This is a genomic window from Streptomyces sp. NPDC058646 (assembly GCF_042716875.1).
Lineage (GTDB): Bacteria > Actinomycetota > Actinomycetes > Streptomycetales > Streptomycetaceae > Streptomyces.
Genome location: NZ_JBHXRK010000018.1, coordinates 1 through 53,616 on the forward strand (window position 1 = coordinate 1; position 53,616 = coordinate 53,616).

Annotated in this window: 58 protein-coding genes and 5 pseudogenes (1 of these 63 only partly in view); 41 read left to right on the plus strand and 22 right to left on the minus strand. The window is 72.2% G+C overall.

Annotated elements, in window-relative coordinates:
- Nucleotides 1–104: 104 nt before the first annotated feature.
- The 4 genes from ppk2 to ACFWUZ_RS21980 form a co-directional block, all read right to left on the minus strand.
- Nucleotides 105–1,145 (minus strand): polyphosphate kinase 2, encoded by a 1,041-nt coding sequence (gene ppk2 / locus ACFWUZ_RS21965; protein WP_384375306.1) that lies wholly within the window; start codon nt 1,143–1,145, stop codon nt 105–107.
- Between the two features lie 210 nt (nt 1,146–1,355).
- Nucleotides 1,356–1,631, minus strand: coding sequence for an isoamylase early set domain-containing protein (locus ACFWUZ_RS21970; protein ID WP_384375750.1), 276 nt, complete (start codon nt 1,629–1,631; stop codon nt 1,356–1,358).
- 325 nt (nt 1,632–1,956) lie between these two features.
- A complete protein-coding gene (locus tag ACFWUZ_RS21975; RefSeq protein WP_384375309.1) occupies nt 1,957–2,358 on the minus strand; it encodes a hypothetical protein in 402 nt (133 codons plus the stop codon).
- Nucleotides 2,359–2,412: 54 nt separating this feature from the next.
- Complete coding sequence (locus ACFWUZ_RS21980; protein ID WP_384375312.1) at nt 2,413–5,259, minus strand: LuxR C-terminal-related transcriptional regulator; 2,847 nt, start codon at nt 5,257–5,259, stop codon at nt 2,413–2,415.
- 135 nt (nt 5,260–5,394) lie between these two features.
- Between ACFWUZ_RS21980 and ACFWUZ_RS21985 the strand changes: the two genes are divergently transcribed.
- From ACFWUZ_RS21985 to ACFWUZ_RS21995, 3 genes are read left to right on the plus strand one after another with little or no spacing between them, the layout of a single operon-like run.
- A complete protein-coding gene (locus ACFWUZ_RS21985; RefSeq protein ID WP_384375315.1) occupies nt 5,395–5,751 on the plus strand; it encodes a VOC family protein in 357 nt (118 codons plus the stop codon).
- Nucleotides 5,748–6,200 carry a pyridoxamine 5'-phosphate oxidase family protein gene (locus tag ACFWUZ_RS21990; protein WP_384375318.1) on the plus strand — a complete coding sequence of 151 codons (453 nt, stop codon included), beginning with the start codon at nt 5,748–5,750 and terminating at the stop codon, nt 6,198–6,200. Before ACFWUZ_RS21985 ends, ACFWUZ_RS21990 begins: the two co-directional genes overlap by 4 nt.
- 58 nt (nt 6,201–6,258) lie before the next feature.
- Entirely contained in the window at nt 6,259–6,771 is a 513-nt protein-coding gene (locus tag ACFWUZ_RS21995) for an iron chaperone (protein ID WP_384375321.1), read from the plus strand.
- Here ACFWUZ_RS21995 and ACFWUZ_RS22000 read toward each other — a convergent pair.
- Nucleotides 6,768–7,217 (minus strand): hypothetical protein, encoded by a 450-nt coding sequence (locus tag ACFWUZ_RS22000; RefSeq protein WP_384375324.1) that lies wholly within the window; start codon nt 7,215–7,217, stop codon nt 6,768–6,770. The genes ACFWUZ_RS21995 and ACFWUZ_RS22000 overlap by 4 nt on opposite strands.
- 127 nt (nt 7,218–7,344) lie before the next feature.
- Here ACFWUZ_RS22000 and ACFWUZ_RS22005 point away from each other — a divergent pair, with 127 nt between their 5' ends.
- From ACFWUZ_RS22005 to ACFWUZ_RS22015, 3 genes are all read left to right on the plus strand, one after another.
- On the plus strand, nt 7,345–7,989 hold the full coding sequence (locus tag ACFWUZ_RS22005) for an ArsR/SmtB family transcription factor (protein ID WP_384375327.1): 645 nt from the start codon (nt 7,345–7,347) through the stop codon (nt 7,987–7,989).
- Nucleotides 7,986–9,338, plus strand: coding sequence for an MFS transporter (locus ACFWUZ_RS22010; RefSeq protein ID WP_384375330.1), 1,353 nt, complete (start codon nt 7,986–7,988; stop codon nt 9,336–9,338). The genes ACFWUZ_RS22005 and ACFWUZ_RS22010 overlap by 4 nt, the downstream gene beginning before the upstream one ends.
- Nucleotides 9,339–9,592: 254 nt before the next feature.
- Nucleotides 9,593–10,681: a selina-4(15),7(11)-diene synthase gene (locus ACFWUZ_RS22015; protein ID WP_384375753.1), complete on the plus strand. Its 1,089-nt coding sequence runs from the start codon at nt 9,593–9,595 to the stop codon at nt 10,679–10,681.
- Nucleotides 10,682–10,740: 59 nt separating this feature from the next.
- Here the strand turns inward: ACFWUZ_RS22015 and ACFWUZ_RS22020 are convergent, their stop codons facing one another.
- Entirely contained in the window at nt 10,741–12,096 is a 1,356-nt protein-coding gene (locus tag ACFWUZ_RS22020) for a cytochrome P450 (RefSeq protein WP_384375333.1), read from the minus strand.
- 266 nt (nt 12,097–12,362) lie between these two features.
- Here ACFWUZ_RS22020 and ACFWUZ_RS22025 point away from each other — a divergent pair, with 266 nt between their 5' ends.
- Nucleotides 12,363–13,754 carry a cytochrome P450 gene (locus tag ACFWUZ_RS22025; RefSeq protein WP_384375337.1) on the plus strand — a complete coding sequence of 464 codons (1,392 nt, stop codon included), beginning with the start codon at nt 12,363–12,365 and terminating at the stop codon, nt 13,752–13,754.
- Nucleotides 13,755–13,977: 223 nt separating this feature from the next.
- Nucleotides 13,978–14,208 (plus strand): annotated as a pseudogene (locus ACFWUZ_RS22030) (hypothetical protein); the annotation flags it as partial.
- A 192-nt stretch (nt 14,209–14,400) separates the two neighbouring features.
- Here the strand turns inward: ACFWUZ_RS22030 and ACFWUZ_RS22035 are convergent.
- The 3 genes and pseudogenes from ACFWUZ_RS22035 to ACFWUZ_RS22045 all read right to left on the minus strand — a co-directional run.
- Entirely contained in the window at nt 14,401–15,471 is a 1,071-nt protein-coding gene (locus ACFWUZ_RS22035) for a helix-turn-helix domain-containing protein (protein ID WP_384375340.1), read from the minus strand.
- Between the two features lie 369 nt (nt 15,472–15,840).
- Complete coding sequence (locus ACFWUZ_RS22040; protein WP_384375343.1) at nt 15,841–16,626, minus strand: AMP-binding protein; 786 nt, start codon at nt 16,624–16,626, stop codon at nt 15,841–15,843.
- A 214-nt stretch (nt 16,627–16,840) separates the two neighbouring features.
- Nucleotides 16,841–17,389, minus strand: a pseudogene (locus ACFWUZ_RS22045) (AMP-binding protein); the annotation flags it as partial.
- Here ACFWUZ_RS22045 and ACFWUZ_RS22050 point away from each other — a divergent pair.
- The 7 genes from ACFWUZ_RS22050 to ACFWUZ_RS22080 all read left to right on the plus strand — a co-directional run bounded on the left by ACFWUZ_RS22050 (nt 17,388) and on the right by ACFWUZ_RS22080 (nt 23,606).
- Entirely contained in the window at nt 17,388–17,882 is a 495-nt protein-coding gene (locus ACFWUZ_RS22050; RefSeq protein ID WP_384375346.1) for a MarR family winged helix-turn-helix transcriptional regulator, read from the plus strand. The pseudogene ACFWUZ_RS22045 and the gene ACFWUZ_RS22050 overlap by 2 nt on opposite strands.
- Nucleotides 17,879–18,367 (plus strand): MarR family transcriptional regulator, encoded by a 489-nt coding sequence (locus ACFWUZ_RS22055; RefSeq protein WP_384375349.1) that lies wholly within the window; start codon nt 17,879–17,881, stop codon nt 18,365–18,367. The genes ACFWUZ_RS22050 and ACFWUZ_RS22055 overlap by 4 nt, the downstream gene beginning before the upstream one ends.
- Nucleotides 18,368–18,645: 278 nt before the next feature.
- On the plus strand, nt 18,646–19,872 hold the full coding sequence (locus ACFWUZ_RS22060; protein ID WP_384375352.1) for a cytochrome P450: 1,227 nt from the start codon (nt 18,646–18,648) through the stop codon (nt 19,870–19,872).
- 281 nt (nt 19,873–20,153) lie between these two features.
- Complete coding sequence (locus ACFWUZ_RS22065; RefSeq protein ID WP_384375355.1) at nt 20,154–21,293, plus strand: DUF418 domain-containing protein; 1,140 nt, start codon at nt 20,154–20,156, stop codon at nt 21,291–21,293.
- A gap of 71 nt (nt 21,294–21,364) precedes the next feature.
- Nucleotides 21,365–21,688, plus strand: coding sequence for a hypothetical protein (locus ACFWUZ_RS22070; RefSeq protein WP_384375358.1), 324 nt, complete (start codon nt 21,365–21,367; stop codon nt 21,686–21,688).
- Nucleotides 21,689–21,736: 48 nt separating this feature from the next.
- Complete coding sequence (locus ACFWUZ_RS22075; RefSeq protein ID WP_384375361.1) at nt 21,737–22,165, plus strand: hypothetical protein; 429 nt, start codon at nt 21,737–21,739, stop codon at nt 22,163–22,165.
- A 208-nt stretch (nt 22,166–22,373) separates the two neighbouring features.
- On the plus strand, nt 22,374–23,606 hold the full coding sequence (locus ACFWUZ_RS22080; protein WP_384375364.1) for an FAD-dependent oxidoreductase: 1,233 nt from the start codon (nt 22,374–22,376) through the stop codon (nt 23,604–23,606).
- A gap of 40 nt (nt 23,607–23,646) precedes the next feature.
- Here ACFWUZ_RS22080 and ACFWUZ_RS22085 read toward each other — a convergent pair whose 3' ends face one another.
- Entirely contained in the window at nt 23,647–23,796 is a 150-nt protein-coding gene (locus ACFWUZ_RS22085; protein WP_384375367.1) for a hypothetical protein, read from the minus strand.
- Nucleotides 23,797–23,933: 137 nt separating this feature from the next.
- Entirely contained in the window at nt 23,934–25,139 is a 1,206-nt protein-coding gene (locus ACFWUZ_RS22090; protein ID WP_384375370.1) for an SUKH-4 family immunity protein, read from the minus strand.
- A gap of 410 nt (nt 25,140–25,549) precedes the next feature.
- Between ACFWUZ_RS22090 and ACFWUZ_RS22095 the strand changes: the two genes are divergently transcribed.
- The 6 genes from ACFWUZ_RS22095 to ACFWUZ_RS22120 all read left to right on the plus strand — a co-directional run bounded on the left by ACFWUZ_RS22095 (nt 25,550) and on the right by ACFWUZ_RS22120 (nt 30,316).
- Nucleotides 25,550–26,554, plus strand: a complete 1,005-nt coding sequence (locus ACFWUZ_RS22095) for a DUF4872 domain-containing protein (RefSeq protein WP_384375373.1) — start codon at nt 25,550–25,552, stop codon at nt 26,552–26,554.
- 147 nt (nt 26,555–26,701) lie between these two features.
- On the plus strand, nt 26,702–27,010 hold the full coding sequence (locus ACFWUZ_RS22100) for a hypothetical protein (protein ID WP_384375376.1): 309 nt from the start codon (nt 26,702–26,704) through the stop codon (nt 27,008–27,010).
- Between the two features lie 170 nt (nt 27,011–27,180).
- A complete protein-coding gene (locus ACFWUZ_RS22105) occupies nt 27,181–27,636 on the plus strand; it encodes an ester cyclase (RefSeq protein WP_384375379.1) in 456 nt (151 codons plus the stop codon).
- A gap of 306 nt (nt 27,637–27,942) precedes the next feature.
- A complete protein-coding gene (locus ACFWUZ_RS22110; RefSeq protein WP_384375381.1) occupies nt 27,943–28,674 on the plus strand; it encodes a hypothetical protein in 732 nt (243 codons plus the stop codon).
- Between the two features lie 118 nt (nt 28,675–28,792).
- Nucleotides 28,793–29,248: a barstar family protein gene (locus tag ACFWUZ_RS22115; protein ID WP_384375384.1), complete on the plus strand. Its 456-nt coding sequence runs from the start codon at nt 28,793–28,795 to the stop codon at nt 29,246–29,248.
- A 708-nt stretch (nt 29,249–29,956) separates the two neighbouring features.
- Entirely contained in the window at nt 29,957–30,316 is a 360-nt protein-coding gene (locus ACFWUZ_RS22120; protein ID WP_384375387.1) for a hypothetical protein, read from the plus strand.
- Nucleotides 30,317–30,356: 40 nt separating this feature from the next.
- Here the strand turns inward: ACFWUZ_RS22120 and ACFWUZ_RS22125 are convergent, their stop codons facing one another.
- Together ACFWUZ_RS22125 and ACFWUZ_RS22130 are read right to left on the minus strand one after the other, a co-directional pair.
- On the minus strand, nt 30,357–30,659 hold the full coding sequence (locus ACFWUZ_RS22125) for a hypothetical protein (RefSeq protein ID WP_384375390.1): 303 nt from the start codon (nt 30,657–30,659) through the stop codon (nt 30,357–30,359).
- A gap of 10 nt (nt 30,660–30,669) precedes the next feature.
- Complete coding sequence (locus ACFWUZ_RS22130) at nt 30,670–31,125, minus strand: thiol-disulfide oxidoreductase DCC family protein (RefSeq protein WP_384375393.1); 456 nt, start codon at nt 31,123–31,125, stop codon at nt 30,670–30,672.
- Nucleotides 31,126–31,227: 102 nt separating this feature from the next.
- On the opposite strand from ACFWUZ_RS22130, the gene ACFWUZ_RS22135 reads away from it, so the two are divergent.
- Together ACFWUZ_RS22135 and ACFWUZ_RS22140 are read left to right on the plus strand one after the other, a co-directional pair.
- On the plus strand, nt 31,228–31,494 hold the full coding sequence (locus tag ACFWUZ_RS22135) for a hypothetical protein (RefSeq protein WP_384375396.1): 267 nt from the start codon (nt 31,228–31,230) through the stop codon (nt 31,492–31,494).
- Complete coding sequence (locus tag ACFWUZ_RS22140) at nt 31,491–32,090, plus strand: hypothetical protein (protein WP_384375399.1); 600 nt, start codon at nt 31,491–31,493, stop codon at nt 32,088–32,090. Before ACFWUZ_RS22135 ends, ACFWUZ_RS22140 begins: the two co-directional genes overlap by 4 nt.
- Before the next feature lie 147 nt (nt 32,091–32,237).
- Here ACFWUZ_RS22140 and ACFWUZ_RS22145 read toward each other — a convergent pair whose 3' ends face one another.
- Complete coding sequence (locus ACFWUZ_RS22145) at nt 32,238–32,579, minus strand: STAS domain-containing protein (RefSeq protein ID WP_384375403.1); 342 nt, start codon at nt 32,577–32,579, stop codon at nt 32,238–32,240.
- 388 nt (nt 32,580–32,967) lie between these two features.
- Complete coding sequence (locus tag ACFWUZ_RS22150) at nt 32,968–33,408, minus strand: hypothetical protein (protein ID WP_384375406.1); 441 nt, start codon at nt 33,406–33,408, stop codon at nt 32,968–32,970.
- A 187-nt stretch (nt 33,409–33,595) separates the two neighbouring features.
- Here ACFWUZ_RS22150 and ACFWUZ_RS22155 point away from each other — a divergent pair, with 187 nt between their 5' ends.
- Nucleotides 33,596–34,729: a winged helix DNA-binding domain-containing protein gene (locus ACFWUZ_RS22155; protein WP_384375409.1), complete on the plus strand. Its 1,134-nt coding sequence runs from the start codon at nt 33,596–33,598 to the stop codon at nt 34,727–34,729.
- Nucleotides 34,730–35,070: 341 nt separating this feature from the next.
- Here the strand turns inward: ACFWUZ_RS22155 and ACFWUZ_RS22160 are convergent, their stop codons facing one another.
- Together ACFWUZ_RS22160 and ACFWUZ_RS22165 are read right to left on the minus strand one after the other, a co-directional pair.
- A complete protein-coding gene (locus ACFWUZ_RS22160; protein WP_384375412.1) occupies nt 35,071–35,520 on the minus strand; it encodes an SRPBCC family protein in 450 nt (149 codons plus the stop codon).
- 166 nt (nt 35,521–35,686) lie between these two features.
- Nucleotides 35,687–36,292, minus strand: a pseudogene (locus tag ACFWUZ_RS22165) (DNA alkylation repair protein); the annotation flags it as partial.
- A 294-nt stretch (nt 36,293–36,586) separates the two neighbouring features.
- Between ACFWUZ_RS22165 and ACFWUZ_RS22170 the strand changes: the two are divergent.
- A complete protein-coding gene (locus ACFWUZ_RS22170) occupies nt 36,587–37,276 on the plus strand; it encodes a hypothetical protein (RefSeq protein WP_384375416.1) in 690 nt (229 codons plus the stop codon).
- 380 nt (nt 37,277–37,656) lie between these two features.
- Here the strand turns inward: ACFWUZ_RS22170 and ACFWUZ_RS22175 are convergent, their stop codons facing one another.
- Nucleotides 37,657–38,202: a DUF6328 family protein gene (locus tag ACFWUZ_RS22175; protein WP_384375419.1), complete on the minus strand. Its 546-nt coding sequence runs from the start codon at nt 38,200–38,202 to the stop codon at nt 37,657–37,659.
- A 193-nt stretch (nt 38,203–38,395) separates the two neighbouring features.
- On the opposite strand from ACFWUZ_RS22175, the gene ACFWUZ_RS22180 reads away from it, so the two are divergent.
- The 9 genes and pseudogenes from ACFWUZ_RS22180 (at nt 38,396) to ACFWUZ_RS22220 (ending at nt 46,957) form a co-directional block, all read left to right on the plus strand.
- Nucleotides 38,396–39,205, plus strand: a complete 810-nt coding sequence (locus ACFWUZ_RS22180) for an alpha/beta fold hydrolase (RefSeq protein ID WP_384375422.1) — start codon at nt 38,396–38,398, stop codon at nt 39,203–39,205.
- Complete coding sequence (locus ACFWUZ_RS22185; RefSeq protein WP_384375757.1) at nt 39,205–40,482, plus strand: SpoIIE family protein phosphatase; 1,278 nt, start codon at nt 39,205–39,207, stop codon at nt 40,480–40,482. Before ACFWUZ_RS22180 ends, ACFWUZ_RS22185 begins: the two co-directional genes overlap by 1 nt.
- Nucleotides 40,479–40,835, plus strand: a complete 357-nt coding sequence (locus tag ACFWUZ_RS22190) for an STAS domain-containing protein (protein ID WP_384375425.1) — start codon at nt 40,479–40,481, stop codon at nt 40,833–40,835. Before ACFWUZ_RS22185 ends, ACFWUZ_RS22190 begins: the two co-directional genes overlap by 4 nt.
- Before the next feature lie 174 nt (nt 40,836–41,009).
- Entirely contained in the window at nt 41,010–42,293 is a 1,284-nt protein-coding gene (locus ACFWUZ_RS22195) for a hypothetical protein (RefSeq protein ID WP_384375428.1), read from the plus strand.
- Nucleotides 42,294–42,525: 232 nt separating this feature from the next.
- Nucleotides 42,526–42,954: a Rieske (2Fe-2S) protein gene (locus ACFWUZ_RS22200; RefSeq protein ID WP_384375431.1), complete on the plus strand. Its 429-nt coding sequence runs from the start codon at nt 42,526–42,528 to the stop codon at nt 42,952–42,954.
- A 17-nt stretch (nt 42,955–42,971) separates the two neighbouring features.
- Entirely contained in the window at nt 42,972–43,817 is an 846-nt protein-coding gene (locus ACFWUZ_RS22205) for a hypothetical protein (RefSeq protein ID WP_384375434.1), read from the plus strand.
- 38 nt (nt 43,818–43,855) lie between these two features.
- Nucleotides 43,856–44,634: pseudogene (locus ACFWUZ_RS22210) on the plus strand (inositol monophosphatase family protein).
- Between the two features lie 295 nt (nt 44,635–44,929).
- Nucleotides 44,930–46,156 carry an acyltransferase family protein gene (locus ACFWUZ_RS22215; RefSeq protein ID WP_384375437.1) on the plus strand — a complete coding sequence of 409 codons (1,227 nt, stop codon included), beginning with the start codon at nt 44,930–44,932 and terminating at the stop codon, nt 46,154–46,156.
- Between the two features lie 309 nt (nt 46,157–46,465).
- Nucleotides 46,466–46,957, plus strand: a complete 492-nt coding sequence (locus ACFWUZ_RS22220; protein ID WP_384375767.1) for a hypothetical protein — start codon at nt 46,466–46,468, stop codon at nt 46,955–46,957.
- On the opposite strand, the pseudogene ACFWUZ_RS22225 reads toward ACFWUZ_RS22220, so the two are convergent.
- A pseudogene (locus ACFWUZ_RS22225) lies at nt 46,943–47,587 on the minus strand (MFS transporter); the annotation flags it as partial. The gene ACFWUZ_RS22220 and the pseudogene ACFWUZ_RS22225 sit on opposite strands and share 15 nt — an antisense overlap.
- Before the next feature lie 367 nt (nt 47,588–47,954).
- On the opposite strand from ACFWUZ_RS22225, the gene ACFWUZ_RS22230 reads away from it, so the two are divergent.
- Nucleotides 47,955–48,551: a hypothetical protein gene (locus ACFWUZ_RS22230; RefSeq protein WP_384375440.1), complete on the plus strand. Its 597-nt coding sequence runs from the start codon at nt 47,955–47,957 to the stop codon at nt 48,549–48,551.
- A gap of 216 nt (nt 48,552–48,767) precedes the next feature.
- Nucleotides 48,768–48,893 carry a hypothetical protein gene (locus ACFWUZ_RS22235; RefSeq protein ID WP_384375443.1) on the plus strand — a complete coding sequence of 42 codons (126 nt, stop codon included), beginning with the start codon at nt 48,768–48,770 and terminating at the stop codon, nt 48,891–48,893.
- 215 nt (nt 48,894–49,108) lie between these two features.
- Here the strand turns inward: ACFWUZ_RS22235 and ACFWUZ_RS22240 are convergent, their stop codons facing one another.
- Nucleotides 49,109–49,291, minus strand: a complete 183-nt coding sequence (locus ACFWUZ_RS22240) for a hypothetical protein (protein ID WP_384375446.1) — start codon at nt 49,289–49,291, stop codon at nt 49,109–49,111.
- 205 nt (nt 49,292–49,496) lie between these two features.
- Between ACFWUZ_RS22240 and ACFWUZ_RS22245 the strand changes: the two genes are divergently transcribed.
- The 5 genes from ACFWUZ_RS22245 (at nt 49,497) to ACFWUZ_RS22265 (ending at nt 52,460) form a co-directional block, all read left to right on the plus strand.
- The gene (locus ACFWUZ_RS22245) at nt 49,497–49,772 is read left to right on the plus strand and encodes a hypothetical protein (protein WP_384375449.1); all 276 of its coding nucleotides are present in this window, start codon (nt 49,497–49,499) and stop codon (nt 49,770–49,772) included.
- 238 nt (nt 49,773–50,010) lie between these two features.
- On the plus strand, nt 50,011–50,475 hold the full coding sequence (locus tag ACFWUZ_RS22250; protein WP_384375452.1) for a hypothetical protein: 465 nt from the start codon (nt 50,011–50,013) through the stop codon (nt 50,473–50,475).
- Between the two features lie 303 nt (nt 50,476–50,778).
- Nucleotides 50,779–50,994, plus strand: coding sequence for a hypothetical protein (locus tag ACFWUZ_RS22255; protein WP_384375455.1), 216 nt, complete (start codon nt 50,779–50,781; stop codon nt 50,992–50,994).
- A 366-nt stretch (nt 50,995–51,360) separates the two neighbouring features.
- Nucleotides 51,361–51,531, plus strand: coding sequence for a hypothetical protein (locus ACFWUZ_RS22260; RefSeq protein WP_384375458.1), 171 nt, complete (start codon nt 51,361–51,363; stop codon nt 51,529–51,531).
- Nucleotides 51,532–51,908: 377 nt separating this feature from the next.
- The gene (locus ACFWUZ_RS22265; protein WP_384375461.1) at nt 51,909–52,460 is read left to right on the plus strand and encodes a DUF1772 domain-containing protein; all 552 of its coding nucleotides are present in this window, start codon (nt 51,909–51,911) and stop codon (nt 52,458–52,460) included.
- A 62-nt stretch (nt 52,461–52,522) separates the two neighbouring features.
- On the opposite strand, the gene ACFWUZ_RS22270 is transcribed toward ACFWUZ_RS22265, so the two are convergent.
- Both ACFWUZ_RS22270 and ACFWUZ_RS22275 read right to left on the minus strand, forming a co-directional pair.
- A complete protein-coding gene (locus ACFWUZ_RS22270) occupies nt 52,523–53,269 on the minus strand; it encodes a DUF4232 domain-containing protein (protein WP_384375464.1) in 747 nt (248 codons plus the stop codon).
- 132 nt (nt 53,270–53,401) lie between these two features.
- Nucleotides 53,402–53,616, minus strand: the 3' portion of a protein-coding gene (locus ACFWUZ_RS22275; protein WP_384375467.1) for a hypothetical protein. It continues 154 nt past the right edge of the window; only the last 215 of its 369 coding nucleotides appear in the window; its start codon lies off the right edge, out of view — the gene reads right to left on this strand; its stop codon occupies nt 53,402–53,404.

Genomic DNA, 53,616 nt, shown 5'->3' on the forward strand with positions numbered 1-53,616 from the left:
CCTCCGCCGCATCCGCGCCAAGCTGAACGTCCACACCACCGCCGAACTCACCCGCCTGGCCATCAGCCTGGGACTGTGACCCCAGGGAACCACGGGGTCTTCGGCTACGGGGCGTCTCCCGGCCGCTCCGGCCGTTCCTCCCCGGCAGGCCCGTCCGGGTGCGGCTCCGCGGAGTTCTGCGGGCGGGGATGGAGTCCGCGGCCCAGGGTCGGGTCGGCCAGGGGCGTGGGGGAGAGGTCGGCGGGTCCTTCGCCGGGCTCCAGGAGGGTGTCGGCGGCGCCGACGATGAGGGGGTCGGGCCGGCCGACCGCCTCGGGGTCCTTCCCGTCGTAGTCGATGCGCCACAGGAGGCTCCGTATCGCCTCCAGCCGGCCCCGCCGCTTGTCGTTGCTCTTGACGACCGTCCACGGCGCGTGTTCGGTGTCGGTGGCCCGGAACATGTCGACCTTGGCGGTGGTGTACGCGTCCCACAGGTCCAGGGAGGCCAGGTCCGTCGGCGACAGTTTCCACTGCCGCACCGGATCCACCCGGCGGATCGCGAAACGGGTGCGCTGCTCGGAGCGCGAGACGGAGAACCAAAGTTTCACCAGCAGGATCCCGTCGGCGACCAGCATGGACTCGAAGGCGGGGCACTGCCGCAGGAACAGCTCGTACTCCTCCGGGGAACAGAAACCCATGACCCTCTCGACCCCGGCCCGGTTGTACCAGGAGCGGTCGAAGAAGACGATCTCACCGGCGGTCGGGAGGTGGGCGGTGTACCGCTGGAAGTACCACTGACCGGCCTCCCGCTCGGTCGGCTTGTCCAGGGCGACGATGCGGGCCCCGCGCGGATTGAGCCGCTCGGTGAACCGCTGGATCGTCCCGCCCTTGCCGGCCGCGTCCCGCCCCTCGCAGATCACCACCAGCCGGGCCCCCGTCTCCTTCACCCAGTGCTGGAGCTTGAGCAGCTCGATCTGCAGGATCCGCTTGGTCCGCTCGTACTCACCCCGCCGGACCTTGCGGTCGTACGGATAGTTCTCCTGCCACGTCCGGATCGGGGCGCCGACCGAGTCGAGGAGCACCGGCTGCTCGGGCCGGTGGTCGTCCACGCTGAGCCCCGCCAGCAGATCTTCGCCCTGGGACTGCTGAATGTCGTCTTCGTTCATACCGCGCGCCTACCCCGTTCCACCGGATCACGCCTACGGGCGGCCGGCGAGGTCCGGGACGAGCAGGCCGTCATCGCGGGGCGACGCCACGGTACGGCTCACGGCGACGGCTCACCGCCCCCCCCGCCGATGGGGCGGAGGGGGCCGGTGAGCCGTATGTGACGCCGGACGGCCGGGACGGCCTGTGCCGTCCCACGCCGCTCGGGTCGTTCAGGTGTGCAGACGGCTGTTGGGGCCGTCCTGGTCGCCGGCGCTCTCGTCGTTGAACCAGTAGTCGCCGGCGGCCAGGTACCGGAACGCATGGGTGCTCTTGCTCGGCAGCGCGACGGTGACCGCCCGCTTGCCGTCCTTGCGCGGCTCCAGCGTGTGGATGCCGGGCTGCCAGTCGTTGAAGTCGCCGACCACGCTGACCGGCCCGGGCGGGATGTCGGAGGGGAGGACGAAGGTGACCTCGGTGCGGTCCTTGCGCAGGGTGCGCTCCAGCATGGCGTTCGGCTCCTGACGGCGCGGGGCGGACGGGAATGCGCCCATCCTGTCCACCTGACGGCCGGAGCCGCATCCCGACGCTGCCAGGCAGGTACGGATGTCACCCGCCCGCCACGATCCGTGGCACACAAGGTGCGTAGGGTGAGATCCGGTGCCAAGGTGGAAGTGAGACGGCTCCGCACGACGAACGAGGACGACGAGTGCGACGCACGCCACGACGACGTGCGAGCAGAGCAGTACCCACGCACGCAGAGCCCGGCCGGGGACCGTAGTCACCCCGGCCGGGCTCTGTCACGCACAGCGGTCCGCGGGACCCGCCGGTCCCTCAGCCGGCCAGGGCGACGAGCCGCCGGTACTGGAGGTCGGCCGTCCGCCCGGCCGTGAGGTGGACGCGGACGTCGGCGAGATACTCCCTGAGGGCGTCGTAGCCGACCGTGTAAGCGGCCTCCTGCCCGCCGGCCCCCGGAGGCATCCAGAAGATCAGCACCTGCTCGTTCCTGCGCGCGCCCTCCCGCGTGGCGAAGGCCAGCTCGTGGACGACGAGGCGCGGCTCGTCCGCGGGCAGCGCCCGGAGCAGCTCCTCATGGGTCAGATTGGCTTCCATGTCCGGCACCAGGGCACCGGGTGTGTCCGTGGAGCGCAGGATCACGGTGTTGACATCCCGCATCTCCGTCAAATGGTGGAGGGCGCCGAGGCACCCTTCCGAAAGGCTGACTGGGCTGCTCATAGGAATCCCGTCTCGGTCGTGGCCGTCACCTGGACATCAACGGCGCAGCACCCGCTAAGGGTGCGGCGGCCGGACGGCCATGGGTGCGAGGCCGAGGCCGGCGAGCGCGGACGCTCCGGCTGCGGCATGCTCGCCACCGGCGAGAACCAGCGTGCGGGCCGACTGGTAGCGGGAACCGGCCGCCTCGAAGGCTTTTGCGGTGGCGAGCAGCCGCGGCAGGTCACCGTCGAGCAGGGCCTGCGCCCGGTCCAGCTGGGCGGTGGCGACCGGATTGCCGGTGACCACCGCGCGGGCGGCGTCGACCCGGGCCGGCGCATCCGGGTGCCCGGCGAGGACCGCAGCCTCCGCCCGGAGTGCCACGTACCAGTGCAGCCAGACCCAGCAGACCCACTTCCACACCTGCTCAGGCTCCGGCGCGATCCGCTCCAGCGCCGCGTCCGCGTCCCCGTGGTGGAGCAGGACCATGGTGTCGAAGACCGCGCCGTGGCCGTGGCGGTGGTCCTCCTTGCTTCCCGCCCGGTCGGCGATCGCGAGCCAGGCCGACCGCGCGTCCTGGTCGTCACGCAGACCGTGGACCATCGCGACGGCCGCGGCGGCCGGACCGAGCGAGAACGAGCGCTGCCGGCCGGTCTGCTCCCATGCGTCGAGGAAGCGCACGCTGCCGGTGAGCACGTCGTCGGCGCGGCCCGCGAACGCGTCCGCGACCAGGAGCCAGGACATGGCGTGGTCGCCCACCTCGGCCAGCAGCGGCTGGCCCGCCAGCTGTCTGCCCCACCGGTGCGCCGCAGGCAGTTCCCCCGCGCCGACGGCCGTTGCGGCGGCCATGGCCAGGGCGTCGACCAGTTCGTGCGTACCGGCGGGGGCGTCCGGTGCCGAAGCCAGGATGCCCACCCGGCGCCGGGCGGCGGCCGCGGCGGCGAAGGTGTCACCGGCCCAGCTCTGCGCCCCGGAGAGCGCGTCGAGAGCGGCGGACTGCGCCACCGGATCGCCCGTCCGGCGGGCGAGCTCGACCGCTCGCCCGGCGCACGCGACGGTCTCCGGCGCGGTGTTGTCCGGATCGCCCTGGACCGCTCCGAACGCGTCCGCGACCACTGCCGCCTCGGCCAGTGCCATGGCCGCCTCGGCATCCGGGTCGTCGCCACCGCTCAGCTCCCGCGCCGACGTGAGCAGGGCGGTGACCTCTTCCGCGGCTGGGATCCGGGTGAACGCGCTGGAGAAGCGGTACGCGACGGTGGCGGCGGCCGCCAGTTCGCGACCGGCACCGGCGTCGTCCCCGGCCCGGCGGGCTGCCTCCCCGGCAGCCCGGTGCAGGCGGAACATGTCGTCGCCGAGCCGCCGGCACCCGGCCACCCCGGCGGCGTGGTGCAGCGCCCGCGCACCTGCGGCATCGTCCCCGGCGAGCCCGGCCGCCTGCTCGTACCGCTGCTGCGCCTCGCCCAGCAGGTTCCGGGTGAAGGCCAGTTCGGCCATGGACAGGGCGAGACGGTAGGCGTCCGCGCGCTGCTCCGGCCGGCCGGCGGCCCAGGCGAGGGCGGCGCGGAGGTCCTCCGCCAGGGCGTCGAACCTGGCCCGCCAGTCAGCGCCGCCGGCGCCGGTGAGGGCGCTCGCGCCGGTCAGGCACCACGCGAGGTGCCGGGCGCGGACGTCCGCGACCTCGCCGGCCTCGGCGAGCCGCTCCGTCCCGTACTGGCGGATGGTCTCCAGGCCGTGGTAGCGGGTACCGGTCGCCGAGGGCATCACCGAGAGCAGGCTCTGCTCGGCGAGCCTGCCCAACCCGTCGGCCACCGCAGCCCCCTCCAGCCCGTCGGACCCGGCCCGGGCCCCGCCGGAGGCCACCCCCTCGAAGGCCGCCACCTCGGCGGCTTCCTCGGCCGTGAACGGCGCCACGAACACCGACACCCTCCGCAGCAGCACCCGGTCCTGTGGTTGCAGCAGGTCGTGGCTCCAGTCGAGGACCGCCCGCACCGACCGGTGCCTGCCGTCGGCGCGCGGGCCGCCCGCCAGGATCCGGAGCTGGTCGGAGAGCCCGGCCGTCAGGCCGTCCAGACCGAGCGTGGACCACCGCGCAGCCGCCAGTTCGATGGCCAGCGCCATGCCGTCGAGCCGCTCGCACAGGGCCGCGACCCGGTCGCGTTCCCCCGCGCCCGGAGCCCGGCCGACCGCTGCCGCCCGCTCCATGAACAGGGCCACCGCCTCCGATGTCCCGCCGCCGACCCGCGACAGCGGCGGGACCGGGAAAACCCACTCGAACGGCACCATCAGCCGGGCCCGGCTGGTCGCGAGCACCCGTACCCCCGGGCAGGCCACGAGCAGCCGTTCCAGGAACGGCGCCACCCCGTCGAGCACCTGCTCGCAGTTGTCCAGCACCAGCAGAGCCTGACGGTCCGCCAGCGCGGCCACCACCGCGTCGTCGATGCCGCGCCCGGGCTGCTCGCCCACGCCGACGGCCGCCGCGACCGCCGAACCCACCCGCCCCGGATCGGTGACCGGGACCAGGTCGACGAACCACACTCCGTCGGCGAAGTCGTCCGCCACCTCTGCCGCCACCGCCAGTGCGAGCCGCGTCTTGCCCACCCCGCCCAGACCGACCGCGGTCACCAGCCGACGTGCCGTCACCTCCTGGGCCAGCTCCCCGCGTTCACGCCCCCGGCCGACGAACGCCGTCAGCGGCGCCGGCAGTGCGGGTGCCGAGCGCGCCTGCCGGGCGCGCGTGAGTTCGGCCGCGCGCCGGGACAGCGCCCGCCGGTCCGGCATCCCCAACTTGCGCAGCAGGGAGGAGGCATGGGACTCCACCGTCCGTACGGAGATGAACAGCCGCGCGGCGATCTCCGCGTTGCTGAGGTGCTCCCCGAGCAGGGTGAGCACCTCGGATTCCCGGGCCGAGATCACTGGAGTGGACACCGGCCCATTATCCGTAGTGCTCTCCGTAGCCGGCACGGAGGTGGACCCCACCCCTCCCGGGAGAGGCTGTGACCACAGCGAAGGAGCCCGGGACGAAGCACCGGGCCCGCCCGGACCCCGACCACAGGAGAAGCCGTGAACACCTCTTCCACCCAGGGCATCAAGACCGTGCTGCACCCCGTCTCCGACCTCGAAAGGGCCAAGGCCGTGTACACCGCGCTGCTCGGCGCCCCGCCGCAGACCGACGGCCCCTACTACGTCGGCTTCGAGGTTGCCGGGCAGCACATCGGCCTCGTGCCGGGCGGCGGGCCGCAGGGCCTGACCGGGTCGCTGGCCTACTGGCACGTGCCGGACGTCGAGGCGACGGTCGCCGAGATGACGGCTGCGGGCGCCACCGTGAAGGAGGCCGCCCACGACGTCGGCGGCGGCCGCCTGGTGGCCACCGTCATCGACCCCGACGGCAACCTCCTCGGGCTCCTTCAGGACCGATGAGTACCGGACCCCGCTCCCGCGCACAGCGCCGCCGCGACACCGAGCACCGGCTCACCCACGACATCGACGTGTGGGTGGCCAGTGCCTCGCCGGACGGCACCCCGCATCTGGTGCCGCTGTCCTTCGACTGGGACGGGGAGGCCCTCCTGGCGGCCACTGCGGCGGACAGCCCGACCGGCCGGAACCTGGCCGCCACGGGGACCGCCCGGCTGGCGCTCGGCGACACCCGCGACGTCGTCATGATCGAGGGCGACGTCGAGGTCCTCGCCCTCGGTGCGCTGCCGCGGCCGGCCGGTGACCGCTTCGCCGCGCGCACCGGTTTCGACCCGCGCACCCTGACCGCGCCGTACGGCTGGTTCCGCATCACCCCGGGCCGCGTCCAGGCCTGGCGCGAGGTGGACGAACTGCCCGCCCGCCAGCTGATGCGCGACGGCCGCTGGCTGGACTGACGTCCGCGAAGCCCCTTCCTCCGATCCACCTGTCAAACCATCAAGGAGACGATCCGTCATGACCGGTACCAGTACCAGTACCAGTACCAGCACCAGCACCCAGAGCACGCACCAGGGATTCACGGCCGAGGAGCGGGCCGCGATGAAGGACCACGCCCAGGAGCTGAAGGCCGCGGCGCGCCGCAGTTCCCGGGCGGACAAGGCGGCGGAGGCGGAGCGGGAGGTGCTCGCGAAGATTGCCGGGATGCGGGACTCGGACCGCGTCATGGCCGAGCGGGTCCATGCCGTCGTCACGGCGAACGCCCCCGCACTGGCCCCGAAGCTCTGGTACGGGATGCCCTCGTACGCCCTGGACGGCAAGGTCGTCTGCTTCTTCCAGAGCGCGGAGAAGTTCAAGGCGCGGTACGCGACGCTCGGGTTCAGCGACCAGGCGAAGCTGGACGAGGGCACGATGTGGGCGGCCGGCTTCGCCCTGACCGAGGTGACGTCCGAGGTGGAGGAGCGGATCGCCGCGCTCGTGAAGCGGGCGGCCGACGGAGGCGCTCCCGGACATCGCGCCGCGGCGGCCTAGCGGGCGCTGCGCGCGAGCCAGGGGGTCAGGGCGCTCACGATCGGCTCCTTGTACGTCTCGTCCCCGGGGACCGGCACGACCAGCCACTGGCCCGGCGGGAAGAACCGCCCCTTCGTGAAGGCCAGTCCTCCGTAGACGGACCGAAGGAACGCCGGGACGGAATCGCGGGGGACGTCGTGGAACTCGACGTGATCCACGGTGATCTCCGCGTCGTCCTCGGGGAAGATCCGGACACGCACCGCCGGGACACCGGCGAGCTCGACGAACGCCTCGTGCGGCAGCGAGCCGTCGGGGTCGACGGTGGTGAAGAGGCCGGCCGAGGTGCGGCGCGAGGTCTGGTCGGCGCCGATGTCGTCGGTGACGGTCATGGTCAGGCCGTAGTCGTCCGCGATCTCGCGGACCGCGGTGACGGCCGCTTCGGTGGTGGGCAGATGAGGGTGTGCCATGGCCGGAATACTTCCTCATCCGGGTGCGCGGGGACGCTGGGGTCCGAGGGGGCGTGCGGACGCGTTCCCAAAGAAATCTCTGCAAAAATAGTTTGGGGAAATCTCCGGGCCGCTCTACCTTTCCGTCATGGTCAGCGAAGAGCAGGAACGCGTACTCGATCCCGAGCAGGACGCGGCAGCCTTGAAGGCCCTCACCCACCCCCTGCGCATCCGGCTGCTCGGACTGCTGCGGCAGGACGGCCCCGCCACCGCCAGCGAACTCGCGGTCAGGACCGGCCAGTCGTCCGCGTCCACCAGCTATCACCTGCGGATCCTGGCGAAGTACGCGTTCGTCGCCGAGGCCGAGCACCGGGACGGGCGGGAGCGGCGCTGGAGGGCGGTCCACGCCGTGACCTCCTGGAGCAACACGGCCATGGAAGCCGCACCGGGGTACCGCGCCTGGATCAGCCTGTCGCGCAGGACCCAGATCGAGCACCTGGAGGACTCCCTCCGGCAGCACGAGGCCGCCATCGCCGACGGACGCCTGGGCCAGGAGTGGGTGGAGCCGTCCGGCATCAGCGACCTGATGCCCCGGCTCACTCCCGAGTCGCTCACCGAACTCCGGGAGGTCATCGAAGCGAAGCTGGCGGAACTGACCAGCCGCGACGCGGCCGATCCGCGCGCCGCACAGGTCGTCCTGCTCACCGCCGGGCTGCCCCTGGCCCCCCGCGGCCCCCGCACCGGACGGGCAACCTCCGCCCCCGCGGAGGCAGGTGCCGGGGACACGCCATGACCGGGACGGTGGACACCCGTACCGCACGCCGCCGCTACGTCACGGTCTGCGTCCTCTTCTGGCTGCCCCTGGGCCTGACCATAGCCCCCCTGATCCTGCTCCTCACCGAGCGCGGCATGACCCTGGCAGCCGTCGCCGGATGCCTGGCCGCGCACTCCCTCACCGCCGCCGCGCTGGAACTGCCCACCGGAGGACTGTCCGACGCCCTCGGACGCCGCACCGTCCTGGCGGCCGCCGGCCTGCTGACCCTGGCCGCCCTCGTCCTCATCGGCCTGGGCACCGCACCCTGGCTGATCGGCCTCGGCATGGTCCTGATGGGCGCCGGCCGGGCGCTGTCCAGCGGATCCGCCGAAGCCTGGTACGTCGACACCGTCCACGTCCACGCCGGACCCGGCGGCGAACTGCGCACCGGCCTGGCCCGCGGCTCCTCCGCGACGTCCGCCGCGCTCGCCACCGGCACCCTCCTCGGCGGAGCCCTGCCCTGGCTGCTCGGACTCGGCCCCGACCTCGGCGCCCGACTGGGCGGTGCGACGGCCGGACTGCTGCTGCCCCTGTCCGTCCCGATGCTGCTGGGCGCAGCGGTCGAGATCGCCTTCGTGGCGTACGTCCTGACCGCCCTGCGCGAACCGCCCCGGCCCGCCGCCACCGTGCGCGGGGCCCTCCGTGACCTCCCGGCCACCGTCACGGCAGGGCTGCGCCTGGGAGGCCGTGACGCGCTGGTCCGCCGGATCCTCCTCGGCGCAGGCGCCGCCGGCAGCGCCCTGGCCACGGTCGAACTGCTCACGCCCGGCCGTGCCGCGGCCCTCACGGGGGAAGCGGAGGCGGGGGCGGTGCTCTTCGCCACGCTCGCCTGTGCCGGATTCGTCTGCTCCGCAGTCGGCAGCCACCTCGCGCCGCTGACGGCCCGGCTCGCGGGCGGTTCCGAACGCGCGGTCCTGGTGAGCCTGGGCACCGGCGCCTGCGGCCTGCTCCTCCTCGGCGCCACCGCGGCGTCCACCGGATTCGGTTCGGATGCCCTCGCCGCCACCGGCTACGGCCTCCTCTACCTCGGGCTCGGCGCGGCGGGACCGAGCGAGAACGACCTCCTGCACGGCCGCGTCACTCCATCGGGCCGGGCCACGGCCCTGTCCGTGCAGTCCCTCGCCCTGCAACTGGCGGGAGCCCTCACCGGGTTGGTCGTGGGCGTCCTTCCGTCAGGCCCGCTGCCCTGGCTGCTGGGCGGCGCCGCACTGCTGGCAGGAGCCCTCCTGTGGTCTCCCCGCACCGGGGCCGCTCCCCGGGACGCCCCGGAGGGCGACGCACCGCACCAGGACCGGAACGCGGGACGGCATGCCGGCGTGAGCGGCTGAACACCGAGGGGCGACGCCGGACGCAACGGGCCGCGCTCACCCGCCTGTTCGCGGCGAGGGCCGACAGGGGTCGGCAGCAGGTTCCGGGCGATCGGGTGGAAGCATGAGGTGGCATGGTGCATATGGTCGGATCGTCCCACTGGACCGAGTCATGGACATGCCGGATGATCACGAGTTGAGGTGCAGAAACGGGTGTGCCGCTTGCGTCAAGTGGTGCAGGGTGTCACCCGCGACAGAGGAGCCCCCCAATCGTGATTGCCGTACCGCCGCTGTTCTCCCCCATACCGCCGGCCGTTCACCCCCGGCACGCCGAGATCAACACGCACACCGCCGCGTGGGCGGAGGCCTTCGGGATCGGCTCCGAAGACCTCCGCCGACGTCTGGTGCGGCACGAGATCGGCGTGTTCGCGGCCCGGGTCCTGCCCTACGGCCGCGAGGAAGTCGTGCGGATCCTCGCCGACTTCGTGATGTGGCTCTTCGGCGTGGACGACGGCTACTGCGAGGAAGGTGTCCTCGGTCAGCGTCCGGGAGATCTTGCAGGAACGATGCACCGCCTGTTGCGCGTTGCGCAGAACCCCGAGGTGCCCCTGCTGTCCGACGACCCGCTGGCCTGCGGGCTGCGTGACCTCCGGGCGCGCGTGGACGCGTACGGCACGGACACACAGGCCGCCCGCTGGGTCGCCTGCCTGCGCGAGTACGCCCTCTCCGTCGTGTGGGAGGCGTCCCACCGCCGCGCGGACACCGTCCCGAGCCTGTCGGACTACACCCTGATGCGGTTGTACGACGGCGCGACGACGGTCATCTTCCCCCTGCTGCAGATGGGCCACGGATACGAGCTCCCGGCCGACGAGGCGGACGACAAGTCCGTCCGGGCGGCCGAGGAGATGGCGTCGTTCGTGATCACCTGGGACAACGACCTGCTCTCCGACCACAAGGAGCGCGCGGGGGAAGGCTATTACCTCAACGTGCTGCGGGTCCTGGAGGCGGACGGCTTCAGCCAGCCGGAGGCCATGACCCTGGCCATCGCACAACGCGACCGCGTCCTCACCGCGTTCATGCATCTCACCGACCACCTCCGTACGGTGGGCAGCCCCCAGATGCGGCAGTACACGGCCGGGCTCCGCAGCTTCGTGCGCGGCTCGCTGGACTGGGGCATCAGCTCGGTGCGGTACACCACCCCGGACGACCCGGCAGGGCTCCCCACGACCGTCGCCGACACCCCGACCGACGACCGGCTCGAACCCCTGGGGATCGACGCCGTCTCCTGGTGGTGGAACGTGCTGCCGCCGGGCCCTCCCCGAGGACTCTCCCAGTCCCGCGACCTCACCGGGGCGAGGGGCTGACCGGAGGACGCCGCATCCGTCCCGGACGCCCGGCGGCGGACGACTGCCGTCCCTCCGCGCTACGTGCGCGCGACCACGGTCATGGGGATGGAGTCCGCGTGGGCCACTGCCGACGCGACCTCCCGCGGCGTGTGACCGGCCACCGGGACGAGCTTCCAGCGGTCCAGGATCGTCGCGATGGCGATCGTGGCCTCCGTCCACACGAACTGGTCACCGATGCACTTGCGGGATCCCGCGCCGAACGGCACGTACGCGCGGCGCCCCGGTCCGCCGGCCTGCCGCTCGGGCAGCCAGCGATCGGGGTCGAACACATCGGCGTTCTCGTACAGTCCGGGATCGCGGTGCAGCGCGTACAGGCTGAAGGCCACCTCGGTACCGCGCGGCAGGGTGACCCCGGCCAGCACCACGGGTTCGGTGGTGCGCCTCATCAGCAGGGTGACGCCGTGGAGACGGATCACCTCGTCGATGACGCGGCGTACGCCCGTCAGCCGAGGGACGTGCAGGGCGGTGACGGGGCCCTCGCCGACGACCCGGCGGATCTCGGCCAGGAGTTCCGCTTCCACGTCCGGGCGGTGGGCGAGCTCGTGGAAGGTCCAGGCCAGCGTGGCGGCCGTGGTCTCCGCGCCCGCGAACAGGATGGTGGACAGCTCGTCCCGGACGGCCTCGTCCGACAAACCGCTTCCGCCGTCGGGATCCTGAGCCGTCAGGAGCAGCGACAGGAGGTCGTCGCGGCCCGTGTGTCCCGCAGCGCGTGACGTGGTGACGACCTCGTCGATGACCGCACGGAGACTGGCCGCAGCGTGGTCGAAGGCCCGGTTGGCACGTATGGGCAGGCGGTCGAAGAACTTCGGGGACGCGGCGCGCACCAACAGGTTGGTCAGCAGCACGGGCAGGTGCTCGCGGACGGCGTTGACCGCCGGCAGGCCGATCTCGCTGGAGAACAGCGTCCGGGACAGGGTCTCGACCGCATATCCGGCCATGGCCGGTTCGAGGTCGATGACGTCACCGGGTTTCCAGGAGTCGGCCAGGGCCCGGGCGCTGCTGCTCATGATCTCGGAGTACCCGGCTATGCGGTCGCGGGAGAACATGGGCTGGATCATGCGGCGGTGCCGCTTGTGAAGCTCCCCGCCGGAGTTGGCCAGGCCATTTCCGGCCAGTGGCCTGAGTCTGTCGAAGAAGCGCCCCTTCTCGAACCGGTTGGCCTGTTCGACCGTGACCTCGTGCACGAGGTCGGGCGTGGTCACCACGTACATCGGCATCGTGCCGAGGTCGACCCGTACCAGGTCGCCGTGGTCGCGCAGTGCCGAGAGGAAGCCAAGGGGGTTCCGCCACAAAGCCAGGGCGTGCCCGAGGAGGGGCACGGCACCCGGTGCGCGCGGAACGGAGGTGAGGGGCACTTCAGCTACTGACGACATGCCTGGTGGTCCTTTCGGCGGGGGTTCCGGCGACCAGGATCCCCTGCCCGGACAGGGGGGTTCACGGCGGCTCTGCGCATCCGCACGACCGCCCGCCAGGCAAGATCGATATCGGCCAAATGCGTTTCGGCCACCGACAGTTGAGCGGGGCCCCTGAAGATCCGCCGGACTCCGGCCGACTGTAAGCTGCGCGACGCTGACTCTTCGTCACTCTCAGTGCGGGCTCGACCCAAGCCTTCAGAGTCCCGTCCCTGCCCGGAGGCCCCGTGACCACGCCACCCCTCGACCCGACCCATCCCTCGCACGCGCCCGGAGCGGCCGCCCAGGGCTGTCCCATGCGCGCCGCCGCATCCGACGGCGTGCGCCCGCTGTACGGCGCCGAGGCGGAGTCGCAGCCGTACGCCCTCTACGAGCAGTTGCGGGCGGAGCACGGGGAAGTGGCGCCCGTGCGGCTGTACGGGGACGAGCCCGCCTGGCTGGTGTTGGGGCACCGGGAGAACCTCGAGGTGATGCGTTCGCGGCGGTTCTCCTCCGACTCCCGCAACTGGCACGCGATCCAGCGGGGGACCCTCGCGCCGGAGTCGCCCCTGCGGCCCATCACGGCCTGGCAGCCGCTGGTGGCGCTGACGGACGGCGCGGAGCACGCCCGGCTGCGGGAAGCGGTGACGGACGGCCTCGGCCGGGTGAACAAGCACCGCATGCGCCGGTACGTCGTCCGGTACGCCACCCAGCTGATCGACGACTTCGCCGGGAAGGGCCGGGCCGACCTGGTGGCCGACTTCGCGCGGAAGCTGCCGGCCCTCGTGATCACCCAGCAGCTCGGCATAGCCGAGGCCGACGCCCTGCCCGTGGGATCGGCCGTCTCCGACATGATCAGCGGCGGCGAGACCGCTCTGGCCGGCAACGAGCTGGTGGTCCGGACGGTGCACGAGCTGGTGAGGAGTCGGAAGCGGGAGCCGCGCGAGGACCTGGCCAGCCGCCTGCTGGCCCATCCGCAGGGTCTGAGCGAGGAAGAGGTCCGCCAGCACCTGCGGCTGCTGTTGGTCGGCGCGCTGGAGCCCACGGCCAACCTGATCGCGAACACGCTGCGGCTGGTCCTCACCGACTCGCGCTTCCGCGGGAACCTCTCGGGCGGCCAGATGACCCTGCCGGACGCGCTGGAACAGGTGCTGTGGGACCACCCCCCGCTCGCCGTGGTCCCGACCCGCTGGGCGAAGGACGACACCGACCTCGGCGGCACGCGCATCGCGGCCGGCGACATGGTGATGCTCGGCCTCGCGGCCGGGAACGTCGATCCCGCCATCCGCCCCGACAGCTCCAAGCCCGTGCACGGGAACCGCTCGCACCTCGCCTTCGGCGCCGGGGCCCACGAATGCCCGGGCCAGGACCTCGGCCGGGCCATCGCGGAGACGGGCATCGACCTGCTCCTGGAACGCGTGCCGGACCTGACCCTGGCGGTCGACGACGACGAGTTGCAGGTCGTGGGCACGTGGATGTCCCGTCGCCTGACCGGTCTGCCCGTCGTGTTCAAGCCCGCCCAGCAGGAGCGGCCTTCGCAGGCCGTCCAGCAGCCTGTGGTCGCACGGGCCCATCTCGAACCCGTCGCCGCCGGAACCGGCAGCGGCCGGCCGTCGTCCTGGAGGTTCTGGCGCCGCTAGCACCCGCCGCTGCGCTTCCCCGCCGCCGCCGGCCCGTCGAGGCGAGCGGCCCCGCCGCCGCGAGCCGGTCCGGCCGGGCATCCCCGGCCGGGAGCGGGCCCGGCGGGGAGCAGCCCGGGCCGGGTGACCCGGGGGCCGGCCACCAAAAGGCCGGGGAGTGCCACCCGGGGGAGGGCCGTCCCGTGCGTCGTGCGGAGCCCGGGGGCATCGGCAGTCGGCGGCCCGCCGGAGGCCGCCTCGTCGCCAGTTGGCGTCCGGGAGCATCTCCGCCCTGGGCACGTCCTACTGGTACACGTCCATCCCGCGCGCCACCCTGCTGTGGTGGCCCCTGTGGATCGGCCTCGCCGCATGGAGCCTGCGCAGGCCGCGCGTCACGTCCGCCTACCTCTGCCTGGTCGCGCCGCTCACCACCGTCTTCGCCGTCACCTTCATGTCGGGGCGCTGGGCCGGCTGACGCGGCACACCACCGGGTCACAGCGCTTCGTCGGCGGCTCGGTCCATGAAGGCCTGGAGCGCGTCCAGCTGCTGCACCGCCTCGGCGAACTCGGCGCCGGCCTCCTCACGGTGGGTGTCCTTGGCCTCGAAGTGGGCGTGCGTGCTCCCCGTGAGACCGGCCAGGGCGCCGATCAGTGATCCCGCGAGCGCGTCAACTCCAGGACCTTGTTCTCGCGGACGCGTGCGCGGGCGCGGGGCCGGTGCGGCGCAGGGCGGCGGGTGTGGTGCCGTACCAGCGGTGGACCGCCCGGCGCAGGGCGCGGGCGTCGGCGTAACCGCTGCGCGCCGCTATCGCGTCGATGCCGAGGTCGGTGTGGTGGAGCAGCTCCACGATCCGGGCCCGGCGCAGGGTCTCGACCTCGCCGCTCCAGGTGGTGCCGTGTTCGTCCAGGCGCCGCTGGAGGCTTCGGGTACTGATCGCCATGCGGCGCGCCACATCGGACAGCGTGGGAGCGGCTTCTTGGGGGGCGGCTGCCAGGGCGGTGCGGAAGAGGTCCAGCCAGTTGTGCAGCGGTATCGCGGTGGCGAGGGTCTGCTCGGCGTGTCTACGCAGCACGGCCGACAGACCGGGCTGGGCGTGCGGGTTCGGGGCCTTCAGATCGGGGGCGAGGAAGGTCAGCGAGCTGACCGGGGCCTCGAACTCGATGGCGCGGGTGCCGTAGAGCGCGATCAGGGCGTCGTGCCGGCGGGGGGTTTCGGCGGCCAGGGTGACGCGGACGGGGACGAGGCGGCGCTGTGCGGCATGGCTGAGCCGCTGCAGGTACAGGCCGAGTGCGCAGGCACGGACCGCGCAGGCCGCTTCGTGGGCCAGATCGGCCTTGTTGATGTGGCTGACGGTGATCAGGTCCCCGTCCTCGGTGACCTGGAGGGTGTCCGTGCCGGTGTCGACGACGGCGGTGAGGTAGACCGCGGCGTCCTGGATCCCGTCGAGCGGGGTCGGTGCGGAGGTGATCAGGTAGTCCCAGACCCCGAGGCTGCCGATGGCCGACTGCTGTGCCAGCAGCCCGGCCACCTCGGTCCAGGGAGCGTGGACGGTCGCCAGTTCCGCGATGCGGATGCTCGTGCTCGCCGGGGGGCGGCACAGGTCGTCGTTCAGGTGCTCGGGTGCCAGGCCCAGCAGGTGCGCGTATCCGTGCGGGGGTATGCCGAGAGCGCGTGCAGCGTTGAGGTTCAGACGGGTGAGGGCGGAGGAGGTTGTCCCCTGATGCGCATGCGAGACCACAGCCGCCGAGCATAGACCAGCATGAACTGCCAGGTCACGGCGAGATCCTGGCGCCCGCTGTCCCCAACGTGGCGCGCAGGGTCCCCCGTGGCGCGCACGGTCCCCTTGCTGGCGTCCGCTGCCATGGGCCGAATGATCTTCTCGGCCATAACCTGGTGATCGCTCTCGCAGGGTGCGGCGGCGTGATGCGGCGAAGGCCCCGTCGGCCCTGACCCCGTGGAACGGGTCGTCTCCGACGCGGAGTACGGGAGGCCCCGGCTGGAACGGAGTCCCCCCACGGGGGTGGGGGGCTCGGGATCCGAGGACCGGGGTCACCTCCCTCGCTCCGGCGATGTGAAGCTGCGGCGCCTGTCGGTCCCTGCCCGCCCGTCACGGGCCCGACGGGTCCTCGTTCTCGGCGCGCCGCGGGTTGTCGTCGGGGTGGGCGGCCACCACCAGGTTGCCGTCCGGGGTGCGCCGCGCGAACGCGCCGGTACGGAAGTAGCCGTCGGCGGTGAAGGAGCGGGCGTTGTGGTCGGGCGCCCGGTAGTAGCCGCGCAGGGTGTACGGACCGCGGGCGAGGAGTTCACCCCGTTCCCCGTCCGGCACGTCCTTGCCGTCGGTGTCGACGATGCGGAGCTCGTCGTCGGGCGAGAGCGGGCGGCCCTGGGTCGTGAGGACGGTCTCGTCCGGATCGCCGGGCCGGGTGAGGGCCAGCACCCCCTCGGCCATGCCGAAGACCTGCTGGAGCCGGCAGCCGAGTGCGCGGCCGACCCGTTCGGCCGTCGCCCGGGGCAAGGGCGCGCCGCCGACCTGCACGAGACGCAGACTGCTCACGTCCGCCCGGACCGTGGGCAGGACGTCGAGCCAGAGCCGGGCGGCGGCGGGCGCCAGCGATGTGACGGTGACCCGTTCCCGTTCGATGACCGGCAAGCATGCGGCAGGGTCCGGGTTCTCGACCAGGACGACCGTGCCGCCGACGGACAGGGTGCCGACGATGCCGGGGCAGCCGAAGGCGAAGTGCGACTCGGCGGGCAGCGCGGCGAGGTACACGTCCCTCTCGGTGAGCGACACCAGTTCGGCGGCGGCCAGCGCCTGGTACGCGTAGTCGTTGTGGGTGCGCGGAACGAGCTGGGGCGCCTCGGCGGTGCCGCTGGACGGCAGGAGGAACGCCACCTGGCCGGCGCTCAGCGCGAGCGCCGGGCGGGGCGTCGATGGAGCCCAGGGGGCTGTACTGGCAGCCCGCCGGATCGGTCGTGAGGCCGCCGTACGGGGAGGCGGTGCCCGGCGCCTCAAGGGTGAACACCCGTCGTAGGAAGGGCTCCCGGGCCGCGATGTCCGCCGCCATCGCCGTGTGGTCGAAGCCCTGGTACGTCGAGGGGCCGACGTATCCGACGGCCTGGGTGGCCCGCACGAGCCGGGACATCGCGGACGCGCGTTCCGTCACCGGGCAGAACACGGGGACCACGCCGATGCGCATCAGGGCGAACACGGTGACGACGAAGTCGGGAACGTTCGGCAGCTGGACGACGACCCGCTGCCCCGGGCGGAGGCCGCGCATCCGGAAGCCGGAGGCCATGCGGTCCACGCGCCGGTTCAGGTTCGCGTACGTGATGCGGGTGTCGCCGTGCACGAGCGCGGTCCGCGGGCCGTACTGCAGGGCCCAGCCGCGCAGCAGGTTGTCCAGGGTATTGCCGCGCCAGTGCCCGCCGGCCCAGTAGCGGTCGACGAACTCCTCGGGCCAGGGCGTGCAGCCGGCGAGCATGGATGCCATTCGGTTCCTCCTGCGCCGCCTGCCGAACCGGAAGCCGTACGGATCGCGTTGGGCCGTGACGGGGGCGGGCTGCACCGTCTCAGCGCCGTCTTGATCTTGGCAATCCAATCCGAGAATCAAAGAACAGTAGCCATGGACATAATAGCTATGTACTTTATTAGGCATGAGTAAGGGTTCACCGGGTCCGACTCCCGGTTTTCTGGTGTGGCGGCTCGCCAACAAGTGGCGCGTCGCGGTCGATCGTGCGGTCGCTCCGCTGGGCCTCACCCATGCGCAGTACTCACTGGTCGCGTCGCTGTACGGCATGCAGCGCACGGGTGAGCGGCCCAGTCAGCGCCGACTCGCCGACCACACCGGCCTGGAGGCGCTGTACGTCTCGAAGCTGGCGCGCGCCCTGGAGTCGGCCGGCCTGATCGAGCGCGCCCGCGATCCCCGCGACCCGCGCGCCGTACAGCTCGCCCTCACCGAGGAGGGCCAGGCCGTCACGCGCCGGGCCGTCGCGGTGGTCCAGGAACTGCTCCAGCAGCTGCTGGAGCCGCTCGGCGGCCTCGACGCCGAGCGGACGCGGGCGTTCACCGACGAGCTGACGACCCTGCTCGCTGCACCTCTCGCTCCACCCGTACCGAACGACGAGAGCACCCAGGGGACGACACCATGACGAGCACTGCATCTTCCTCCACTTCCTCCTCCACCACCACTGCCTCCACCACCGCACCCGTCGCCGACGCCCGGGCCCTCGGCCTGGCCCACTACGCGGCCCGCGGCGTCCTGGAGCAGGTACTGGCCCGGCATGGGATCACGTTCCAGCAGCAGGTCGCCCTGCGCGCCGCCGTCACCGCCGACGCGCCGCAGACGCCGGACGATCTCGTTGCGCAGATCCGGAGTTCCCTCAAGGCCGACCCGGCCGACATCCGTGCCACGCTCGACGAACTGCTGGCCAAGCACCTCCTCGTCGCGGACGGCGCGCACCTTCGGCCCAACGGGGCGGGGCGCGAGCTGATCGCCGCCGTCGGCGCGGAGACCGCCCCCATCGCCGCCCGCATCTGGGGCGGGATACCCGCCGAGGACCTGGCCGCCGCCGGTCGTGTCCTGACCCTGGTCACCGAGCGCGCCGACGCGGAGTTCGCCACGCTGACTGCGTGACTGCGTGACTGCGTGACTGCCTGACTGCCTGACCCGCGTGGCCGCTCAACCCTCATCAGCCCCGCGACACCTCTCGCACCGCCTCGAGTCACGGACGCCCGACAGCACGCCTCAGGAGCGGGCGTCGAAGCCCTGGCGACGGCGCTCGGCTTGGTGTTGTCTTGAAGGGGCTCTGCTGAACAGCGCTACGCCAGCAGGCAGCACGGCCGGATGCAAGGGCAAGGGCAAGGACGCCGACGGTGTCGGTGCGAGGGAAGCCGAGCTGATGGGGGAACTCCATGACCGCCGCGCACGACGTCCCGGACATCCTCTCGCAGGAGTTCGCCGACAATCCGTACCCGACGTACCGCGCCCTGCGCGACACGGCGCCCCTCATCTGGCACGAAGCGACGCAGAGCTACCTGATCTCGCGCTACCAGGACGTGGCGCGGGCGTTCAAGGACAAGGAGTCGCTCTTCACCACGGACAACTACGCCTGGCAGGCGGAGCCCGTGCACGGCAAGACCCTCCTCCAGATGAGCGGCCGCGAGCACGCCACCCGACGGGCACTGGTGGCACCCGCCTTCCGCGGCAACGAGCTCCGGGAGAAGGTCGTCCCGCTCATCGAGCGCAATGCCCGCGAGCTGATCGACGCCTTCCGCCACACCGGATCCGTCGACCTCGTGAGCGGCTTCGCCTCCCACTTCCCCATCTCGGTCATCAGCGACATGTTCGGACTGGACCCGTCCGGCCAGGAGCGCATCAGCGGCTGGTACCGGGCCTTCGTGGCGTTCATCGCCAACCTGGCCGGTGACCCCGAGTGCGCGGCGGCCGGCGAGCGGGCCCAGGCCGAGTTCGCCGCGTACATGCTGCCGGTCATCAGGAGCCGACGCGACCACCTCGGTGACGACCTGCTGTCCGCGCTCTGCACCGCCAAGGTCGACGGCGTGAGCATGAGCGACGAGGACATCAAGGCCTTCTGCAGCCTTCTGCTCACCGCGGGCGCCGAAACCACGGACAAGGCCGTCGCCGGCCTCTTCTCCAACCTCCTGGCCGACCCCGTACAACTCGCGGCCGTCCAGCAGGATCGCGGACTCATCGACCGGGCCTTCGCGGAGACGCTGCGGTACAGCCCGCCGGTCCACATGATCATGCGTCAGACCGCCACCGCCGTTCCGATGAGCGGCGGCACCATCCCTGCCGGAGCCACCGTCACCTGCCTGATCGGAGCGGCCAATCGAGACCCGGAGCGCTACAAGGACCCGGACCGGTTCGACCTCTTCCGCGACGACCTGACGGCGGACACCGCCTTCTCCGCAGCCGCGGACCACCTGGCGTTCGCGCTCGGACGGCACTTCTGCGTCGGTGCGCTGCTGGCCAGGGCCGAGGTCGAGATCGCCGTCAACCAGCTCCTCGACGCGATGCCGGACATCCGGCCGGCCGACGGGTACGACCCGGCCGAGCAGGGCGTGTTCACCCGCGGACCGAAGTCCCTGCTCGTGGAGTTCACGCCGGTCCCGGGCTGACCCCGAGGCCGCCCGAGTCGGTGCCGGTGGCCGCGCACGGGGCCGGCCCGTGGTCGGGCCCGGCCCGGCGGTGGAGGCAACCGTCGGCCACCCGGACGTGCGGGGTGCATGTGGGGGGTGGGGATGCGGGAGCACGCTGCCTAGGGTGGTTCCCAGATCACCGGCCGACCCGCGCGGCCCCACACCACTTGGGAGACGCAGTGCCCATCACGGCTGCACGCACACGACCGGCCCGGCCACCGCGCATACCGGAAGTCGACGCCCTCCGCGGGTTCGCGCTCATGGGCATCCTGCTCGTGAACGCACTCATGATGGCCGGCCCGTACGACCTGGCGTCCGTCGCGGACCCGGACGCCTCCACGCTGGACCGGACCGTCGTAGGCATCGTCCAGGCCCTCGTGGCCGGCAAGTTCTACCTGATGTTCTCCTTCCTCTTCGGGTACAGCTTCACCCTCCAGCTGGACTCCGCCGAACGCGCCGGCGCCCGTGCCGTGCCCCGGCAGCTGCGCCGCTCGTTCGGCCTGTTCCTCCTGGGTCTCCTGCACGCCGTACTGCTGTACGTCGGCGACATCCTCATGACCTACGCGGTACTCGGCCTCGTCCTGATCGCCGCACGGAACTGCTCGCCGCGGACGGCCCTGCGCGCCGCCCGGATCGCGTACGGCTGCGCGAGCACCCTCCTGCTCCTCGTCGGACTCGCTTCCCTGCTCCTGTCGGACGCCGAGGCAGCCGAACTCGACGCCGAACTCGCAGCGGAACTGCCTGCCCTGATCGCCTCCTACCGAGGCGACGCCGCCTCCGTCGTGCACGCCAACATCGGCCAGCTGCCCGACGCGCTCCTCGCCGTGCTCCCGATGGGCGGCTTCGTCCTGGGCGCCTTCCTGATGGGCCTGCACTGCGGCAGACGACGGCTGCTCACCGACACCGGCATCCCGAGGGCACGGCTGCGCCGCATCTGCCTGCGCGGCGCGGCCCTCGGCCTCCCCGGCGGACTCTTCATGGCCCTGGCCGTCAGCGGCCCCCTCGGCCCCCGGTGGACCATCCTCGGACAGATGGTGGGCATGGTCATGGCCTCCGCCCTCACCGCCTCCTACATCTGCGCAATGCTCCTCCTCATGAGAACCGCCCGCGGCGCGCGCATCGCGGCGCTCCTCGCGCCCGCCGGACGCATGGCCCTGACCAACTACCTCAGCCAGTCCCTGGTCATGGCGCTCGTCTTCACCGGCTACGGCTTCGCCCTGTACGACCGCCTCAGCCCCGCCGTCGTCGTCCTCGGCGCACTCGTGCTGTACGCCGCCCAGCTCGCGCTCAGCGCCCGCCTGATGGCCCGCTACCGGTACGGCCCGGCTGAATGGCTGCTCCGCGCGATCACCCTCGCACGGCTTCCGCACGCCCCCGACCGGTCGGCGACCCCACGATGACGGGGTACTCAGGGACGGCCGAGTAGCAGCGCCCATGCCGCGGGCACGGCGCCCGGCCTAATGTCCGGGCCATGAGATCCGATCAGCTGACCACCACCGGCCCCCTCGACCTCGCGCCCGGCGGGCAGGAGACCGGCATGCAGCCCCTCGTACTGGGGGCCGCCGCCTTCCTGGTGCTCGGCACCCTGCCGGTGCTGCCGTACCTCGTCCTCCTCGCCCTGCCCCTCGGCATCGCCGCCGTCACGTCCGGCGTCCGCGCGCTGCGGCGCGGCGCGGCCGGCACGGCCGGGCGGGTCGCGTCCGTCACGGGAATCTCACTCGGATCGCTGGGGGTACTCGGCTGGGCGGCACTCATGATCCTCTGGTACCTGGTCGACCAGGCCGTGAGCCGCTGACCTCACAGCGCCGGGCCGTTGTCAGTGGCCGCTGACAGGATCACCGGCATGACACCTTTGCTTCTCACCGACATCGAACGGGCAGTGCGCAGCAGTTGGAGTGCAGAGACCTGCACACCTGCACACCGGCCGCACTGGACCGAGGACAACCCGGCCCGGGACCAGTGCGGGGTGACCGCCATGGTGGTCAACGACCTGCTGGGAGGTGAGCTGATCCGCGGAGAGGTCCACGTCGGCGGAGAGCGCGTGGACTACCACTGGTGGAACCGCCTGGGCATGGGCATCGAGATGGACCTGACCCGCGAGCAGTTCGGGCCGGAGGAGACCGTCACCGCAGGTATCGTCATTCCCCGCCCGCCGTTCAGCGAGTGGCGCAGGCTCCAGCAGGAGTACGAGCTGCTCCGCGACCGCGTCCTGGAGAAGCTGGAGCGGCAGCAGGCGACGCCCTCCCCGGGCGCGTCCCGCCGGTCCGCGTGAGCCCGGGCTCCTGCGCGGGCGGAAGCCGGGCGATCCGGAGGCCGTAGCCGCCGGCGCCCGGCCGGAACCCGGGCAGGCGGCCGCCCTCCGCGCCCGGCCTGCGGCGCGGGCCACCGGCATGCGCTCGCGGAGCGGTTACCGGCCCCGCGGCCCCCGGTACGGTATATGTCCCTGGGGCTCACCCGACCCCCCGAAGGGAGTGGTTGCCGTGGAGCGAACGACCTGCTGCGTGGTGGGAGGCGGGCCGGCCGGAATGGTGCTGGCCCTGCTGCTGGCCCGCGCCGGGGTGGACGTCACCGTGCTGGAGAAGCACGGCGACTTCCTGCGCGACTTCCGCGGTGACACCGTGCACCCCTCCACCCTGGCGCTGCTGGACGACATCGGCCTCGCCGACCGGTTCGCCCAGCTGCCGCAACGCCGGGTGACGTCGGTGCAACTGCCCATCGGACCGGACCGGTCCCTGGTCACCGTCGGGAACATCGGGGCCCTGCCCGGGAAGTACAACTACATCGCGATGGTGCCCCAGTGGGACCTGCTCGACCTCCTCGCCGACGAAGCGGAACGGGAACCCTCCTTCCGCCTGCGCATGGACACCGAGGCCACCTCCTTCCTCAACGAGCACGGACGGATCACCGGTGTGCGCTACCGCACCGCCGACGGCAGCACCGGCGAGCTCAAGGCCACCCTGACCGTCGCCTGCGACGGCCGGGGCTCACTGGCCAGAGCACTGCCCGAACTCGGCCTGGAACACTTCCCCTGCCCCATGGACGCCTGGTGGTTCCGCCTGCCGCGCCGTGACGAGGACCCCAGCGGACTCGTGGGCGGCCTCGGCGACCGGTTCTTCACCGCCCTCATCGACCGCGGCGACTACTGGCAGTGCGCCGCGCTCATCCCCAAGGGGACCGACACCGAGCGCCGCGCCGAAGGCCTGGAGCGCTTCATGACCCGGTTCACCGCCGCCGCCCCGTGGCTGGCCGACCGGAGCGACGCCGTCACCTCCTGGGACGAGGTGAAACTGCTCGACGTACGGCTCGACCGCCTGCGGCGCTGGCACCGCCCCGGGCTGCTGTGCATCGGCGACGCCGCCCACGCCATGTCACCCGTCTTCGGCATCGGCATCAACCTCGCCGTACAGGACGCGGTGGCCGCAGCCCGGTACCTCGTACAGCCCCTGCGCGAGGGCACCGTAGGACTCCACGACGTGCGCCGCCTCCAGCGCCGCCGCTGGCCCACCACCGTCGCGACCCAGGGCCTTCAGCGCCTCGCCCACACCCAGGTCATCGAACCCCTGCTGGCCGGCCGCACCGCGTTCGGCGATCCGCGACGGGCCGAGCGGATGACGGAGCTCATCACCGACTCACGGTGGCTGAACCGGATCCCGGCCTACTTCATCGCGTACGGCGCCCTGCGCGAGCGCCCCCCGAGCGCCTCGCTCCGCTGAACGGCGGGTGACCGGTCCGCAGCCCGCGCAGGGCCCGTCATCAGGCGAGGGCGAACGCGTGGACGGCGATCACGGAGACGGTGGCGATGGCTCCCGCGGCAAAGACCGCCGCGGCCACCGCCAGGATGGCGATGCCGACACGTTCCGCGCCGCGACGGTGGTCGGCCGGCTTCCATTCGCGCTGATGCATGGGCCCAGCCTGGGGCCACGGGCCCGCCCCTGCATGAGTACGCGTACTCAGCTCCCGCCCGAGGCCTGACGCGACCTTCCGCCCCGCACCGGTCTGGAGCCCCCGCCTTGCCTGCCGGGCGCTCCGGATCGGTCCGGTCAGGGGCAGAGCACTCCTCCCGCCTCGTCGTGGAACACCTCCGGCCAGTAGCGGTAGTCGTCCTCGCCCGTCGACGGCAGGCACGCGACCGGGTCCACGGAGGCGAGGACCTCCACCATCGCGTCGGCGAGCTGGTGGTAGAAGTCCCCCGTGAAGTCGTGCTCCTCGTCGAGCCGCCCTTCCCGGTTGAACATCCACATCGTGAACGCGAGGGTGGAGACATCGGCGTTGACCGGCGTCGTCGTGTCGGCGTCGTAGAGGCGGTACGAGAGGAGCCCCGTGCGGCCGTCGATCACGACCTCGAAGTCGTGGACCAGGCTGCCCAGGCAGACCAGGTTCTCCGCACCGGCCGGCACCGGGCCGGAGTCCTCGGCCGTGGGGGACTCGGACTCGGCAAGGGTCCGGAGCAGGTAATCGTCCTGCCAGAGGCCGAACATGCGCTGCACCTTCGGGAGCCCGACCTCCGTGAGGAAGCGCCGCGTCGGCTCGTGCACCAAGGCGTCCGGCAGCGCAGAGGTGTCGACGCGCACCATCTCGTCCGGGCCGAACTCCTCGTCCAGCAGCCCCGCCGGCAGCTCCAGCCGCAGGCCGCTGCCCCGTCCGGCGACCAGCGCCAGCGGGTGGACCGTGGCGGCGATCCGCCAGAGGGCGGGCAGAGCGTGCTTCCCCGCCGAGGGCGGGCACGCGCCGCCCCGGCCTTCACCGCTCCAGTCCTCGGCGGTGAAGGCCGACAGCAGCAGGGCCGATGCCTCCGCCACCACATCGACACCGGTCCGTCCCGCCAGCACGGAGAACCGGCCGCTCATCAACCGGAAGTCGTCCACGTGGGAGAGGAGCCGAGCCAGGGCGTCGACCGAGGGCGCCAGCGGAATCACGTCGATGAGGTGGGGCGCGTCCTCGAAGAGGGTCATGCTGAAGACCCGGCCCGTGGTCCCGTCGAGGACGAGTTCCTGGGCGTCGTCCTCCTCGCAGCGCAGGTGTCCTATCAGCAGCAGGTCCGCGATGCGGGGATCCAGCCCGCCCGGGTCGGCCCCCTCGGCGATCAGAGCGGAGACCGGCACGAAACGGGACGCGGCGAGCGGCCCGAACCGCATCATCCCGTGGTCCGCGGGCAGCCCGGGCCCGGTGAGGCGACGGCGGGTCGCCTCGTGCGTGAGAGAGGCGGGGAGTGCGTGCGTGGGCACGACGATGCTGGTCGCGGACATGGATCCCCCCGTGGTGCTGTGCTGCGGACGTACGACTTCACGGTAGGGCCCGCCACTGACATCGACCGCGAGCGGACGCGACGGGCCCCGCGCGTCCGTGCGTATGCCGTGGCCATGAGCGCGCGTACGCGAACGTGCCGGCCGACACGGTCAGTAGGGACGCCGCCTCTTCCCGGACGGCGGCGCGCCGGCCGGTCTGCGGCTCGTCGATCACCGGGCGACACCGGGCGGGCTGTCGGTGCACGTCTTCGGACAGGCGGGGTTTCCGCAGCACGGCACCTACGGCTCCCCGGCTTAGGCCCGGGCCGCGGTGCCGCCAACTCCCGGCAGCCATCGCCGTCCCCCGGTCCCGGCGGCACGCGGACCGAGGGCCGCGCGGTCCACTCCGCTTCCGCGGCTAGGCTGACCGCATGACTGTGCTCGTGTACGAAGACTTCGGTACCGGACGCCACCGCGAGGCCTCCCTGATCCGCCACGCCCTGGGCAGTGCCCACGACGAGGAGCTCGTCGCCGGCCTGGCCGGCGGGATCGGCTTCATGTACTTCGTCTTCGAGTACGCGGGCCGGCTGCCCATCGCCACCATCGTGGCCCAGGCCCACCCCGAGCCCTGGGTGCAGGTCGCACTCGGCCGCTTGGGGATCCCGTACGACGCCACGCGCGCCATGAAGCCCCGCTGGGGCCGGGTCCGGGCCGCCCTCGACGAGGGGCAGCCCGCCTTCTGCGTGGTCGACCGGTCCTCCCTGCCCTGGCACGAGGCCGACGCCGACGCCGAGATGACGGGCGCCGACCCGTACACCGTCGTCATCGCCGGGTACGACGGCGACGACCTGCTGATCGAGGACGGCGCCAAGACCCCGTACCGGATCGACCGCGAGGAGTTCGGGGCCGCCTGGACCGCGCACCGCAAGGGCCGCCACCAGCTGATCGTGCCCACCGGCCCGGCCGAGGGGGAACCGGACGTGGCAGGGGCGATCGCCTCCACCGTCACTCACCTCACGGGCCCGGTCCTCGGCAACCAGTTCGACGTGAACTTCGGCTTCACCGGGATGGAGAAGTTCGCCGCCCAGCTGCGCGACCGCACCACCAAGACGGGCTGGGAGCGCCGGTTCGGCAGCTCGCCCGAGGCCTTCCGCGCCGGCACCGGACGGCTGCACGCCTGCCTGGAAGAGGAATGGACCGCCCCGGGCGCGACCCGGCCGCTGTACGCCGACTTCCTCGACCTCGTCGGGCGCCAGGAGGCCGCGGCCCTCTTCAGGGAGTCCGCCCGTCACTGGTCGGAACTCGCCGCACTCGCCCGCGAAGCCGACCCGGACGCCGGTACGGAGGAGCGGCGCGTCCTGTTCGACGCGTGTGCGGAGCGGGTGGACCGCTGCCTGGAACTGGAGCGGCAGGCGGTCCGGGCGCTCGACGGCTAGCACCGGTCAGGACCTCAGGAGCCGGCGGCCGCCGCCGGGCGTGGGGACGGGGCCTCCCGAAGATGAGTACCCGTACCCAGCCGCCGGCCACCGGTGTCCGGGAAGGATGGGCCGGACCAGAATCGGCCCCGCAGGAGGAGACCGTCCGTGAACCCGCTGCCCCCCGCCCCGCTGCGGCCGCCGGTACAACCCCACGCGGCCTGGTACGCGGCACCCGCGGCCCTCGTGGTCGTCGCCCTGGTCCTCGCTGCCTTCGGCACGGTCACCGGCCTGTTCCTCACCGCGGGCAAGCGGTTCGCGTGCGACGCCACCACCTCCTGCGCGAAGACCCCGTACGAGCCCGGCTACCGTGACCCCGCCTGGCCCCAGTTGCCGTTCACCGCGGCCCTGGTGTGCGTGGCCCTGGCGGCCGTCGCCTTCGCCGTCGTCCTCGTGCTCCGGCGCCGCGTCCGCTGATTCCCGCCGCCTAGGGGCGGGGCGTGCGGAGTCCGGTGACGCGGTGCCCGCCGTGGTGTGCGGAGTCGTTGCAGCTTGACCCTGACGTGGCGGCAGGCCTTCTACTGGGAGCCAGGCGGATCGGAGCGACCACCGCGCTCGCCGGAGGTCCCCCTGGAGAGGACACCACCGTGCACACCACTCACACCCGCAACAAGACCGACAGCACGATCGAGAAGAACCTGGCCCTGCTCCACACGGCCTACGAGACCCTGGAGAGCGGCGATCTCGACGCATGTGCCGAGATGCTGACGGAGGACTTCCTCGCCGACCTCCCCGGGCTGCCCGCCCCTCTGCACGGTCGGGAGATCTGGCGACCGGGTGCCCGGAGCATGCTGGACGGATTCCCCGACCTGCGGATCGCGGTCGAGGACATGTTCGGCGCCGACGACCGGGTGGCGGTACGGGTACATTTCCGCGGAACGCACCGGGGCACCTTCCCAGGGGTCCCGGCGACGGACCGGCCGGTCAGCTTCCGGAGCCTCGAGATCTACCGCATCGAGGGCGACAAGATCGCCGAGGAGTGGGTCGCTCCGGACATGCTCGGCCTCATGCAGCAGATCTCGCCCGCACCGGACCGCCACTGACCCCGTCTCCGGCCTCCCTCCTGAAGCTGCTGGTCACGAGGCCGGTCCACGGCCCCGGCCCGCCGGCCCCCGCAGACACCCCGCCGGGGGCGACCCGGCCCGCAGCAACGGTTCGATCCGCATCCGCTGTGCCGTTTCTTCCGCCCTTCTCAGCCAGATGATCCAAAATAGGCGGTCGGGGGCTGGTTCACCGGTGAGGCGAGGGCAGCGCCGCTGGGGAGCACAGCCCGGCCGTCGAGCGTTGGACCGTCGAAGGGAGCGATGTCGCGTGCACGCACCGCACACCCGAGTGATGAGGAGGAACCGATGAGCGCGGCGGACGAGGGACGGCACTGGCCGGACGAGGCCAGTGTCGACAATGCGCGGACGACGCTGCTGCAGCTCCTCGCGCGGGCCGGGGTGCCTTCCGACGACGCGTGGGAACTGATCGGGCTCGTGGAGGCGGGTGCGCTGGCCCTCGCGCACGAGGAGCTGAGCGGCGGCGACCGGAGCGCGCCGGGGGACAAGGGCGAGCTGTACGAGTCGGGGTGGCTCGACGGTGTGGGGGACCTCCTGGAGAGGCTCGGCGGGGTTGCCGAGCGGACCCTGACCGAGGTCGTGGGAGCAGACGGCCCGGCGGGTCCGGCCACGGAGCATCCGCGGGCCGGGCGCATGGAGGTGGAGCGGGCGCGGGTGGCGGTCACGCCGCTGTACCTGTCGTTCACCGTGGTCTCGGAGCTGGATCCGGAGGTGACCGAGGAGGTGCTGGCCGCCGTCCTCGGGACGATGAGCCCCCGGCAGCGGGCCGGGTACGCCGGGCGGCTCATGGAGTTCGCCCTGGCCCACCGGGCGCGGCTGCAGCGCTTGTTCGCGGCGTTCGGACCGGGCAGCACCATCACGGTGCACGGCCGCTATTCACTGGTCCACTCCTCCACCAGCATCGCCGTACTGGAGCGGCTCGTCACCGCGCCGCAGCGGCTGCGGGAGGAGTGGGACGCCGCCGAGTTGCCGCCCGCGTGGCTGGACGGACTGACGGCGGCCTGGAACGCACCGGCCTGACCGCCGTCCGCCGGCCTCGCCCGCCGGCCCTCGCGCGTACCCTGGACCGGCCCCGGGGGCTACGAGGCGCGGGAGGCCGGTGACGGCCTGCGCACGAAGGGGGGCGGGGGTGCACACGGTGCCCTGGTTGCACGTGGTGGCGAAGTCGGGCGCCGTGCCGGTCGATCTCCTGCTTCCCGTGACCGGGCGGACGTACGTGGTGCGCCTCGACGGCCGCGCGATGGGTGACGAGGATGCCGTCTTCCAGCAGTTCTACGACGGCGTGCCGCTGCCGGACTACTTCGGCTGGAACTGGAACGCGCTCTCCGACTGCCTGCGCGATCTGAAGTGGCTGGCTGCGGACCACCACGTACTGGTCATCGAGGATGCGGACGAGGTCCTGTCCGGCGACGCCTACGGGCGGCGGCTGCTCTTCAGGACACTCGTGCGGGCAGGGAAGCACTGGTCGTACGCGCAACGGCCCGAGGCCGTCGAACGCGGCAGGCTCGTGCTGGTCCTGTCGTGCGACACCGCATCCGTACCGTCCCTGGAGGAACAGCTCCGGGCCTGCCTGGAGGAGCCGTCCCCGTCGTAGACACGACCTCGTCCAGCGAACCGGAACCCGGGGGTGGGCCGGGGCGATGCCGGCGGCCGGGGCGTACACCCCGGGGTGCAGGCCGCCGTACACCTGCGGTGGGCGGGCCGGATACGCCGGTGGGTGGCCGCGCGGGGTGAGGGTCCGTCCGTAGCCTTCTGTCCGTCGGGGTCGACGGCCCGGGAACGGCCGGAGCGGCCGCTCACACCGGTAACAGGCTTACGAAGCAGGCGAGATGAGGGCGATCGGGGCGCAGGATGGGCCCGGGCGAGGTGCGTACGGACGACACGGCGGGGGGAACACCATGAAGGCGGCTGCCCGCAGGAGCCACAGGAGCGGCAAGGCCCGCGTCCTCGGAGTCGCAGCGGTCGCCGCGCTGCTCGCGTCCACGGCGTGCACGCCGGGCGGGGCCGATGGCGCGGAGGACCGCAAGCCCCCGGACCGCCCGAGCGCGACGGGGCCGGCGGCGCCGAGCCCTCCCGGTGCGTCGGGTGCGGCGACCCTGGGCGGCCGACGACGGTGCCCGCGTCACCTACTGGACGACCGCCTCCGGCTACGCGCTGGACTTCATCATGTCGTCGTGACGGACCCCGCCCGGCCGATCATTTCGTCCGGCCCCGTCACCACTCCCTGCGGCCCGGGACCGGCCCGCCCGGCCGTGCGCGTATATCGCTCGACCCCACGGCCGCCGTGTCGCATGCTGCGCGCATGGCCGATGACTACGCGATCGCGCACTGCGAGCCCTGCGAGGACTGCGTCGACGAGGTGTGGCAGCACATCACCGGGGGAGAGCTGCGCTGGGATGCGTCGTACCACTGCTCCCACTACGTCATCCACGCCTGCGGCGGAGGCCGGGGCGTGCCCCCGGACCATGAGCGCGAGCGGATCATCGCGCTCGAAGGCACGGTCCTGCTGCCGGTGGGAGGGGCCGACGGCATTCCGCTGCGCCTGCTGCGCAAGCTGTACCGGATGTCCGTTGCCGAGGTCGCCGCGGCGCGGGCCGTGGGCTGGGCAGCTACCCCGGTGGAGGCGGAGTACCTCCGCTCCGCGGCAGCTCGCGAAGGCTGAAGCTCCCATCGGTGCCTGAGCCCCCGCTCCGCCCTGCCCGCTATGCGGTGGTGTGCCCTTCGGGACGCAGGGGTGGGCGGCCGGTCGTCGGACGGCCCGTTCGTACGGCCTCCACCACCATCTCGTGCAGGGCGCGGCTCTCCTCCTCCGAAGCGCAGGGAAGGGGGCCGTCGGCGAGGGTGAACCACTCGGACGAGCCGTTGTACTGGATGGCGAAACGTGCTTCGTTCTCCGTCCACGTGGTGTGCACGGTGAGTTCGCCGGTGATCACACCGGCTTCCTCCGTGCGCACCCCGTCCCGTCCGGAGAAGACGCTGACCGTCGTCCACGATGCCCAACCCATGCCGTAAGGCTCACACCGGATCGCCGTGACCGCGAGCCGAGGAGGGATCGGCGCTGGTCACCCCCTGTTTGGGGGCATCTGGACGGGCCGGTCCCTCCGTGGGCACGGCGCAGGCCGCGGTGCCGCCCGGCAACCGGCTCCGGTTGATGGCGATGATCCGGTAGAGGCCGTGGGCGATCCAGCGCACCGGCGCCAGGGTGAGGACCGCCCCGAGCACGCCCCATGCCCTGCCGCTGTTCAGCAGCAGCTTTGCCACCGCCTGGGCGCCGCCGTGCACATCGCCGCCCGGAGTCACCCAGAGCAGTTCGTACGCGGCGCGCTCCTGGGAGACGCCGAGGGAGCCCAGGTCTGCGGATTGCCACGCGACGAACTCGCAGGAGGGGTGGAGCCGGCGCCGGGCCGCTCCGACCGAGGCCGTGCAGAAGCCGCAGTCTCCGTCGTAGACGAGCACCGGAAGGGTTCTCATGACCCCATGGTGCCCTGCCGCTTGCCTGGACCGGGCGCGGCACCGCCCGTCGCTGTCAAGAGATCCTTGACAACAACGATCATGTCAAGGTTTCCTTGACGCATGCCGACCGTGCACTCGAAGCCGTCCCGCGAGGACGCCACCTCCGCCTCCCTCGTCGCCCTGCTCCCGTTGACCGCCATCCTGCCCGCGCTGCTCGCCATGTCCGCCGACCGGCTCAGCACGCCCGTCCGGGCCGTACTGGTCGTGGCGGAACTGGCACTCATCGCCGCCACGGGCGCACTGGCCGCCCGTACGGCCGCCGACCGGGCGCGCCGCGACGCCGAGGTGCTCGACGCGCTGGAGCCCCTCGCCGGCGCACGGCGATGAGCGGCCAGCCCCTGCTGGGCCCGCAGGAGGCCGTCCGTATCCGGGAGGGGATCGCGTCCGCTGTCCTCGGCGCCCCCGAAGGGCTGGCCGCATCGCTGGAGCACGACGCCGACGGGTACCTGCGTCTGGTGGACGCCTCGCGGGTCGGGGCCGAGGAGGCGAGCCGGCTGCTGCGCGAGGCCGTCCAGGGCGCCAGGGCGGCGGGGCACAGCTGGGACACCGTCGGCCGGGTCCTGGGAGTGAGCCGCCAGGCCGCCCAGCAGCGCTTCGCGGACAAGGCCGCGGACGCCGTGGCCTCCGCCCCGCCCGCCGGGGGGCCCGGCACGGCCGAGCGCCGCATCCTCAGCCCGCTGTCGGCCTTCAACGAGATGGCCGCCCTGGCGGAGGCCGGGCGCGACGGCTGGCACCTCGTCGGGTACGGTGCGCTGTTCCACGAGGTGGAGGCGTCCGACCGCGCGTGGGAACACTGCCGGGTGACGCTCGCCTCCGGCGGCCGGCACCGGCGGATGGAAGCGGAGGGCTGGATCCCCGTCGGTGCGGGCTGGTTCCCCTGGCGGTACTACAAGCGGCCGATGGAGACCGGCGGGGACAGCTGAGCGCAGAGGGCTACGGCCGCCGCACGAGCAGGCGCGAGCCGTCGGTGCGGGCGTTCCGCCCGGGTGCCGCGGGCGGGAACGTGACGTGACCGGGCGGCGGCGCCCGGCGTACCCGGCAGGGCCGAACTCCCCCTCACCGGTCCCCCCTCAGCGGTCGGTGACGGGGAACAGCTTGGCGGTGCCGGTCAGTTCCAGCAGGTGGACGACTTGCGGGGACGGGGCGCGCAGACTCAGGCGGCGGCCGTGCTTCTCGGCGGTGATGCGGGCCTGGAGGAGCGCGTTGAGGCCGGAGGAGTCGCAGAACGTGAGCTCCGCCAGGTCGACGACGACCTCGCCCGGGCTGTCGGGCCGAGTGATCACCGCCTCGACGGCCTCCCACAGCATCGGCGCCCGGTCGATGTCCATCTCGCCGCCCACCTGCACCACGACGCGCTGCTCGCCGTTCTCCACCCGCACCAGGGGGGCTCCGTCATCCGGATCGTCTGCCATGCCGATCAGCCTAGGGCGCCGGAGCCGCGGTGACAGGTCGTAGCGGCTGGACACCGGCTGCCGCAGCCTGGGCGCGGGCAGCCCGGCCGTGGCACCGCAGCCGTCCTCGGCCCCGGTCCCACCCCCGCCGGGGGGCGGCTCCGCAGGCCGCCAAAGGGGTGATGCGCCCCGCGAGGCCTGGCCGGAGGCTTCCCGGGGACACCGTCCACGGTGCGGCGTACGCTCGTCGGCAGGGGACGCGTGCTCGACGGCGTCGAGGTGGGCGGGCAGGGCACACCGGGACCACGGGTCGGCTCCGCGAGCTGGGGCTACGGCCGGAGTCCGGCGACGCCGACGCCCCCTGGTCCCGGCCCACGCTGTGAAACCCCGAAGCCGCACGCCCCCGGGGTCATCTGCCGTGCAGGAAGAACCGGGCCGGGACGAAGACTTCGTGACCGGTCGGGAAGCGGACACGCACTCCGGACTCCGTCCACGTCGTGGATGCGATCCCCTGCGCCCCCAGGGCGGGGTCGACGTCCACCCAGTGCCCGTAGGACAGGCCGGAATCCCTGCCGATCACCATCCTGTAGGAGTGCCGCCCGGACAGGCCGTGCTCGTGCACCAGCCCCAGGAAGTGCGGCGACCCGTCCTCGTACGCCACCGCCGAGGGAGCGGTGCTCCGGTACGTCACCTCGGTCCGCGGCCGCCAGAGGACGGTCAGGAGTACGGCGGTCAGCAGGACGCCCGCCACACCGCCCAGCAGCACCTTGCCGATGCCGGCCGTACGGCGGGGCCGTGCCGCCTGGTCGGGCAGGTCAGGGGTGGTGGACCTACTGATGATGCCCTCCAAGGCCGCGGCCTTCTCCGCGCCGGTCGGACGGAGACGACTCTGCGAGAAGGACGCAGAACCGGGCCGATCGGTTGTGGCCGGGCCGGGCCGTGCCGTGCCGGGCGGCCGGACGGTGCGAACGGTGCGCCGGGCCGACGCGGGCCGAAACCGGATCCCCGGCGGATGCCCCACGTGGTTAGGTTCAGGCGTGGACCTGACATGGGTGGACGTGTGCGGGCAGCGGTTGCGGCGGCACGGTCTGGCGGCGCCGCTGGGCAGCCCGGCCGAGGCGGCGGCGGCGATGTGCGGCGCGCATGCCCAGGTGCTGTCGGCCGCCGAGCTGTCGATCGGCCTGCGGCTGGACGGGGTGACGCGCTCGGGGGTGCAGGAGGCGTTGTGGTCGGACCACAGCCTGGTCAAGACGTTCGGGCCGCGCGGCACGATCCATCTGCTGCCCGCGGCCGAACTGGCCTGGTGGTGCGGGGCGCTGGGAGCGGTACCCGCCGCCGGGCGGCTCGCGCCCGAGGCACGGCTGACCGAGGAGCAGACCGACGAGCTCGTCGCCACGATCGGCGTGATCCTGACCGGGACCGAGCTGACCGTCGACGAGCTGACCGAAGCGCTGGCCGATCAGGTCGGCTCGTGGGCGGTCGACCCGGTGATGCCCGCGTTCCGGACGATGTGGCCGCGCTGGCGCCAGATGGTCGCGACCGCCGCCCACAGGGGCGTGCTGTGCTTCGGCCCGAACAAGGGCCGCAAGGTCACGTACACCCACCCCGGCCGCTGGCTGCCCGGATTCACCCCGGCCCCGCACACCGAGGCGATCGACTGGCTGCTGGGCCGCTACCTGCACTCCTACGGGCCGGCCACGCCGGAGCACTTCGCCCGCTGGCTGGCCACCACCCCCGGCTGGGTACGCCGCCTGTTCGAAGCGAGCGACCTCACCGAGGTCACGCTGGAAGGCACCCGCGCCTGGACCACCCACGGCGACACCGAACCCGGCGACCCCGCCCAGGGCGTTCTGCTGCTGCCGCACTTCGACGCCTTCACGGTCGGCTCGCAGCCACGAAACCTGCTGTTCCCCGGCGCGGCACGGCAGCGGGCCCTCGCCACGAGCAGTCAGGCGGGCAACTTCCCGGTCCTCCTGATCGACGGCGCGGTCGCAGGCGTCTGGCACCAGAAGAAGACCGGCACGAAAGTCGCGATCACCGTCGAACCCCTCCGCACCCTGACCCCCCGTCAGCACCGGCAACTGGGCGAACAGGCCGACCGGATCGGTGCCATCCTCCAGGCCCGCCCCACCCTCACCCTCGGCACCATCGACATCGGCGCCCACGCCTAGAGCGCTGCCGTCGGACATCGCGTCGTGCCGTCAGGAGGTCAGGGCGGCCCCGGCCGCGAAGCGCGAGCGCATCTCGTCGTCGTTCACCCGGCTCCTCCCTCGGGGAGTGCTCAGCAGCCCCGCGGCCGCTCCCCACCGGATCGTCGCACGCTCCCTCGCGCGCCGGTCATGCGGACGGGCGGTGCCAGAACGGGGATCCGGTGCAGAACGTGCCCGCCCGGACGGGTCCGGCCGGCCCGGCCCCGGCCGGGCAGCGGGCACAGCGGCGGCCGCCGCGCGGTGTTGTGCGCGGCGGCCGGTTCCCGTGGGTTCCCGGGGGTAGCGGGGCTCCGGGGGTGGGATCAGACCTGCCCGCGCCACTCACCGGTGGCCGCGCCGCGGTCCTCGATGAAGTGCTTGAACCGCTTCAGGTCGCCCTTGACCTGCCGGTCGACGAAGCCGAGCTTGTCGCCGATGTTCTCCGCCATGCCTTCCGGGTCGAAGTCCATCATCAGCGTGACCTGGGTGTGCGAGGGGTCGATGGGCTGGAAGGTGACCAGGCCCGACTGCTCGGTCTCACCCCCGACGGTCACCCAGGCGACCTTGTGGTCGGGGATCTGTTCGGTGATCTCCGCGTCGAACTCCCGCTCCACGCCGCCGATCTTCGTCACCCAGTGGGTGAGCGTGTCCGTGCGTTGCTCGATGCGCTCGACCCCGTCCATGAACTGCGGAAACGACTCGAACTGTGTCCACTGGTCGTACGCCGTACGGACGGGTACGTCGACCTCGATGGTTTCCTTGACCTGAGACATGCTGGACCTCCTGGCCGTGCGCGGGTGGGGCCGGCGCGGGTTCGTCCGGCCCGGGGGCAGAGCACGTCATCGGTGCCCGCCGCGGGCCCGCCTGCCCCGGCCGAACGGCAGGCACGCCCCGAAGGGGCCGTCTTTCTGCACCGTCCGGCCGACACCACTCGCGCCCCGGGCCCTCCCACCCAGGTCCTACTGGTCGTTCCTTGAGCACCTCCAAGCGCTCACCGATGCCGACGGCACGGGCGCGGTACGCGGCGTGCTCGATCCCGATCCGGGCCAGGCAGTGGTTCATCGCCCACTGCAGGCGATCCGGGGCGTCCTGCATCTCGGTCTCGATGACGTCGAGGAGCGCTGCGAGGTCGAGTCCGTCGGGCTGCTGCGCCACGCGTTCGATGGTCAGCGCCCAGCCGGCACTCGCGACGACCGGATCCGGGTCGGCGGACCAGGCCACGCGCAGCTCCTCGGAGTGCGGATTCTTCTTCACCACGTAGTTCACGAGCCAGTCGTGCACCTTGGGTGTCCGCGCCTCGCGCACCATGGCGTCCAGCTCGTCGCGCTCGAAGGGCTTCGGGCGGCAGATCAGTGTCGCCAGGAGTCTCGCCGCGGTGTCGTCCGTCTCCCAGAGCCGCCGCGCGAGCTCCTGCTGCGTCTTCAGGCGCTTCGCCAGCGCGTGCAGCTTGCTGAGGTTCACACCGTGATCGTCACCGTGTTGCTCGTTCACCTTGCGTGCCCTCGGGTCCTCGAGCCCGGCCAGCTCGGCCATCACCTCGGCCATCACCTCGGCCACCATCGTCCCGGCCACCTCAGCCTCCTGCCCCTGCTCTCCGTCACGCGCGGGATTTCAGCCTATGACGGCGCCCCTGCCCCCTGTGCCGTGGACGCGGTCGCCGGTCCGTCCGGCGGGAAGCCACCGGCACGAGATCCCCGATCCGGTCCCCTCCCGGATCCCGTCCGTCCTGTTCGCCACGGCCTCAGGAATCGCCTGTTCGGACGCGCTGTGGGTTCGCGATCGGGTGAGTTCCGGCGCGGGTCCCCGCTGGAACGCGGTCATGGGACGAGCGTGGCGTCCATGACCACACTCTTTCGACTCCGCGGCCTGGCTCTCGCTCTGGCCGTCTCGTCCACGCTGATGGCCGGAGCCTGTGGTGGTGGCAGCCAGGATCCGGTCGCTGCTGCTCCCCAGGCACCGTCGCCCACGTCCGCCACGCCGACCGGTACCGGTGCGGGGATGACCGAGGACCAGCGGGAGCGCATGGCGCTGGTGCCCGCGGCCAAGATCCAGTGGAACCAGGCCGCCGACACCGCAGTCGCCGCAGTTCCTCAGGGCAGGCTCGTCGAGATCGAGCTGACCACCTCCCGCCCGGCCGGCACGGCCACCGCCTCGGGCACTCCGAGCCCGGCGAGCCCCTCCCCGGCCGCCGCCGCCCCGGTGTGGGACGTCACCGTCGCCGCGGAGGACGGAACCCAGCAGGACGTTCAGGTCGACGCGGTGACCGGGAAGGTGACCCGCTCGCGGGTCGAGCCCGGACAGGACGCGGACGACAAGAGCGAGCTGGCCGCACAGCTGCAGGCGGCGACCACCACGGCCCAGCAGGCGGCGCAGACGAGCACCGGCCGCACACAGGGCACCGTCACGGCGGTCGAACTCGACGACAAGGTCTGGTCCGTCGACGTCGTCACCCCGGACTGGAACAAGACCACTTACGACATCGACGTCGCCAAGGGCACCGTCGTGCGCGAGCACGTCGACCGCGACTGACCCCCCCGCCACGCGCTGCCGCTCCGGGGAGGCAACCGCCGAAGGCGGGAATTCTACGCCGGTGTGGATCCCGCCGTCGTGTCGGCGTCGCCCCTGCGATCACCTGCGGCGTCCGCGCGCCTCCATGGTCCGGAAGGTGTCCGTCCCCTCGGACAAGGCCGCCCCGGCGCGCGGACCGCCGTCCGCCGTACGGCCCGTACGGCGGACCGGCGACGTGAGGGAGAGCCCGGCGCGGCGGTCCCACAGGGAAACCGCCGCAGAGGCCGTACGGGCGATTCCGGGGCCGGGAGAGGGCGCGGGACGCGGCCCGCAGCGAGCTGCGCTCCTCGGCGGCCCGCTCGACCCGTGACGGGCGGTCGGCCGGGCCCGGCTCCCTGTGGTCAGGGGAGCGACCGCCTGCGGGCTTTGCGCCGCAGCCGCAGGGGCAGCGCCAGCCAGCACGCCCCGAACCACAGCATGACGACACCGACGACGATCTCGGCGATCGGGCCCCGGAGGACGACGTGGAGGACCAGGAGCAGGGTGCACCCGATGGTCAGCACCAGCATGACCATTCCGCACACCATCAACCGGCCCGCCGCCTCTACGACCTCGCTCTTGAGCCGTAGGCCCGACAGGAACCGGTGGATGGACACGGGGGCTATCAACGCCGCGGTCGAAGACGCCCCCAGGGCCGTCGTCAGCACGTACAGCGCACGGTCCCCGGGGCCGAGGTCCTTGAAGGCAGGGGTGAAGGCGAGGCTGAGCAGGAAGCCGAGGAGGATCTGGACGCCGGTCTGAGCGACCCTCGTCTCCTGCAGGATCTCGTGCCATCGACGGTTGACCCGGTCCCTGGGGCTTTCGGGCGGGCCGTGGTCCTCGGGCGTCGCGATCGATCCTGCGACGGGCGGCTGCACACCCGAAAGTGGATGCTCCGTCATGGTCATGGCGTCCTCCCTCAGCACTGGACTTGCTCCTCCCACTTCAGCCACCCCGGCGGGCAGCCGCCAGCGGACTCCCCGGATGGCGGATACGCCGGTGCAGCGCCGTATCCGCTGAGCCGAACGGGCTACGACCAAGGGGCTCGGCCGCGCGGCCGAGCGCGACGGAAGGCCCGGCCCGTCTGCGAGGATGTGCTGCATGGACGTGTTGAGCAGGAACCATGTGACTGTGTCGGGGTGTCCTGGGGGACCGGTGGTGGTGCTGGCCCACGGGTTCGGGTGTGATCAGAACATGTGGCGGCTGGTCGTCCCGATCCTGGAGCGCGACCACACGGTGGTCCTGTTCGACCATGTGGGAGCGGGACGTTCGGACCTGTCCGCGTGGAGCAAGGAGCGGTACTCCTCCCTGGACGGATACGTCGACGACGTGCTGGAGATCTGCCGGGAGCTGGCCCTGGGGCCGGTGACGTTCGTCGGACACTCGGTGAGCGCCTCGATCGGCGTGCTCGCCGCGGCCCGGGAGCCCCAGGCGTTCGCCGGCCTCGTCCTCCTCGCTCCGTCGCCGTGCTTCATCGACGATCCGTCCTCCGGCTACCGGGGCGGGTTCTCGGCCGCGGACATCGACGAGCTGCTGGAGTCGCTGGAAGCGAACTATCTGGGGTGGTCGGGCGCCATGGCTCCCGTGATCATGGGCAATCCCGAGCGTCCGGAACTGGGTGAGGAGCTGACCAACAGCTTCTGCCGCACCGACCCGGAGATCGCCCGGGTCTTCGCCCGCGTGACCTTCCTGTCCGACAACCGGGCCGACCTGGCGAAGGTCACCGTCCCCACGCTGGTCGCCCAGTGCTCCAGCGACGCGATCGCACCACCGGAGGTCGGATCCTTCGTCCACGCCCAGATCGACGGCAGCCGCCTGGTCACGCTGAACGCCACCGGACACTGCCCGCAGCTCGCCGCGCCGGAGGAGACCGCCGCCGCGATCGTCGCGTTCGTCGGAGCGGGCCGATGATGTGTGAGACCGAAAGTCACGAGGGTGGCGGGACCCCGCCCGAAGGCGAGGGCCCGCCACCGGGCGCTGACCCCGCTGCGTTCTCGGCCCTGCTGGAGGACAGCGCGGAGGACCTGTACGAGAACGCGCCGTGCGGCTACCTGTCCACCCTCCTCGACGGCCAGATCGCCAAGGTCAACACCACCCTGCTGAACTGGCTCGGCTGCTCGCGCGAGGACCTCGTGGGCCGCAGGACGTTCTCCGAGCTGCTCACCGTCGGCGGCCGCCTCTACCACGAGACCCACTTCGCCCCGCTGCTGCGCATGCAGGGCGAAGTCAGCGGCATCGCCCTGGAGCTGAAGACGACCGACGGACGCCGCCTGCCGGTCCTGGTCACCTCCACCGTGAAGGCGGGCAGGGACGGCCAGCCGCTGCTGATCCGCACCACCGTCTTCGACGCCCGCGACCGCCGGGCCTACGAGACCGAGCTGCTGCGGGCCCGCCAGGAATCGGAGCGCGAACGCGAACGCCTCCAACGGCTGAACGCCACGCTCCAGAAGACCCTGCTGCCGCCCGCCCTGGCCAGCGTGCCCGGCCTGGACGTCGGCGCGTACTACCACGTCGCATCCGCCGACGAGGTCGGCGGAGACTTCTACGACCTGTTCCCCCTGGCCGCCGGCACCTGGGGATTCTTCCTCGGCGACGTGTGCGGCAAGGGCGCGGCCGCCGCAGCCGTCACCTCCCTGGCCCGCTACACGCTCCGCGCCGCAGCCGTCTACGACCCCGACCCGGCTGCCGTGCTCGCCAACCTCAACACCGTCCTGAACCACGAGTACAACGGCCACGACCCGCGGTTCTGCACCGTCGTCTTCGGCCTGCTCACCCCCGAGGGCGACGCGGGCCGCTTCCACGTCACCCTGGCCAGCGGCGGTCATCCTCCGGCGCTGCTGCTGCGGGCCGACGGCACCGCCGCGTACCTGCCCACGCCCGGCGGCCAGCTCATCGGCGTCCTGCCGGACGCCCACATCGCCACCACGGCCCTCACCCTGGGATCCGGCGACACCCTGCTCCTGCACACCGACGGCCTCACCGAGGCCCACACGCCACGAGCGGGAGACGACGACCGCTACGGGGGAGAAGCCCTCCTCGACTTCGCCCGCGCCCTGGCGCCCACCACCGCGGCAGACGCCGTCGCCGCGGTCCGCGAGCTCCTCGACAGCTTCGGTACCGGAGTGGACGACGACACCGCTGTCCTCACCCTCAGCGTGCCCCCAGCCACCAGTGAAGAGCAGACGTGAAGCAGCTGACCTCCCGCACCCGCACCAGCCCGGTCGGCCCCGTCATCGAGCTCGCCGGCGACCTCGACCACCACACAGCCCCCGAGGTCCGCGCCCTGCTGCCCGACGTCGTCCTCGCGCCGGGACAACTGCTCGTCATCGACCTCGGCGGCCTCACCTTCTGCGACTCCTCCGGCATCACCGTCCTGATCGCCGCCCGCAACCACGCCCTGGCCGCCCGCGCCGGCATCGCGCTGGCCGCCGTACCGGACCGCGTCAGCCGCATCTTCCGCATCGTCGGCCTGGACCACGTGTTCCGTACCCACGCCACCGCCCAGGACGCGGAGAACACCTGGACCCCGCCGGCCGACTGACGCGAAGATCCGCTGGGCGGTTCCGCGGCCCACGCCGGGGTGTGAGCTGCGTCAACCACCCTCTCCCGAAACGGAGTTGACGGGGGTCCAACGCTACTGGCCTGCGCCCTGCACCACTTGGGGGAGAGGCCGGGCTTTGCGCCGACGGGATGCGAGAATCTAGATTCTCGCCGCATGACCATGTCACGTAGGACGATCATCAAGGGAATGGCGGCCGCGCCGTTCGTCACCGCGGCCGGCGCCGCCCTCGCCCCCGCCACGGCCCACGCCGCCACCATCCCGCCCGGCCAGTTCACGCTGGCCGAGCGGAACTCGAACACCTCGGGGCAGTTCGCCGACCACATCGCGGGCCTGGCCCGGGCCCTGCCCACCGTGGGGGTCTCCGAGGTGCTGGCCGCCGCCAACCGCCCCGCGACCAAGCTCTCCTCGGCGCCGGCCGGCGTCGGCGGCTTCTCGCACGGCTTCACCTGGAACCCCGGCGACCAGAGTGCGGTCGAATGGATCCCGCAGGGGATCACCACCAGTGCCGACGCCCTCGGCGCCGGCCTGTGGCCCGCGGGCGGCAAGCGGGTGGTCCTCGTGTCCTGGTACTTCGAGACCGACCCGGACGAGGACCAGGTGCACGAGTTCGCGATCGACAAGGGCATCCGCCTCAGCTTCGTCGACTACAGCTCGGCCTCCGCGCCCGTCTACCGGCACGTCCTGCTCGTCGAGCCCCTCCGCTCGGGCGACGGCACCTACACCTACCAGCCCATCCGCAAGCACGCCGGCGGGATCATGTGGTACGGCAACCGGCTGTACGTCGTCGACACGTACAAGGGGCTGCGGGTCTTCGACCTGGACCGGATGTTCGAGGTCAGCACCGGTCTCCCGGACATCTGCGGGAAGCACACGGACGGCAGTTACCACGCCTACGACTACCGGTTCGTCGCTCCGCAGATCGCCGCCTACGACAACACCGGAACCCTGCTGCGCTTCTCGGCGATCGGCCTCGACCGCGCGTCCAGCCCCGACAGCCTCACCGTCACCGAGTACGCCACCAGCCTGGACACCCCTGTCGTGGACTACTCCGGCGACGGCTGGAACGGCAACGGCACCAAGATCAACACGCCCAAGATCGTTCGGTGGCCGCTCGCCTCCACCACGCGCGAACTCGCCTCCACCACCGCGAGCGAAGCCGTCACGGTGAACCAGGGCAAGATCCAGGGCGTGGTCTCCCGCCAGAACAAGCACTACCTGTCACGCAGCGACGGCCCGTCCTCCAACGGCTACCTGCGGACCGTCACCTCCGGCACCGACACGCCCTCCACCGTCGTCCGCCTCGCCGTCGGCTCCGAGGACCTCAGCTTCCACAGCGGCACCACCACCGACTGGGCCTACCGCGAGTCCGTGATCTGGAACCTGAGCGAGTACGCGGGCCGCCGGGCGGTGTACGCCGTCTTCGCCGACGGCTCCTGAGGAACAGCCCCCGCCAGCCAGGCCCCACCCGGGGCGACGCATCGCGGCGGACACCACCGGCGCGCCCGCCCGACCGACAGGTCCGGGCGGGCGCCCGGCGCACAGTCAGCGCTCCGGACGGGTTCGCGGCGAACTCGCCCTGAAGGGGTGACGCTCCCCGGATGCGACGGCCCCCACTGCTATGCATAGGCGTCCGGATCCCCCAAGAGGACCAGTAGCCGAGGAGCCGCCGGTGGAAACGTCGCGACGGGACGTCATGCAGAAGGCCGCCGCGGCCGGACTCGCCTGGGCAGCGCTCGGATGCGCTGCCTGTCCTGCCGCCGCGGCGACTGCCGCGGAAGAGGAAGGACATTCCGAGAGCCCGACGGACCACCGCGCACCTCTCGCGAAGACCTCCGAGATCCCGGTCGGTGGCGGGAAGATCTTCCCGGAGCGGAACGTCCTGATCACACAGCCCGTCGCAGGGGTGTTCAAGGCGTTCAGCGCCACGTGCACCCACCAGGGCTGCGCCCTCTCCGGCGTCTCCCGCGGTACGGCCGACTGCCCGTGCCACGGCAGCGGGTTCAGCATCGCCGACGGCTCCGTGGCCCGTGGGCCGGCGACGGCGCCCCTGGCGTCGAAGCGGATCCGGGTCGCCGACGGCTCGATCCACCTCGTCTGAGAGGGCGGGTCCGGTCCGTGGGACAGGCCGAGCTGCGGGCCGCCGAAGGCGCCGGACCCTTCACCACCCGACGCACCTGGCAGCTGCCCGACGGGGGCGAGGTCGTCTGGGAGTCGCGCCTGGCTCGCCGCCGGGGCGTGCTCGCGGTCCGCGCGCCGGGTGCGCCGGCAGCCCGCCGCAGCCGGGCCGATGCCGCGTCCCTCAGCCGGCTGCGCCGCCTGAACTCCATCGCCGCCGGCGCCTTCGTGATCGGCGGCGCGCTCTTCGCGGCCGGCGCGGGGGTGGCCCAGTTCGGCTCGGGCGACGCGACCACCAGCGCCGGGATCTGCTTCGTCGGCGGCCTGTTCTTCAATACGGGCGGATACGTCTCCCTGCTCCAAGTGGTCAACGCCCCCCGGCACGTCCGGGCCGGGGCCGACGCCCTGGTCACCCGGCGGTGGCGGTGGTGGAGCTACGAGCCGATGCACCTGGACTGGGTCTGCGTCTTCGTGCTGCTGGTAGGCACGCTGGTGTTCGCGGTGAACCTGCTGGACTCCTTCCTCCGGGGCCTCGGCGCCCAGCAGGTCGACCGGCTGATCTGGACCCCCGACGTGATCGGGTGCGTGCTGTTCCTGATGTCCGGACACCTGTCGTTCGTGGAGGTCTGCCACGGCCGGGTCCGCGTCCTCGCGCACGACCTCGGCTGGTGGGTCGTCGCCGTCAACCAGCTCGGCTCCGTCCTCTTCATGGTGTCCGCGCTCGCGGCGTTCACCCCGGCGGCGACGGGCAGCGAACTCGACGCCGGCATCGCCAACTGGGGCACCCTGCTGGGCGCCCTCTGCTTCTCCGGGGGCGGCGTGCTCCAGTACGTCGAACGGCCCTGAGGCCGACAGGGGTACGTCGTCCCGGTACTGTGCACGCCGTGACCAACTCGACAACGAGCCCTGACGACACTGACGTTGCGATAGCTGCGGCGCGTGCCGGAGCCGAGGCCGTGCACTCCCGGTACGGGCAGCGGCTCACCCGGATCGACAAGGGTGCCGGGGACTTCGCCACTGACGCCGACGTAGCCGCCGAGCGGGCGATCCTCGACGTCATCCGCGCCGCGCGGCCCCAGGATGCGGTGCACGGCGAGGAGGGCGGGCAGCAAGGTGCGGCCGACGCGGTGCGCCAGTGGTTGGTGGACCCGTTGTGCGGCACGCTCAACTACGCCGTCGGCACCACCCTGGTCGCCGTCAACGTGGCTCTGCGCAACGGTCCGGCCGCAGTGGCCGACCCGTTCAGCGGCGAGGTCTACTTCACCGACGGCGAGACCGCGTGGGTGCGGCGCGAGGGGAAGGACACACGGCTGCCACCCAGCTGGTGGACGTGAACCTGGACCCGCCCTTTCCGAGCGCACCGGGATTCCGAGCGGTGGACCTGCTCGCCCACCCCGGGTTCGTCGCACGGTTGCGGCCGCGGGTCGTGTCCACGACGCTGGCACTGGCCTGGGTGGCGGCCGGCAAACGCGCCGCATACGTCACCGATGGCGGTGACCTGAGCGACAGCGTGCACTTCGCCGCCGGCATCGCCCTGTGCCAGGCCTCGGGCTGTGTCGTCACCGGAGTCGACGGAGCTCCGATCGGGCCGGCGGGCCGTGGACTCGTCGCGGCCGCGGACGCCGAGACCCACGGGCTCCTGCTGTCGATGATCAGCGGCTGAGCCCAGCGTCGTCCTCGCGGTCGCCCCGGACCACCTCCACACCGGACTGCGCCGGGCCCGACCGGCTGCGGAACCGGGACCGCAGGACGTGTACTTGATCACCCACGGTGGGTGCAACCGGCTCTTGAGCTGCCCCGGAACTGCCCGCGCGGTCAGGGCGGTCGCCCGGGGTGAGTGCGCCATCCAGTGACATGAGCTGAACACCCTTCCCCAGAACGTCGCTCTGCGTCAGCTGTACAGTGCCCCAGGTCTGGGAGCGGTCACCGGCCGCCGCACACACGTCGGAGGGTGAGGGATGACTGCGGGCAGTACCGGGCCGAGGAAAGGGCCGCGTCTCGCGGTGCTCGACGGGGTGCGGATCCTCGCCGCGGCCGGCGTCGTGTTCTACCACTTCGTCGTCCTGGAGAGCGGGTGGGGGCAGCCGACCGAGGACGTGTTTCCCGCCGCCCGCCCGTTCGCCCTGTACGGCTGGCTGGGCGTCGAGGTCTTCTTCCTGGTCAGCGGGTTCGTCATCTGCATGAGCGCCTGGGGCCGGACCCTGGGCGACTTCACCGTCTCCAGGATCTCCCGGCTCTTCCCCGCCTACTGGGCGGGCGTCGTCTTCACCGCCCTCGTGCTGTTCACCTGGCCCGAAGTGGGCCGGCTGAAGGAGCTCAGCGACGTCGTCGTGAACCTCTCGATGCTCCAGGGCGGCGTCGGCGTCCCGGACGTCGACGAGGCGTACTGGACCCTCTTCGTGGAGCTCAAGTTCTACGTGCTCTTCGCTGTCGTCGTCGTGCGCGGCGTGAACTACCGCAACTGCGTGCTCTTCTGCGGCATCTGGACCCTGGCCGGAGTGGTGGCCCCCGGCGTGGACAACCTCACCCTGTCCTTCTTCGCGGTCCCGTCCTACTCCCCGTACTTCATCGCCGGCATAGCCTTCTACCTGATGCGACGGTTCGGCCCGAACGGCGTGCTGTGGGGCATCGTCGGCCTCCAGTTCCTCCTCGCGCAGCACTACGTGCACGGCCGGATGATCTCCAGCCTCGGCCGCGGGATCACCGAGCGGACGCCCGCCTGGCCCGCCCACGTGATCATCGCGATCGGCTTCCTCGTCATGGGGGCCATCGCGCTCGGCGCCCTCGACCGGGTCCAGTGGTCCTGGCTGCCGCACGCGGGCGCGCTCACCTATCCGTTCTACCTGATCCACATGATGGCCGGGCTGACGCTCATCCACGGCTTCCGGAACGACGTGGCCCCGGTGCCGCTGGTCCTCGGCGTCACCGCGTTCATGCTGGTCCTCGCCTGGGGCATCCACCGGTTCGTGGAACGCCCGCTGGGACGCGTGCTGCGGGTCCAGCTCCGTCGCGGGTTGCGGGACATCCGTGCGTCCACGCCTCCGCCGTCGGCGACCCTCCTGCGGATCCCGGCCCAGCCCCCGGCCCCGTACGGCGAACGCGTCTCCGCCCACCACGGCGACGCCGCCTCGGGCGCCGCCGCGCCCCACCGCCGACCGTCCACCCCGCCGGAACGCCGCCGCTGAAGCCCGGGAGCCCGGGAGCCCGGGAGCCCGAGATCCTGCCCCGCTTCCAGCGACCGGGACGGGACGGAAGGGGGTGGCGGGAACGGTGTCGTCCTCGGGCGGCGCCACCGCGTCAAGGACGCGCCGGGCGCGTACATCCGATGTCGGTGCCCCCGGCCCACCGACCCGGCCCTGTCACACGGCTGTGACAGTCGGCGGACGGTCTCGTGAAGCTCGGAGGTCAGTCTCTTAACCAGAGGGCAAAACGGACATCACATCCCAGACCCTCTGAAATCACCTCCCCCGTTGTCTCTTACTGGAGTCCTTCTCATGGTCCGCACTTCTCGGAAGCAGCGTTTCGCGATGGTCGCCGTTTCGGCCGCGATAGTCGGCGGAGGTGTCCTGCTCCCCACCAGTGCATTTGCCGCCCAGTCCGCGCCGCAGACCGTCGAGCAGGCGCAGAGCGGTCACGAGAAGAACAAGAACAAGAAGGACCACCAGAAGGACAAGGGCAAGAAGCACCACGGCAAGAAGGACAAGAAGCACGGCAAGAAGAACAAGGTCCGCGACGTGGAGAACATGCCGGGCTGCAAGTTCTACCAGGGCAAGGTCTACTGCGAGCACAAGCCCGACAAGCCCGCGCCGGCCCCGGAGAAGCCTGCCCCCGCCCCGGAGAAGCCGGCTCCGGCACCCGAAAAGCCCGCCCCTCCCGCTCCGAACCCGGACGCGGAGGCTTCGGAGAAGGAGAACCCGGACCGCGTTCCGGCCCCGGCGTCTGCTCCCGAGACCCCTGTCGAGAAGGGCCCGGCCGCCTCGGGCTGACCCGAAGCCGTCCGAACCTGCCCGAGCCCCGCCGGTGAGACCGGCGGGGCCGGCGGCTACGACGGCGAGGTCAGGTAGCCGCAGGTAGAGGCCCACGAGGCCCAAGGGCCCCGCGACGAGGAACGGGATGCGCCAGCCCCACGCCTCGGTCTGACCGTCGTCGAGCACGGCGTACAGCGTGGTCACGGGGCCGGCCGCTCCGACGTAGCCGGCCAGGGTGCCGAATTCGAGGAAGCTGCCGAAGAAACCGCGGCGCTTGTCGGGTGCGTACTCGGCGATGAAGGTGGACGCTCCGCCGTACTCACCGCCGGTCGAGAAGCCCTGGAGCATGCGGAAGACGATCAGCAGGGCGGGGGCCCACAGACCGATCGTGCCGTGCGAAGGGATCAGGCCGATGGCGAACGTGCCGATCGCCATCAAGGTCATGGTGAGAGCCAGGACTTCTTCCGGCCGAGGCGGTCGCCCATCGGGCCGAAGAACATGCCGAAGTCGAACCATTCCATGGCGTTGCCCAGCGAGGCGCCTTCACCGCCCGCTTGACGGACTGGTCGTCCGCGACGGTGATGTCCGTCCTGCGGGGCGCTTCACCGCTTCCGGATCGGCCACCTGCGGGGGATGGGGGGCCGCCATGGCGGTCCTTTCCTCGATGGTGTTCGAGGAATGCCGCCTGCGCGATCATGGCGGCGGCAAACGGGGTGAACGTCCCGATGCGACGTGAATCACCCGGATCGCGCCTCGCCGGGCAGGCCTCAGAAGGGCGCAACCAGCCCGGCAGCCGAAGCCCTCCGTGTCCTCCGTAGGCGCGCAGCGCGCGAAGGCACGTCTGGCGACGTCCTGCCGACGGTACGCCCACCGGGGCCGGGTACCGTCCGGATCAACGACGCGACCGCACCACTTCGACCCCGAGGCCTCACGGCTCGCCGACCTGCCCGGATCCGGCCCCCACCCCCCCTGTGGTCGGCGACTTCCTCGCCACCACCAGCCAGGAGGCCACGGCATGACGACCACCCTCACACCACCCGAGGAATTCCGGGTCGCACGCCTGATCACCGATGGGCTCGACCCCAAGACCTGGATCATCGCGGACACCCTCCTCATCGGCTGGCACACCGGCCGCCTCGGCGGAGTCGGCTGGGGCCTTCTCGGCGCGCTGTTCGCCGCGGTCATACCCCTGGTCTTCATCACCTACGGCATCCGCCGCGGTCGCTGGGGCGACCGGCACGTCGGTCAGCGGCGCCAGCGCATCATCGTCATGACCTTCATCTCCGCCTCGGTCGCCACCGGGATCCTCCTGCTATGGGCCTTCAGCGCACCCCGCACGATGATTGCGCTGATCGCGGCCATGCTGGCGACCCTCACGGCCCTCCTCGCCGTGACCCCCGCCTGGAAGATCAGCGTGCACGCCGCCGTGTCGTCCGGAAGCGTCGCCATGCTCGCCCTGACCTACGGTCCCTGGCTGCTGCTCGCCTACCCCCTGGTCGCCGTCGTCGGCTGGTCCCGGGTGGAGCTGAAGGACCACACCCTCGCCCAAGTCCTTGCCGGTGCAGCGGTGGGCGGAGCCGTCGCGGCCGGTACCTTCGCCCTGGTCCGCTAGCGGCGGCACGGGCGCACAGCACGTGCTCCCGGGGCGCCGCGAGGGAGCGGTCCGAGTCCACGTGGCCCACGTGGTCCGCAAGCCCGCTGCTCGGAGCGGGCGGCCGGCCGCTCGGCGGTGTGATCCCGCCCTGGGGGCATCGTGCCCGCGGCCAGGCCCCCGTACCGCAGATGACGTCACATCTGACCGGGGCCGGATGCCGGGGTCCTCGCGAAGGTGACGGAGCGCGCCGGCGAAGGCGGGCGGCTGTACGCGGCCGGAAGAGCTGGCGGGGATGGGGACCTGCGCTGGAGCATGCAGGACTGGGACGCGGTGTGGTCGCCCTGGCTGCCGCAGGACTGATCCGGCAGCACGGGGCGCAGGCACTGACCGACGAGGCCGGACGAAGCGCGACGCGGTACTGGGTACGGACCTTGACCACATACCTGACCACCCTCACCTGCGCGTGCACCCGTGCCCGCGAACAGAGCTGCGGACGGGCCGGTGCGGGGCATGACAGAGCCCGGCCGGGTGACTACGGCTCGGCCGGGCTCTGCGTGCGTGGGGTACGGCGCTGCTCAGAAGTCGTTGCCGCGGAGCAGGTCCTCCTCGCGACGCCGCTCCCTCTCCTCGGGACGCTGACCGCCGCGGGACGGGGTGACGGGCTCGGGGTGGACCGGGTCCTGGCCGGGACGCTGCGGGTGCTTGTGCTCCTCGCGGCTCTTGCCGGGCTCCTGGCGCTTGTCCTGCTTACCGCCCATGACGGCGACTCCTTGCTACGGGGTGGGTGGGGGGGGGTGACTCATCCACCAACCTGACACGGAGCGCCACAGTTCGCATCTTTTCCGCTACGCAGTGTGATGGCGGGTGAATCCTGCCGGTGCGATGCGCCGGAATGCGGGCCGGCTCCCCAGTACGGAAGATGGTCGCGACCCCCTCACCCCGCACCGTCAGGAGCCGATTGCCATGGTGGAGCGCACGCCGCGCAACGACCACGCCGAGGTCACCCGCACTCTTCCCGCCGACACCCCGCCCGGGACGGTCAGCATGATGGGGGACTTCCACGCCTCGAGCCCCGGCGCCCACGCCCCGCAAGCACGCGAGGGCGGGCAGTGGGGCATAGCGGTCGCGCGGCCCGGCAGGAGCACGCACTCCGCCCGCTACCTGGCCGCCGGTGACTACTGGTTCAACGACGAGGGCAGCCGCCACCACGACGGCCCCCACGGCTGCCTCCGTACCTGAATGGCCCAACCTGCGTGACGTACGGCCATCGCAGGCGGTTGAGAGCGGCGGCACGTGCCAGCCGGCCCACCACCCCGGGCCGGTATCCGTGTGACGCCCGGCCCTGCCACCCCACCCGGCGGCAGGGCCGCCGTCGTGTCATCCCTCCCCGACGCCGCCGGGCACGTGATCACCCGGCCGGGACACGTGGCACTCTTGCAGGCAGACCTGCGTGCCGGAACGAAAGGTGAGCTGTGCGTTGAGCCTTGTCGCGAGGGGGGCCACCGGGTTCTGGGGGCCCGGCGATGACCCGGTGCCGCGGGCGGACCTCGTGGCCTTCAGAACCGCCTGCCATGCGGTTGCCCGGTCGATCACGGGCACGCTCGCCGAAGTGCCCCCGCACGGAGCCGCGTCGAGCTTTCGTACCGTACTGATCACCACCCCGTACGGTCGCACCACGGTCCTCTTGTGCCACCAGGTGCTCCCGGTCGTCGCTTTCGTGGCGAGCCCGCCGCAGGCCGGCGCGCCCTTGCCGGACTTCACACCACCGCCGGCGTGGGCGGGCGCGCTGGAGGTGAACGGCTTCCGGCTGCTCGACGTCGCCGAACTGAGCATGCCGCTGGCCTCGGCTGACATCGGCGAGCTTGCCCCAGCCGAGCTGACACAAGTGGCTTACTGGCGGCCCGACACGGTGGGCGAGCTGATGTTCAACCGGTGGGACTGAACGGGGTACTCACCTCGTCCCGTAAAGCGCGACCGCTCGGCCCGATCGGCTGCTGGGCCGGGCGGGGCCGAGCCGGGCATGCAGGCTCACTCCCACACGGCCGGGCGACCGCCGACCAGGACCGAGAACGTGGCGGGTTCGCCCCGGACGCGGGCCGCGGGTGCGGCGGCGAGGCCTTCGAGGTCCTGCCAGGCCGTGGACCTGCTCGGTGGAGTTCACCGCCGTCGACGCCCTCGATGTACTCCCGGCCTCGTCCGTGCGTGACCCCGGCCCGGGCGTCTGCGTTCGCATGGCGTGACCAACATGAAGCGCGTACTTGCCGCGGTCGCCCTCGCCGGCGCGGCCCTCTCCGTCACGGGCGTGGCCCAGGCGGCAGACGGCCCGCTGGGATCCGTATCCGCGATCGACGGTCTCGGGGTCGGTCTACCGACCAGCGATCTCGAGACCGGAGAACTCGCGGGCGACGTCGTCGCGGAGGGCGGGCTCGTCGGCACGCTCACGGGCGGTTCGGGTAACTAGGGCGGGCCGAGCGGGACTGCCCGGAGCACGAGGGCTGAGCGACGAAGGCGGACTCGCCCCCTTCCGGGAGTTCTGCCGCCGCCTGTGTCGCGCAGTGGTTCGGCGTGTGGTCCTCGGTCACGCCGCCCGGTCGAGGCCCGTTCAGCGGGCTGCTCGAGCCCCCCCGGTCCTGCGCGGCCCCCGCCCGGCCCGCCGGCAGACGTCGGCCTGCCCAGGGCTGCTCGTCGGCCGTCCGGCTGACGCCGGGCACGGGAGGTGGCGAAATCGCAGTGCATACCCGCCGGTAAGGAGGCCAAACGGTTGCAGATTTGATAGTTCTGGCCTGAGCCGGTGCACCAGTCCTGCCGGCCGAGGAGGGTGAGGGCCGTGCTCGAGGTCGACCGTCCACGGGTGCTCGTGTGCCCGTACTGCAAAGCCACGGACCAAGACGGCGCAGCGCGGACGCTGTCGGCTGTCGGCGGGGTGCTGTCGGTGACCTGGCACGCCCGCACCTGCCCGCACCTCGCGGCCGACCTGATCCTCGCAGCCGACCACTGACAGCCCGCCGGCTCCGTCTTCGGCCCGATGACGACGCCCTCGCGCAGGTGCAGGCCCCGGCCGGACACGCTCTCCGGGCTGCCACGCCCGCAGCGCGCCGCAGGGGGAGAGCCTGGGCGCGCCGGGCGCCGGTTCTGGCTCCGCGTGCCATGGTGAACGCGAATCCAGGGGGAGGGGTGGTCATCAATCACGGATGATCGCTCCCTACCCTGCTTTTCTGGATCCATGACCCGTACATCGACCGCACGCGCGTCTGCAGCCTCAGCCCGCCCGTCCGCCGTATCGGGTCTCCGGAGCCGTGCGGAAACCGCGACGGGGATGCCGTCGTGACCGGGCAGCAGCGCGCCGGGAACGGAGCCTTCGGGACCGTGGTCCTGATGGCGGCCACGATGACGACCGGACTGCTGGCGGGCTTCTTCGTGAACTGGTCGAACGCGGTCATGCCCGGTCTGCGCAACGTCGATGACCGGACTTTCGTCGAGGCTTTCCGGGCGCTCGATGCGGCGATCACCAATCCGCTGTTCCTCGGTGTCGGCTTCATGGGCACGCTGCTGTTCACCGGGCTGTCCGTGGTGCTCCATCTCCGCGCGGGGCAGCGGCCGGTGCTGATGTGGGCAGGGGCGGCACTGGTGTGCTGCCTGGTGGTGTTCGCGATCACGTTCGGCATCCATGAGCCGCTCAACGAGAAGATCCGGACGGCCACGGCCTCCGACAGCGGTGCCGCTCTCACGGCGGTCCGCGCCCAGCTCGACGAAGCGACGTGGACGACCTGGAACACCGTACGGGCTGTCGCGGCAACGATCGGGTTCGGCTGCCTCGCCTGGACCCTCGTGATCCGTCGAGGTCTGGGCCAGGAGGCGGCCAACCGCTCGACGGAGCAGCCGACGACCCGCTCGGGTGGGCCGCACGGGGATGCCCGCGAGCACTGACGAGGTCTGCCGTGGGCGCGCAAGAGTCCGAGATGACCGGACGGCTACCCGTCGTTTTTTCGTCAGTGCGGGAACAGTGGTGAGACGGCATTCTCCGAGCTGCTGTTCCAGTACGTCACGCGGGCCTTGTCGTCCACGTACACGGCGCCCTTCGGCATCTGCAGGAGGACGCCCTCGCCCGTGCTGCTGTCGGGCTGCTGGCCGTGCGGCGCGAGCGCCATGCTCTTCACGAGGGTGCTGACCTCCTTGTTGCTCTGGCGCAGGAGCAGACCCGCGTACGCCTCCTCCCCGGGAGCGAGGGTCACCTCCGTCCGGGGCTTGGAGTTCTTGAAGATCCCGACGAGCCGGCCGTTGCCGTCCTCCAGCCGGAGTACGGGATGCGTCCGCAGCTTGCACGGCCGGGTGCTGGTGTTGGTGACGGTCAGCAGGAGCTTCGTGTCGTCCTTGCTGGGTGGCACGGCCCACTCCACCTTGACGTCGGTGAACTCGTCGGGGCAGTTGCCGTCGATGCCCGTGGGGTCGCCCTCGGCTTCGCCCGGCCGGCCAGGCGCGGCGGAGGAGGAGGCGGAGGAGGGCTTGGTGGACGCCTTCGCCGGCGGAGACGCGGAGGCCGGGGGGACGGTCGGCGCGGACGCCGACGAGGACGGGGAAGACGATGCGGTAGGGGAGGCGGAGGACTTCGGCGGCGGGGTGGCGCCGGCCTTGCCGTCGCTCGGCCCGCAGGCCGTGGCGGTCAGGAGCGCGGTGGCGGCGAGGCCGAGGGCGCCGCGCGACCGGGCGTGGCTGGTCTTGCGGAAGGTGCGCATCATGAGCCCCCGTGGCTGCTGACGTGCTGGGATCGGTCTGGACAGGATGCCCGCCCAGGCTTCGGATTCACGCCCCGGCGAGGACCGTTACAGCTCTCGCATGCGGCGGTGACGGTTCCGTCGTGAGCGGCGCGATCAGGCTGCCTGGTCTGCTGTCCCGGCATGTCCGGCGCCCGCCAGCCTCCTCCTCTTCGCGAGCTCCACCACGCCGGCGAAGCTGCACGGGCCCCTTCCGGCGTCCATGCCGCGGCGGAACAGGTCGACCACGGCGGCCGGCAGCGCCGTGTCGACGCCCGCGTCGGCGTGGGGGTGCAGGACGCCTTCGACACCGGCCGTGCGCAGGGCGAGAC

Coding starts and splice junctions, on each gene's coding strand:
- ACFWUZ_RS21990 (WP_384375318.1), top strand. CDS start 5,748: ATGAGTACCGGACCCCGCTCCCGCGCACAGCGCCGCCGCGACACCGAG.
- ACFWUZ_RS22075 (WP_384375361.1), top strand. CDS start 21,737: ATGACACCTTTGCTTCTCACCGACATCGAACGGGCAGTGCGCAGCAGT.
- ACFWUZ_RS22020 (WP_384375333.1), bottom strand. CDS start 12,096: ATGTCGTCAGTAGCTGAAGTGCCCCTCACCTCCGTTCCGCGCGCACCG.
- ACFWUZ_RS22070 (WP_384375358.1), top strand. CDS start 21,365: ATGAGATCCGATCAGCTGACCACCACCGGCCCCCTCGACCTCGCGCCC.
- ACFWUZ_RS22135 (WP_384375396.1), top strand. CDS start 31,228: ATGCCGACCGTGCACTCGAAGCCGTCCCGCGAGGACGCCACCTCCGCC.
- ACFWUZ_RS22265 (WP_384375461.1), top strand. CDS start 51,909: ATGGCGGCCACGATGACGACCGGACTGCTGGCGGGCTTCTTCGTGAAC.
- ACFWUZ_RS22140 (WP_384375399.1), top strand. CDS start 31,491: ATGAGCGGCCAGCCCCTGCTGGGCCCGCAGGAGGCCGTCCGTATCCGG.
- ACFWUZ_RS22010 (WP_384375330.1), top strand. CDS start 7,986: ATGACCGGGACGGTGGACACCCGTACCGCACGCCGCCGCTACGTCACG.
- ACFWUZ_RS22120 (WP_384375387.1), top strand. CDS start 29,957: ATGGCCGATGACTACGCGATCGCGCACTGCGAGCCCTGCGAGGACTGC.
- ACFWUZ_RS22245 (WP_384375449.1), top strand. CDS start 49,497: ATGGTGGAGCGCACGCCGCGCAACGACCACGCCGAGGTCACCCGCACT.
- ACFWUZ_RS22170 (WP_384375416.1), top strand. CDS start 36,587: ATGACCACACTCTTTCGACTCCGCGGCCTGGCTCTCGCTCTGGCCGTC.
- ACFWUZ_RS22255 (WP_384375455.1), top strand. CDS start 50,779: ATGAAGCGCGTACTTGCCGCGGTCGCCCTCGCCGGCGCGGCCCTCTCC.
- ACFWUZ_RS22055 (WP_384375349.1), top strand. CDS start 17,879: ATGACGAGCACTGCATCTTCCTCCACTTCCTCCTCCACCACCACTGCC.
- ACFWUZ_RS21970 (WP_384375750.1), bottom strand. CDS start 1,631: ATGCTGGAGCGCACCCTGCGCAAGGACCGCACCGAGGTCACCTTCGTC.
- ACFWUZ_RS22220 (WP_384375767.1), top strand. CDS start 46,466: ATGGTCCGCACTTCTCGGAAGCAGCGTTTCGCGATGGTCGCCGTTTCG.
- ACFWUZ_RS22160 (WP_384375412.1), bottom strand. CDS start 35,520: ATGTCTCAGGTCAAGGAAACCATCGAGGTCGACGTACCCGTCCGTACG.
- ACFWUZ_RS22095 (WP_384375373.1), top strand. CDS start 25,550: ATGACTGTGCTCGTGTACGAAGACTTCGGTACCGGACGCCACCGCGAG.
- ACFWUZ_RS22270 (WP_384375464.1), bottom strand. CDS start 53,269: ATGATGCGCACCTTCCGCAAGACCAGCCACGCCCGGTCGCGCGGCGCC.
- ACFWUZ_RS22175 (WP_384375419.1), bottom strand. CDS start 38,202: ATGACCATGACGGAGCATCCACTTTCGGGTGTGCAGCCGCCCGTCGCA.
- ACFWUZ_RS22145 (WP_384375403.1), bottom strand. CDS start 32,579: ATGGCAGACGATCCGGATGACGGAGCCCCCCTGGTGCGGGTGGAGAAC.
- ppk2 (WP_384375306.1), bottom strand. CDS start 1,145: ATGAACGAAGACGACATTCAGCAGTCCCAGGGCGAAGATCTGCTGGCG.
- ACFWUZ_RS21975 (WP_384375309.1), bottom strand. CDS start 2,358: ATGAGCAGCCCAGTCAGCCTTTCGGAAGGGTGCCTCGGCGCCCTCCAC.
- ACFWUZ_RS22050 (WP_384375346.1), top strand. CDS start 17,388: ATGAGTAAGGGTTCACCGGGTCCGACTCCCGGTTTTCTGGTGTGGCGG.
- ACFWUZ_RS22065 (WP_384375355.1), top strand. CDS start 20,154: ATGGGCATCCTGCTCGTGAACGCACTCATGATGGCCGGCCCGTACGAC.
- ACFWUZ_RS22215 (WP_384375437.1), top strand. CDS start 44,930: ATGACTGCGGGCAGTACCGGGCCGAGGAAAGGGCCGCGTCTCGCGGTG.
- ACFWUZ_RS22195 (WP_384375428.1), top strand. CDS start 41,010: ATGACCATGTCACGTAGGACGATCATCAAGGGAATGGCGGCCGCGCCG.
- ACFWUZ_RS22180 (WP_384375422.1), top strand. CDS start 38,396: ATGGACGTGTTGAGCAGGAACCATGTGACTGTGTCGGGGTGTCCTGGG.
- ACFWUZ_RS22125 (WP_384375390.1), bottom strand. CDS start 30,659: ATGGGTTGGGCATCGTGGACGACGGTCAGCGTCTTCTCCGGACGGGAC.
- ACFWUZ_RS22000 (WP_384375324.1), bottom strand. CDS start 7,217: ATGGCACACCCTCATCTGCCCACCACCGAAGCGGCCGTCACCGCGGTC.
- ACFWUZ_RS22110 (WP_384375381.1), top strand. CDS start 27,943: ATGAGCGCGGCGGACGAGGGACGGCACTGGCCGGACGAGGCCAGTGTC.
- ACFWUZ_RS22185 (WP_384375757.1), top strand. CDS start 39,205: ATGTGTGAGACCGAAAGTCACGAGGGTGGCGGGACCCCGCCCGAAGGC.
- ACFWUZ_RS22240 (WP_384375446.1), bottom strand. CDS start 49,291: ATGGGCGGTAAGCAGGACAAGCGCCAGGAGCCCGGCAAGAGCCGCGAG.
- ACFWUZ_RS22090 (WP_384375370.1), bottom strand. CDS start 25,139: ATGTCCGCGACCAGCATCGTCGTGCCCACGCACGCACTCCCCGCCTCT.
- ACFWUZ_RS22060 (WP_384375352.1), top strand. CDS start 18,646: ATGACCGCCGCGCACGACGTCCCGGACATCCTCTCGCAGGAGTTCGCC.
- ACFWUZ_RS21995 (WP_384375321.1), top strand. CDS start 6,259: ATGACCGGTACCAGTACCAGTACCAGTACCAGCACCAGCACCCAGAGC.
- ACFWUZ_RS22230 (WP_384375440.1), top strand. CDS start 47,955: ATGACGACCACCCTCACACCACCCGAGGAATTCCGGGTCGCACGCCTG.
- ACFWUZ_RS22130 (WP_384375393.1), bottom strand. CDS start 31,125: ATGAGAACCCTTCCGGTGCTCGTCTACGACGGAGACTGCGGCTTCTGC.
- ACFWUZ_RS22005 (WP_384375327.1), top strand. CDS start 7,345: ATGGTCAGCGAAGAGCAGGAACGCGTACTCGATCCCGAGCAGGACGCG.
- ACFWUZ_RS22085 (WP_384375367.1), bottom strand. CDS start 23,796: ATGCATCAGCGCGAATGGAAGCCGGCCGACCACCGTCGCGGCGCGGAA.